54 protein-coding genes and 1 pseudogene (1 of these 55 cut by a window edge) are annotated in these 56,107 nt (G+C 59.9%); 16 read left to right on the top strand and 39 right to left on the bottom strand.

The annotated features are described in order from the left end of the window. A protein-coding gene (locus MHZ97_RS00270; RefSeq protein ID WP_239313105.1) for an acyltransferase family protein crosses the window boundary here: on the top strand, positions 1-1,686 show its 3' portion. The gene continues 270 nt to the left of window position 1, outside the view; 1,686 of the gene's 1,956 nt are visible here — the last part of the coding sequence; its start codon lies off the left edge, out of view; the stop codon is at positions 1,684-1,686. Between the two features lie 159 nt (positions 1,687-1,845). Here the strand turns inward: MHZ97_RS00270 and proY are convergent, their stop codons facing one another. The 6 genes from proY to phoB form a co-directional block, all read right to left on the bottom strand. Beyond that, positions 1,846-3,195, bottom strand: a complete 1,350-nt coding sequence (gene proY / locus MHZ97_RS00265) for a proline-specific permease ProY (RefSeq protein ID WP_103795124.1) — start codon at positions 3,193-3,195, stop codon at positions 1,846-1,848. Between the two features lie 238 nt (positions 3,196-3,433). Continuing rightward, positions 3,434-4,753, bottom strand: a complete 1,320-nt coding sequence (gene brnQ, locus MHZ97_RS00260) for a branched-chain amino acid transporter carrier protein BrnQ (RefSeq protein ID WP_103795125.1) — start codon at positions 4,751-4,753, stop codon at positions 3,434-3,436. Between the two features lie 401 nt (positions 4,754-5,154). Further along, entirely contained in the window at positions 5,155-6,258 is a 1,104-nt protein-coding gene (locus tag MHZ97_RS00255) for a cobalamin-independent methionine synthase II family protein (protein WP_103795126.1), read from the bottom strand. Between the two features lie 162 nt (positions 6,259-6,420). Next, entirely contained in the window at positions 6,421-7,350 is a 930-nt protein-coding gene (locus MHZ97_RS00250; RefSeq protein ID WP_239313126.1) for a PstS family phosphate ABC transporter substrate-binding protein, read from the bottom strand. An 18-nt stretch (positions 7,351-7,368) separates the two neighbouring features. Then, positions 7,369-8,682 (bottom strand): phosphate regulon sensor histidine kinase PhoR, encoded by a 1,314-nt coding sequence (gene phoR, locus MHZ97_RS00245; RefSeq protein WP_103795128.1) that lies wholly within the window; start codon positions 8,680-8,682, stop codon positions 7,369-7,371. Positions 8,683-8,696: 14 nt separating this feature from the next. Next, on the bottom strand, positions 8,697-9,386 hold the full coding sequence (gene phoB, locus MHZ97_RS00240) for a phosphate response regulator transcription factor PhoB (protein ID WP_103795129.1): 690 nt from the start codon (positions 9,384-9,386) through the stop codon (positions 8,697-8,699). A 195-nt stretch (positions 9,387-9,581) separates the two neighbouring features. Between phoB and sbcD the strand changes: the two genes are divergently transcribed. The 3 genes from sbcD to MHZ97_RS00225 are packed head-to-tail and all read left to right on the top strand — an operon-like array spanning position 9,582 to position 14,820. Next, positions 9,582-10,781 (top strand): exonuclease subunit SbcD, encoded by a 1,200-nt coding sequence (sbcD, locus tag MHZ97_RS00235; protein ID WP_103795130.1) that lies wholly within the window; start codon positions 9,582-9,584, stop codon positions 10,779-10,781. After that, entirely contained in the window at positions 10,778-14,461 is a 3,684-nt protein-coding gene (locus MHZ97_RS00230) for an AAA family ATPase (protein ID WP_239313129.1), read from the top strand. The genes sbcD and MHZ97_RS00230 overlap by 4 nt, the downstream gene beginning before the upstream one ends. Then, complete coding sequence (locus MHZ97_RS00225; protein ID WP_103795132.1) at positions 14,461-14,820, top strand: cell envelope integrity protein TolA; 360 nt, start codon at positions 14,461-14,463, stop codon at positions 14,818-14,820. Before MHZ97_RS00230 ends, MHZ97_RS00225 begins: the two co-directional genes overlap by 1 nt. A gap of 3 nt (positions 14,821-14,823) precedes the next feature. On the opposite strand, the gene mak is transcribed toward MHZ97_RS00225, so the two are convergent. Beyond that, positions 14,824-15,735 carry a fructokinase gene (gene mak / locus MHZ97_RS00220; RefSeq protein WP_239313132.1) on the bottom strand — a complete coding sequence of 304 codons (912 nt, stop codon included), beginning with the start codon at positions 15,733-15,735 and terminating at the stop codon, positions 14,824-14,826. Positions 15,736-15,881: 146 nt separating this feature from the next. On the opposite strand from mak, the gene rdgC reads away from it, so the two are divergent. Further along, positions 15,882-16,793: a recombination-associated protein RdgC gene (rdgC, locus tag MHZ97_RS00215; protein WP_239313135.1), complete on the top strand. Its 912-nt coding sequence runs from the start codon at positions 15,882-15,884 to the stop codon at positions 16,791-16,793. Between the two features lie 138 nt (positions 16,794-16,931). Here rdgC and ppnP read toward each other — a convergent pair whose 3' ends face one another. The 7 genes from ppnP to aroL all read right to left on the bottom strand — a co-directional run bounded on the left by ppnP (position 16,932) and on the right by aroL (position 22,543). Then, positions 16,932-17,222 carry a pyrimidine/purine nucleoside phosphorylase gene (gene ppnP, locus MHZ97_RS00210; RefSeq protein ID WP_033752757.1) on the bottom strand — a complete coding sequence of 97 codons (291 nt, stop codon included), beginning with the start codon at positions 17,220-17,222 and terminating at the stop codon, positions 16,932-16,934. A 105-nt stretch (positions 17,223-17,327) separates the two neighbouring features. Beyond that, positions 17,328-18,005 (bottom strand): AroM family protein, encoded by a 678-nt coding sequence (locus MHZ97_RS00205; protein ID WP_103795134.1) that lies wholly within the window; start codon positions 18,003-18,005, stop codon positions 17,328-17,330. After that, positions 18,005-18,937: a DUF1177 domain-containing protein gene (locus MHZ97_RS00200; RefSeq protein ID WP_103795135.1), complete on the bottom strand. Its 933-nt coding sequence runs from the start codon at positions 18,935-18,937 to the stop codon at positions 18,005-18,007. Before MHZ97_RS00200 ends, MHZ97_RS00205 begins: the two co-directional genes overlap by 1 nt. 12 nt (positions 18,938-18,949) lie before the next feature. Next, a complete protein-coding gene (locus MHZ97_RS00195) occupies positions 18,950-20,506 on the bottom strand; it encodes an OPT/YSL family transporter (RefSeq protein WP_239313141.1) in 1,557 nt (518 codons plus the stop codon). A 166-nt stretch (positions 20,507-20,672) separates the two neighbouring features. Then, complete coding sequence (locus tag MHZ97_RS00190) at positions 20,673-21,434, bottom strand: IclR family transcriptional regulator (protein ID WP_239313144.1); 762 nt, start codon at positions 21,432-21,434, stop codon at positions 20,673-20,675. Positions 21,435-21,703: 269 nt separating this feature from the next. After that, a complete protein-coding gene (locus MHZ97_RS00185; RefSeq protein ID WP_103795138.1) occupies positions 21,704-21,895 on the bottom strand; it encodes a YaiA family protein in 192 nt (63 codons plus the stop codon). A 123-nt stretch (positions 21,896-22,018) separates the two neighbouring features. Next, positions 22,019-22,543 carry a shikimate kinase AroL gene (aroL, locus tag MHZ97_RS00180; protein ID WP_103795139.1) on the bottom strand — a complete coding sequence of 175 codons (525 nt, stop codon included), beginning with the start codon at positions 22,541-22,543 and terminating at the stop codon, positions 22,019-22,021. Between the two features lie 280 nt (positions 22,544-22,823). Here aroL and MHZ97_RS00175 point away from each other — a divergent pair, with 280 nt between their 5' ends. Further along, positions 22,824-23,516 carry a DUF2076 domain-containing protein gene (locus tag MHZ97_RS00175; RefSeq protein ID WP_239313147.1) on the top strand — a complete coding sequence of 231 codons (693 nt, stop codon included), beginning with the start codon at positions 22,824-22,826 and terminating at the stop codon, positions 23,514-23,516. Between the two features lie 2 nt (positions 23,517-23,518). Here MHZ97_RS00175 and MHZ97_RS00170 read toward each other — a convergent pair whose 3' ends face one another. From MHZ97_RS00170 to MHZ97_RS00160, 3 genes are read right to left on the bottom strand one after another with little or no spacing between them, the layout of a single operon-like run. Next, the gene (locus MHZ97_RS00170; RefSeq protein ID WP_103795141.1) at positions 23,519-23,968 is read right to left on the bottom strand and encodes a YaiI/YqxD family protein; all 450 of its coding nucleotides are present in this window, start codon (positions 23,966-23,968) and stop codon (positions 23,519-23,521) included. 9 nt (positions 23,969-23,977) lie between these two features. Next, positions 23,978-24,421, bottom strand: coding sequence for a DUF421 domain-containing protein (locus MHZ97_RS00165; RefSeq protein WP_103795142.1), 444 nt, complete (start codon positions 24,419-24,421; stop codon positions 23,978-23,980). Between the two features lie 9 nt (positions 24,422-24,430). Beyond that, positions 24,431-24,940, bottom strand: coding sequence for a hypothetical protein (locus MHZ97_RS00160; protein ID WP_103795143.1), 510 nt, complete (start codon positions 24,938-24,940; stop codon positions 24,431-24,433). A gap of 87 nt (positions 24,941-25,027) precedes the next feature. On the opposite strand from MHZ97_RS00160, the gene proC reads away from it, so the two are divergent. Beyond that, positions 25,028-25,840, top strand: coding sequence for a pyrroline-5-carboxylate reductase (proC, locus tag MHZ97_RS00155; RefSeq protein ID WP_239313169.1), 813 nt, complete (start codon positions 25,028-25,030; stop codon positions 25,838-25,840). Between the two features lie 35 nt (positions 25,841-25,875). Here the strand turns inward: proC and MHZ97_RS00150 are convergent, their stop codons facing one another. From MHZ97_RS00150 to MHZ97_RS00135, 4 genes are all read right to left on the bottom strand, one after another. Continuing rightward, on the bottom strand, positions 25,876-27,402 hold the full coding sequence (locus MHZ97_RS00150) for an FAD-dependent oxidoreductase (RefSeq protein ID WP_239313189.1): 1,527 nt from the start codon (positions 27,400-27,402) through the stop codon (positions 25,876-25,878). A 238-nt stretch (positions 27,403-27,640) separates the two neighbouring features. After that, a complete protein-coding gene (locus MHZ97_RS00145; protein WP_239313192.1) occupies positions 27,641-27,949 on the bottom strand; it encodes a PsiF family protein in 309 nt (102 codons plus the stop codon). A gap of 108 nt (positions 27,950-28,057) precedes the next feature. Further along, entirely contained in the window at positions 28,058-28,312 is a 255-nt protein-coding gene (gene iraP, locus MHZ97_RS00140) for an anti-adapter protein IraP (protein WP_103795147.1), read from the bottom strand. Between the two features lie 208 nt (positions 28,313-28,520). Beyond that, the gene (locus tag MHZ97_RS00135) at positions 28,521-28,676 is read right to left on the bottom strand and encodes a hypothetical protein (protein WP_239313195.1); all 156 of its coding nucleotides are present in this window, start codon (positions 28,674-28,676) and stop codon (positions 28,521-28,523) included. 263 nt (positions 28,677-28,939) lie between these two features. On the opposite strand from MHZ97_RS00135, the gene MHZ97_RS00130 reads away from it, so the two are divergent. Beyond that, positions 28,940-32,065: a beta-galactosidase gene (locus tag MHZ97_RS00130; protein WP_239313198.1), complete on the top strand. Its 3,126-nt coding sequence runs from the start codon at positions 28,940-28,942 to the stop codon at positions 32,063-32,065. Here MHZ97_RS00130 and MHZ97_RS00125 read toward each other — a convergent pair. Next, a complete protein-coding gene (locus MHZ97_RS00125) occupies positions 31,950-33,221 on the bottom strand; it encodes a multidrug efflux MFS transporter (RefSeq protein ID WP_103795148.1) in 1,272 nt (423 codons plus the stop codon). The genes MHZ97_RS00130 and MHZ97_RS00125 overlap by 116 nt on opposite strands. A gap of 404 nt (positions 33,222-33,625) precedes the next feature. Here MHZ97_RS00125 and MHZ97_RS00120 point away from each other — a divergent pair, with 404 nt between their 5' ends. Beyond that, positions 33,626-33,874 carry a biofilm development regulator YmgB/AriR family protein gene (locus MHZ97_RS00120; protein ID WP_103795149.1) on the top strand — a complete coding sequence of 83 codons (249 nt, stop codon included), beginning with the start codon at positions 33,626-33,628 and terminating at the stop codon, positions 33,872-33,874. 144 nt (positions 33,875-34,018) lie between these two features. On the opposite strand, the gene MHZ97_RS00115 is transcribed toward MHZ97_RS00120, so the two are convergent. From MHZ97_RS00115 to MHZ97_RS22340, 3 genes are all read right to left on the bottom strand, one after another. Further along, positions 34,019-34,315, bottom strand: coding sequence for an I78 family peptidase inhibitor (locus MHZ97_RS00115; RefSeq protein ID WP_103795150.1), 297 nt, complete (start codon positions 34,313-34,315; stop codon positions 34,019-34,021). A 255-nt stretch (positions 34,316-34,570) separates the two neighbouring features. Beyond that, positions 34,571-35,893, bottom strand: coding sequence for a bifunctional diguanylate cyclase/phosphodiesterase (locus MHZ97_RS22345; RefSeq protein WP_309242184.1), 1,323 nt, complete (start codon positions 35,891-35,893; stop codon positions 34,571-34,573). Further along, entirely contained in the window at positions 35,824-37,143 is a 1,320-nt protein-coding gene (locus tag MHZ97_RS22340) for a CHASE4 domain-containing protein (protein ID WP_309242185.1), read from the bottom strand. Before MHZ97_RS22340 ends, MHZ97_RS22345 begins: the two co-directional genes overlap by 70 nt. A 217-nt stretch (positions 37,144-37,360) precedes the next feature. Between MHZ97_RS22340 and MHZ97_RS00105 the strand changes: the two genes are divergently transcribed. From MHZ97_RS00105 to MHZ97_RS00095, 3 genes are all read left to right on the top strand, one after another. Continuing rightward, on the top strand, positions 37,361-38,008 hold the full coding sequence (locus MHZ97_RS00105) for a CPBP family intramembrane glutamic endopeptidase (protein ID WP_103795152.1): 648 nt from the start codon (positions 37,361-37,363) through the stop codon (positions 38,006-38,008). A gap of 118 nt (positions 38,009-38,126) precedes the next feature. Continuing rightward, positions 38,127-38,297 carry a hypothetical protein gene (locus MHZ97_RS00100; RefSeq protein WP_094078501.1) on the top strand — a complete coding sequence of 57 codons (171 nt, stop codon included), beginning with the start codon at positions 38,127-38,129 and terminating at the stop codon, positions 38,295-38,297. 110 nt (positions 38,298-38,407) lie between these two features. Continuing rightward, positions 38,408-38,647, top strand: a complete 240-nt coding sequence (locus MHZ97_RS00095; protein ID WP_103795153.1) for a hypothetical protein — start codon at positions 38,408-38,410, stop codon at positions 38,645-38,647. A gap of 116 nt (positions 38,648-38,763) precedes the next feature. Here the strand turns inward: MHZ97_RS00095 and yniD are convergent, their stop codons facing one another. The 5 genes from yniD to MHZ97_RS00070 form a co-directional block, all read right to left on the bottom strand. Beyond that, positions 38,764-38,871 (bottom strand): small membrane protein YniD, encoded by a 108-nt coding sequence (gene yniD / locus MHZ97_RS00090; protein WP_096072666.1) that lies wholly within the window; start codon positions 38,869-38,871, stop codon positions 38,764-38,766. Positions 38,872-38,979: 108 nt separating this feature from the next. Then, positions 38,980-39,408 (bottom strand): OsmC family protein, encoded by a 429-nt coding sequence (locus MHZ97_RS00085; RefSeq protein WP_239313202.1) that lies wholly within the window; start codon positions 39,406-39,408, stop codon positions 38,980-38,982. 44 nt (positions 39,409-39,452) lie between these two features. Further along, complete coding sequence (gene lldD, locus MHZ97_RS00080; protein WP_239313222.1) at positions 39,453-40,640, bottom strand: FMN-dependent L-lactate dehydrogenase LldD; 1,188 nt, start codon at positions 40,638-40,640, stop codon at positions 39,453-39,455. A gap of 18 nt (positions 40,641-40,658) precedes the next feature. Next, the gene (gene lldR / locus MHZ97_RS00075; RefSeq protein ID WP_239313224.1) at positions 40,659-41,426 is read right to left on the bottom strand and encodes a transcriptional regulator LldR; all 768 of its coding nucleotides are present in this window, start codon (positions 41,424-41,426) and stop codon (positions 40,659-40,661) included. A 238-nt stretch (positions 41,427-41,664) separates the two neighbouring features. After that, positions 41,665-41,877 carry a hypothetical protein gene (locus MHZ97_RS00070; RefSeq protein WP_103795156.1) on the bottom strand — a complete coding sequence of 71 codons (213 nt, stop codon included), beginning with the start codon at positions 41,875-41,877 and terminating at the stop codon, positions 41,665-41,667. Between the two features lie 407 nt (positions 41,878-42,284). Here MHZ97_RS00070 and dbpA point away from each other — a divergent pair, with 407 nt between their 5' ends. Beyond that, a complete protein-coding gene (gene dbpA / locus MHZ97_RS00065; protein WP_239313226.1) occupies positions 42,285-43,667 on the top strand; it encodes an ATP-dependent RNA helicase DbpA in 1,383 nt (460 codons plus the stop codon). Positions 43,668-43,738: 71 nt separating this feature from the next. On the opposite strand, the gene MHZ97_RS00060 is transcribed toward dbpA, so the two are convergent. Beyond that, the gene (locus MHZ97_RS00060) at positions 43,739-44,131 is read right to left on the bottom strand and encodes a YgiW/YdeI family stress tolerance OB fold protein (protein ID WP_103795159.1); all 393 of its coding nucleotides are present in this window, start codon (positions 44,129-44,131) and stop codon (positions 43,739-43,741) included. Positions 44,132-44,307: 176 nt separating this feature from the next. Between MHZ97_RS00060 and MHZ97_RS00055 the strand changes: the two genes are divergently transcribed. Together MHZ97_RS00055 and MHZ97_RS00050 are read left to right on the top strand one after the other, a co-directional pair. Then, positions 44,308-45,270: a chemotaxis protein gene (locus MHZ97_RS00055; RefSeq protein ID WP_103795160.1), complete on the top strand. Its 963-nt coding sequence runs from the start codon at positions 44,308-44,310 to the stop codon at positions 45,268-45,270. Positions 45,271-45,727: 457 nt separating this feature from the next. Continuing rightward, entirely contained in the window at positions 45,728-47,296 is a 1,569-nt protein-coding gene (locus tag MHZ97_RS00050; RefSeq protein ID WP_239313229.1) for a methyl-accepting chemotaxis protein, read from the top strand. Between the two features lie 103 nt (positions 47,297-47,399). On the opposite strand, the gene MHZ97_RS00045 is transcribed toward MHZ97_RS00050, so the two are convergent. Genes MHZ97_RS00045 through MHZ97_RS00035 form a run of 3 tightly spaced genes read right to left on the bottom strand, consistent with a single transcriptional unit; the run spans position 47,400 to position 50,693 of the window. Further along, positions 47,400-48,395, bottom strand: a complete 996-nt coding sequence (locus MHZ97_RS00045) for a glycosyltransferase family 2 protein (protein ID WP_103795162.1) — start codon at positions 48,393-48,395, stop codon at positions 47,400-47,402. 16 nt (positions 48,396-48,411) lie between these two features. Further along, complete coding sequence (locus tag MHZ97_RS00040; RefSeq protein ID WP_239313232.1) at positions 48,412-49,701, bottom strand: oligosaccharide flippase family protein; 1,290 nt, start codon at positions 49,699-49,701, stop codon at positions 48,412-48,414. After that, entirely contained in the window at positions 49,698-50,693 is a 996-nt protein-coding gene (locus MHZ97_RS00035; RefSeq protein WP_103795164.1) for a glycosyltransferase, read from the bottom strand. Before MHZ97_RS00035 ends, MHZ97_RS00040 begins: the two co-directional genes overlap by 4 nt. Before the next feature lie 378 nt (positions 50,694-51,071). Between MHZ97_RS00035 and MHZ97_RS00030 the strand changes: the two genes are divergently transcribed. Beyond that, the gene (locus tag MHZ97_RS00030; protein WP_239313235.1) at positions 51,072-51,314 is read left to right on the top strand and encodes a hypothetical protein; all 243 of its coding nucleotides are present in this window, start codon (positions 51,072-51,074) and stop codon (positions 51,312-51,314) included. A 109-nt stretch (positions 51,315-51,423) separates the two neighbouring features. Here the strand turns inward: MHZ97_RS00030 and MHZ97_RS00025 are convergent, their stop codons facing one another. The 5 genes and pseudogenes from MHZ97_RS00025 to MHZ97_RS00005 all read right to left on the bottom strand — a co-directional run. Beyond that, on the bottom strand, positions 51,424-51,813 hold the full coding sequence (locus MHZ97_RS00025) for a thioesterase family protein (protein ID WP_239313238.1): 390 nt from the start codon (positions 51,811-51,813) through the stop codon (positions 51,424-51,426). A 131-nt stretch (positions 51,814-51,944) separates the two neighbouring features. Then, on the bottom strand, positions 51,945-52,952 hold the full coding sequence (locus tag MHZ97_RS00020; protein ID WP_239313241.1) for an alpha/beta hydrolase: 1,008 nt from the start codon (positions 52,950-52,952) through the stop codon (positions 51,945-51,947). Between the two features lie 796 nt (positions 52,953-53,748). Then, positions 53,749-53,985 (bottom strand): hypothetical protein, encoded by a 237-nt coding sequence (locus MHZ97_RS00015; RefSeq protein WP_239313244.1) that lies wholly within the window; start codon positions 53,983-53,985, stop codon positions 53,749-53,751. 197 nt (positions 53,986-54,182) lie between these two features. Next, on the bottom strand, positions 54,183-55,502 hold the full coding sequence (locus tag MHZ97_RS00010) for a site-specific integrase (protein ID WP_239313247.1): 1,320 nt from the start codon (positions 55,500-55,502) through the stop codon (positions 54,183-54,185). A gap of 333 nt (positions 55,503-55,835) precedes the next feature. After that, a pseudogene (locus MHZ97_RS00005) lies at positions 55,836-56,107 on the bottom strand (IS5/IS1182 family transposase); the annotation flags it as partial.

The following is a 56,107-nucleotide window of genomic DNA, read 5'->3' as shown; positions in this document are numbered from 1 at the left end:
TTTATCGGCTATTTTCTGCTCTCGCCGCTGGAATATAGCCAGCTGGCAAAATACAGCTTCGGCGTTTTTCTTTCGGTGCCCAATATCGTTCTGCTTAAAGGCGCAGATTATTTCAGCGCCCCGGCAGATTTAAATCCGCTGCTGATCACCTGGTCACTCGGCATTGAAGAGCAGTTCTATATCCTGCTGCCGATCGTCATGCTGCTGGTCGCCAGATGGCGCGCCCTGTTAATCACGGTGGTGGCGCTGCTGAGCCTGCTGTCGCTGGCGGGCTGTATCTGGCTGACGCCACAAAACAGCTCGCAGGCCTTCTACCTGCTGCCGACGCGCGGCTGGGAGCTGGGGGCGGGCGTGCTGCTGGCGCTGTGGAGACCGCGGCCGACTGGCGGCATCTGGGCCAACCTCTTTACGCTGGCGGGACTGGCGCTAATCGCCTTCTGCGCGCTTCGGCTGAATAACAGCGAAGGCTTTCCCGGCGACAAGGCGCTGCTGCCGGTGCTGGCGGCCTGCCTGCTAATAATGGCGCGCGGCGCACTCAGCCGCCTGGTGCTGGAAAACGCGCCGATGCGCTTTATCGGCAAACTCTCCTGGTCCTGGTATCTGTGGCACTGGCCGCTGCTGGCGCTGGCGCGCATCTGCAGCGACCGCCCGGTCAGCGTTAATCAGGGGCTGAGCATCAGCGCGCTAGCGCTCGGCGTCGCCTGGCTGTCGTGGCGCTATGTGGAGCTGCCGTTCCGCCGCCCGGCCAGAAAGCCGCGCGCGGTTATCCCCGCCTGGTGCCTGATCTCAGTCGCCGGTGCCGCCGCGATGGTCGGCCTGTGGAGCAGCGGCGGCCTGCCCTGGCGCGTTAACGATAAAGTGATCAGCAGTGAAGCCTACAAAATCGACGCCCAGGCCGATACCTGCCTGGTCGATAACGGTGCAGGCCTCCCTTCCCCCAGCCAGCACTGTCAGCCCAAAAGCTCGCGTCCCGGCATCGCGCTGGTCGGTGACAGCCATGCGGCGGCGATGCGCAGCGCCGTCGCGCGCTACGCCGAGGCGCAGGATAAACCGCTCTACCAGCTGACGAAAGTCACCTGCCCGCTGCTGGCGGCGGGCGTCACGCGCGCGCTCTACCAGCAGCCAGCGCACGCCAGCCAGTGCGCGGCGTTCAACGCCGCGGTGATGAAAGCGCTGGTCAGTCCGCGCATTGACGAGGTGGTGATCGCCGCCGCCTGGACGGCGGGGATCGAAACCCTGCCCGGCGCAGGCTATCGCGATATCCACCATCCCGACAGAGATAACCTCAGCGCGCTGAAACAGGGCATGGACGGGGTTATAGCCCAGCTGCGCCAGGCTGGCAAAAAGGTAGTGCTGATCGAGGACGCGCCCTCGCTGTCGCTGGACCCCCTGCGCTACAGCAACAACCGCAATATGCCGCTGCGCCGCGAGCTGAGCCAGTGGCTGAGCGACTGGAAACCCCTGCCGACGCAGAACGCCCGCACCCGGCTCTACTCACTGCCGGAAGCAGACGTCACCCGACTGCTGCGCGGCTATGAGCAGCGCGACGTGCGCGTGGTGTCGTTACAGGAGAATTTATGCAATCGCAGCGGCTGTCTGGTGACCTGGCAGGGGCTGCCGCTCTACTATGACGACAGCCATCTGAGCCCGCAGGGAGTGGAGATCGCGCTGGGCAGCCGCTGGTAGCGTTTTTACACAATGCAAAACATTGACCGGGCGAGGGGCGCAGCTCAGGGATAAGGTGCGTTATCGGGCTGGCAGGGAGGCCGCCTTTTGTGCCGTTGCGCGCCGGCGATGCCTGCCGACGCGTCAGAGAGCAGCGACTCCCCTGCAGCGCTGTTCAAATCAAGACTTACGCACCAGCTTATAGCCCGCCAACAGCAGCACGATCCACACCAGTCCCACATAGAGCGAAATACGCGTATCCGGGAAGTAGCCGATCAGCGCAATGATAAAGCCGAGGAACAGCACGCCAGCCAGCGAGGTCCAGATGCCGCCCGGCACGGCGAACTGCAGCTTGCTCGCCGCCTCTTTGCCGATCCTGCGACGGAAAGCGATCTGCGACAGCAGGATCATAATCCATACCCAGACGGTGGCGAAGGTCGCCAGCGAGGCGATAACCAGGAAGACCTTCTCCGGCATCAGATAGTTGAGATAGACCGCAATCAGCATCGCCGCCATCATCACCACTACCGTCACCCAGGGAATGCCGCGCTCGGACACCTTCATAAACATCTTCGGCGCGTGGCCCTGCTGCGCCATGCCGTGCAGCATACGCCCTACCCCGAACACGTCGCTGTTGATCGCCGACAGCGAGGCCGTCAGCACCACGAAGTTAAGGATAGAGGCCGCCGCCGCGATGCCGAGATGCTGGAAGGTCAGGACGAAAGGCGAGCCGTTGGTGCCGACCTGGTTCCACGGATAGATCGACATAATCACAAACAGCGTGCCGACGTAAAACACCAGGATGCGCATCGGCACCGAGTTAATGGCGCGCGGGATCGACTGCGCCGGATCTTTGGCTTCGCCGGCGGTAATGCCGATAATCTCAATGCCGCCGTAGGCGAACATCACCATCTGCAGCGAGAGCAGCATGCCGACGATGCCGTGCGCGAAGAAGCCGCCGTTGCTCCACAGGTTATGGATGCCGGTCGGCTGGCCGCCGTTGCCGATGCCCCAGAAAATCATGGCAAAACCGGCGACGATCATCACCACAATGGTGGCGACCTTAAAGAAAGAGAACCAGAACTCAACTTCGCCGAACACCTTAACGCTCATCAGGTTAACGGCGCCGATAATCAGCACCACGCTCAGCACCCAAATCCAGTGCGGCACCTCTGGAAACCAGACGCCCATATAGATGCCGAAGGCGGTCACGTCGGCAATGGCGACGATCAGGATTTCAAAACAGTAGGTCCAGCCGGTGATATAGCCCGCCAGCGGCCCGAGATAGTCCTGCGCATAGCGCGAGAACGAGCTGGCCTGGGGGTTATTCACCGACATCTCGCCGAGCGCGCGCATAATGATATAGGCGACCGCGCCGCCGATAATATAGGCGAGCAGCACGCTCGGCCCCGCCATTTTGATGGCATCCGCCGACCCGTAAAACAGTCCGGTGCCAATCGCCGATCCCAGCGCCATAAAACGGATATGGCGCGTGCTCAGTCCGCGTTTGAGCTTATTGGTTTCTTGCATAACAACCTGTACCTGTAAAAGAAAAACCACGGGCAAGCCCGTGGTTACATTGCAGCCAAAGCCTGCAGGCGGGTGAGATGGACCGGAGAGCAAAGCGTCCCGCGCCATGAATGGAGTGGGACGAGCTGGCATGGATGCCATGTTGCGTCTTTGCGATCGGGCCATTTCTCCCGCATCAGCACTCTGTCACTAAACTGACCGCGGGCAAGCCCGTGGTCAGAGCAAACAGCGGTGGCGGTTACGAGTGCGCCGTAACCTGCTCGCGTCCTTTGACGCGATCCACCACCGCCGCGATCAGCAGCATCACCAGCGCGGGCGGCAGCCAGGCGAGACCCTGGTCCGCCAGCGGCAGCTGCTGGCTAAACGCCGGCAGCATATCTTTAAAACTGGTGGTTTTCACCCCGTCGATAATGCCGAAAATCAGGCTGACCAGCATGGTCGGCGCAATCAGACGGCTGCTTTTGTTCCACCAGTTCAGGGTGAAACTCAGCACGATCAGCACGATGCACGGCGGATAGATCGCCGTCAGCACCGGAATCGAAATCTGAATCAGATGGCTCAGGCCGAGGTTCGACACCACCATTGAGAACAGACCCAGAATAAAGACCAGTGCTTTATACGACAACGGCAGGTATTGCGCAAAAAATTCCGCACAGGCGCAGGTCAGGCCGACCGCCGTTACCATGCAGGCAACGAAAATCAGCGCCGCCAGGAAGAAGCTGCCCATCCCGCCGAAGGTCTGCTGCACGTAGGCATGCAGGATCGCCGCGCCGTTCGCGCTCTGCTCCACCAGCGCGCCGCTGCCGTTGCCGAGCTTGAACAGGCTGAGATAGACCAGCGTCAGGCCGACGCCGGCGATCAGGCCAGCCATCACGGTATAGCGCGTCAGCAGGCTGGCGCTCTCAACGCCGCGCGAGCGCGCCGCGTTAACGATAACGATGCCGAACACCAGCGCGCCCAGGGTATCCATCGTGAGATAGCCGTTGACGAAGCCGCTGGAGAAGGCGGCACGCTGATAATCTACGGTAGCAGGCGCGACAGTGCCCGCCGGCCAGATCAGCGCCGCGATGCCAAGCACCGTCAGCGCGACGATTTTCAGCGGCGCAAGGAAGTGGCCCACGGTATCCAGCAGCTTGCCGGGATAGAGCGACACGCCAATCACCAGCACGAAATAGATAAAGCTGTAGATAAACAGCGGCAGCGCACCGTCACCGGTGAGCGGCGCGATGCCCATTTCGAACGACACGGTCGCGGTGCGCGGCGTGGCGAACAGCGGGCCGACCGCCAGATAGCAGACGGTCGCCAGCAGCAGGCCAGCGCCCTTGCCGATCGGGGTGCTGAGCGCGTCAACGCCACCGCCGACGCGCGCCAGCGCGATAACGGTCATCACCGGCAAACCCACGGCGGTCAGCAGGAAGCCAATAGCGGCCGTCCAGACGTGTTCGCCAGACTGAATACCGACCATCGGCGGGAAAATAATGTTACCCGCGCCAACAAACAGGGCGAACGTCATAAAGCCCAGCGCGAGGATATCCTTCGAGGTTAAACGATGTGTCATACAACTGTATTGCCTGTAACGAGTGTTGCGGTGGAAGTTGGGTTTATGTTGTCCCCAGACCGCGCGTTGACAACGACTTAGCGCACGATGCCAGCGCATTGTGCTTGCCTTAATCGTGTCGCGCAGGTGAATTACGCTGCTTTTGTTCTGTTCACAAGTGGGATGATACGACAACGGCCGTAAGTAGAACGTTTATAGCGGAGAAAGGCAATACGGGATCGGAAAACCAGAAGGTTATGGCGGAAAACAGGCAGAAAGCAGTGAATATCTCGGATATATCTCCGCAGGGCATCAGATGATGTGCTTATTTTTTCTCCATCGCGTGAGAAATTTCAGCGTAAGTGCGCGTCATGGTGCACAAAAGGCGCGTTTTACGCGCCTGTTTGCACAAGTTTACAGCATTACCACACCTGGCTGGCGATATCGACCACCAGGCGAATCTTCGCCCACTGCTGCTCTTCGCTCAGGCTGTTGCCCTCTTCGGTAGAGGCGAAGCCGCACTGCGGGCTAAGGCAGATCTGGTCCAGGCTGACGAACTTCGCCGCTTCCTGCAGGCGCGCCTTCACCTGCGCCGGATCTTCCAGCTCGCCGTTTTTGGTGGTCACCAGGCCCAGCACCACTTTTTGATGCCCAGGCTTAATAAAGCGCAGAGGCTCGAAGCCGCCAGAGCGCTCGTTATCATACTCCAGGAAGAAAGCGTCGATATTGACGCCGCCGAACAGGATCTCCGCCACCGGCTCATAGCCGCCTTCAGAGATCCAGGTAGAGCGGAAGTTGCCGCGGCAGACGTGCAGACCCACGGTAAGATCGGCCGGCTTGCCCTCCAGCGCCTTGTTCAGCACGCGGGCATAGGTGCGCGCCAGCTGCTCGGGATCGTCGCCGCGCTCGCGGATTTGACGCTTCTGATCTTCTGAACAGAGGTAGGCCCAGACGGTGTCGTCCAGCTGCAGATAGCGGCAGCCCGCATCGTAAAAGGCTTTGATTGCCGTTTTATAGGTTTCGGCCAGATCGTCGAAGTAGTCCGCCAGGTCGGGATAGACGTTTTCGTCGATCACTTTACGGCCGCCGCGGAAGTGCAGCACGCTCGGGCTGGGAATGGTCATCTTCGGCACCGCATCGCCCGCGATGCTCTGCAGGAAGCGAAAATGTTCCAGCATCGGGTGATCGCGGAAGCCCAGCTTGCCCACCACGCGCACGCCGTGCGCTTTGGTCTGCACCCCGTTGAACTGAATGCCCTGCTCGGCTTCGAACAGCTCAACGCCCTCCAGGCCGCCGAAAAAGTCGAAGTGCCACCAGGCGCGGCGGAATTCGCCGTCGGTCACGACCTGCAGGCCATTAGCGATCTGCTTGCTGACGACGTCGCGGATCGCTTCGTCTTCGATACGGGTCAGCTGGGTTTTATCAATCTGCCCGGCGGCATACTGCTCGCGCGCATTTTTAATGGCGGCGGGACGCAGGAAGCTGCCGACGGTATCGGCGCGGAACGGGGCGGTCTGTGCGGTCATTTTCTACTCCTGATCGCTGTCGTTAATCACGGCAGGGAATAATTTCACTCTGTTATATGTAGCCATCTGGATGGCTAAACGTCTGCGGATAGAGTGGCACGCGCGCGACGCTTCTGCAACAGAAGAAATTTCAGTAGAGTTGAAAAAAATTCACGTTAGCGATTACTTCGCTTCTATGGCAGCCAGCGCCTGCTCTCGCTGCGCCGTCGACAGCGGCAGATAGCCCGCTTCGCTGACGCGACGCTGTCCCTGCGGCGACAATACCTGGTGCAGAAAGGCGTCAACCAGCGGCGGCAGCGGCTTGCCTGGGGGCTTATTTACGTAGATATAGAGCGGGCGCGCCCAGGGATAGCGGCCGCTGCGGATAGAGTCAGCGTCCGGCGCTACCGCCGCGCGCTGGCCGTCGGCCACGGCGAGCATCTTCACGCCGCTGAGATGAAAGCCGAAGCTGGCGTAGCCGATGCTGCGCGGATTGGCGGCGACCGCCTGCACCACGGCGGCCGAGCCGGGAAACTCAGCCACGTCGGCGCGAAAATCGCCGTTGCACAGCGCCTGCTGCTTGAAGAAGCCCCAGGTGCCCGAGGCAGAGTTGCGCCCGTAGCGCTGAATCGGCCGCCGTGCCCAGTCGGGCTGGCGCACGCCCATATCGCCCCAGCGAGTCGGCACCTGCGGTCCGCCGCACAGGCGCGTCACGGAAAAAATAGCGTCGAGCTGGCGCGCGTCGATCTGCGTCAGCGGGTTGCGCTGATTCACCACCACCACCAGCGCGTCGAGCGCCACCGGCACGGCGAGCGGCGCGTAGCCGTAGCGCGCCTGAAAGGTTTGTCGCTCCTCCGCCTGCATAGGGCGGCTCATCGGCCCGAGCTGCGCGGCGCCCGCCGCCAGCGCGGTTGGCGCGGTGGAAGAGCCAGAGGCCTGCACCTGCAGATTGACGCCAGGGGCCTGCGCGCTGAAATCTTCGCTCCACAGCATCATCAGCGTCCCCAGAGTGTCAGAGCCGACGCTGCTGAGGTTGCCGGTGAGCATGGCAGGCTGAGGCGCCGCCATCAGCGCGGGCGAGAAGAGTGAGAGCAACAGCAGCAAGGCGCGCATGAGAGGTTCCATTAACGGTTAATGGACGGCATTCTCCTGCAATCCCGCGCTGACGATCAACCTCGACGGCAGCGTAAAGGTGAAGCAGGTCTCTTTATTGGGAATGCTGGTGATCTCCAGCCGCGCATTATGGTGGCTGAGGGCGTGCTTGACGATCGCCAGCCCCAGCCCGCTGCCGCCGGTGGCGCGCGAGCGCGCCTTATCTACGCGGTAGAAGCGCTCCGTCAGGCGCGGCAGATGCTCCGCCGGAATGCCCGGCCCGTTGTCGCATACCCTGAACTGTGCGCCCTGGCGGCTGCGCAGCCAGCTGATATCGATGCGCGTGCCCTCTGGCGTATGGTTTACCGCGTTATAGACCAGGTTAGAGAGGGCGCTGCGTAGCTGATCGTCATCGCCGAGCACCTTGAGATGGGGATCGGTATGGAAATGGATCTCATGGCGGCCGCTGCTCAGCGTCTCCGCTTCGCGCTGCAGCAGATGCAGCATCATCGGCACATCCACCGTCTCTTTCATGTCGAGAGCCGGCGCGGCCTCAATGCGCGACAGCGTCAGCAGCTGGCGCACCAGGCTGTCCATGCGGCGAGTCTGCTCCTGCATAGTCTGCAGCGCCTTGCCGCGCGAGCGCTCGTTCATCACCGAGTCGTTCATCATCTCCAGATAGCCCTGCAACACCGTCAGCGGCGTGCGCAGCTCGTGACTGACGTTGGCGAAGAAGTTGCGGCGCGCCCCCTCCAGCTGGTGCATCTGCGTCACGTCGCGCGCCACCATCAGCCACTGCCCTTCGCTGTAGGGCATGATGCGAAACTCCATATGGTGCTGGTTATTGAGGATCAGGGTGAGCGGCTTGTTGAAATCGCGCTGGCGAATATAGCGGGAGAATTCAGGGTAGCGCAGCAGGTTGAGGATGTTCTGGCCGTTATCTTCCGGCCAGCGCAGGCCAAGATGCTGCTGCGCCAGGCCATTACACCAGAAAATCGCCCCCTCTTCCGTGGTGAGCACCACCGCGTCGGGCAGCGTCTCTGCGCCGCTGCGAAAGCGCTTGATCAGGTTGCCCAGCTCGCGCCGCCGCCGCCGGTTGCGCAGCTGCATCTGATAGAGCCCGTAAAACAGCGGCTCCCAGCTCGCCCGTCCGGTGGGCGGCGTCATGGTGCGATCCACCCACAGCCAGTGCGACAGCCGCATCAGATTATAGAAATGCCACAGCAGCACCCCCAGCACGCTGGCCAGCAGCAGCCAGGGCAGATAGCCGAAAATTAAACCGATAATCAGCGCCGGCAGGCAGGCCAGCGCCAGCTCGGAAAGCAGTCTCTTCCAGGAGAGTCGTTCCAGCACGGTAAAGGCTCCGTTTAGTAGCGGGCGGAGAAACGATACCCCGTTCCGCGAACGGTTTGAACCATGCGATCGTGGCCGGACACCTCCAGCGCCTTACGTAAGCGGCGAATATGCACGTCAACGGTGCGATCTTCCACATAGACATTGGTGCCCCAGACGTGGTTCAGCAGCTGCTCGCGGCTGTAAACGCGCTCGGGGTGGGTCATAAAGAAGTGCAGCAGCTTATATTCGGTCGGGCCCATCTCCAGCGGCGTCGAGGCCGACATCACGCGGTGCGACGAGGGGTCGAGGCTCAGCCCCTGCATCTCGATGACCTCCTCCACCGCCATCGGCGAAATGCGGCGCATCACCGCTTTGATGCGCGCCATCAGCTCTTTCGGCGAGAAAGGCTTGGTGATGTAGTCATCGGCACCCACCTCCAGCCCGCGCACGCGATCTTCCTCTTCGCCGCGCGCCGTCAGCATCATCACCGGAATATCGCGCGTCAGGGCTTCGCGCTTGAGGTGCTTGATAAACTGAATACCGCTGCCGCCCGGCAACATCCAGTCCAGCAGAATAAGATCTGGCCAGGGCTCAATCAGTTTCCCTATCGCGCTGTCATAATCCTCCGCCTCGATAGGCTGGTAGTCGTTCTGCTCCAGCACGAAGCACAACATTTCACGGATAGGGGCTTCATCTTCCACAACCAAAATGCGCTTAGCCATTGTAACTCCTGCTGATATGACTGCTGTCACCGTTATATGCGGCGCCATTATGCGTCAGATTTATGACACTTTTATGAAAAACATAGCCGCTTAATCAGCGCGTTAACACTGCTTTATGACAGCCGGCGCGGCTTTTTTCGCTTTTGCGCCATAGCCGGTATAATCGTCCGGCAAATCGTTACGGCAGGGAGTTTTATGCGCATCATTCATACCGCGGACTGGCACCTCGGTCAGTTTTTTTATAACAAGAGCCGGGCGGCCGAGCACCAGGCCTTTCTCGACTGGCTGCTGGCGCGTATTGAAGAGCATCAGGTCGATGCGCTGATCGTCGCGGGCGATCTTTTCGACAGCGGCACGCCGCCGAGCTACGCGCGCGAACTCTTTAACCGTTTCGTGGTGGCGCTGCAGCCGACCGGCTGCCAGCTGGTGGTGCTGGCGGGCAACCACGACTCGGTCGCCACGCTTAACGAGTCGCGCGCCCTGCTCGCCTGCCTGAATACTCAGGTGATCACCACGCCGCAGGCGGATCATAATCTGCTGCTGCTGCGCGACCGCGCCGGCGAACCGGGCGCGCTGCTCTGCGCCATTCCCTACCTGCGGCCGCGCGATATTCTGCGCAGCCGGGCGGGCCAGTCGGGGCGTGAGAAGCAGCAGAGCCTGCTGGAGGCGATTGCCGCCCACTACCAGCGCAGCGTTGACGCGGCGCGCGCGCATCCGCTGGCGCTGCCGGTGATCGCCACCGGCCACCTCACCACCGTCGGCGTCAGCAAAAGCGATTCGGTGCGCGATATCTATATCGGCACGCTCGACGCCTTTCCCGCGTCGGCTTTTCCCGACGTCGACTACGTGGCGCTGGGCCATATCCATCGCGCCCAGCGCGTCGCCAACAGCGACCATATCCGCTACAGCGGTTCGCCGATTCCGCTCAGCTTCGACGAGCTCGGCAGCGAGAAAAGCGTCTTCCTGCTGGAGCTGGACACCCGCGGCCTGCGCGCCGTAACGCCGCTGCCTGTTCCGCAGTTTCAGCCGATGAAGATGCTAAAAGGCTCGCTGGCAGAGATTGAGGCGCAGCTGGCTCCCTTCGCCGACCATCAGGGTGAAAAGCCGGTATGGCTCGATATTGAGGTTACCACCCAGGAATTTCTCAGCGATCTGCAGCGTCGGGTCGAAGCGCTGACCGCCGGGCTGCCGGTTGAAGTGCTGCTGCTGCGCCGCAGTCGCGAACAGCGCCAGCACAGCCTGGCGCAGCTGAAAAACGAAACCCTGAGCGAACTGAAAGTGGAAGAGGTCTTCGCCCGCCGCATCGCGCTGGCGGAGGATATCGATGCGCCTCAGCATGCGCGCCTCAGCGCCCTGTTCCGCTCAACCCTCGCCTCGCTGGAGGAGAGCGAATGAAAATTCTCACGCTGCGCTTTAAAAACCTGAACGCGCTGAAAGGCGAATGGTTTATCGACTTTCGCACCGAGCCCTTCGCCAGCAACGGCCTGTTCGCCATTACCGGCGCAACCGGCGCAGGCAAAACCACGCTGCTCGACGCCATCTGTCTGGCGCTCTATCACCAGACGCCGCGCCTCGGCGTACTGTCGCAGACGCAAAACGGGCTGATGACCCGTGACACCGCCGAATGCCTCGCCGAGGTGGAGTTTGAGATCAAAGGCGAAGCCTGGCGCGCCTTCTGGAGCCAGAACCGCGCGCGCGGCGCGGCCGACGGCAAGCTGCAGGCGCCGCGCGTTGAGCTGGCGCGCTGCGTCGACGACAAAATCTTCGCGGACAAGGTTAACGACAAATTAAAACTGATCGAGTCACTGTCGGGCCTCGACTTCGAGCGCTTTACCCGATCGATGATGCTGTCGCAGGGACAGTTCGCCGCGTTCCTTAACGCGAAGCCCGGCGAGCGCGCCGAACTGCTGGAGGAGCTGACCGGCACCGAGATCTACGGCCAGATCTCTGTCGCCATCTACGAGCAACACAAGACGGCACGGCAGGCGCTAGAGAATCTGCGCAGCCGCGCCGGTACGCTGGCGCTGCTCGATCCCGAGGCGCGCGCCGCGCTGCAGCAGCAGCTGGCCGCGCTGACCGAAGCGGAGCAGGCGCTTACTCAGCAAAACAGCAGACTGCACCAGCAGCATCAGTGGCTGACGCAGGCGCAGCAGTTGGACAGCGATATTCAGGCCGCGCAGGCGGCGCTGGCGCAGGCGGAACAGGCGTGGCGCGAGGCGGAAACGGATCGCCAGCGGCTGGCGCGCAGCGAGCCGGCGGAAAAACTGCGCGATAAATTAGTTCAGCGCGACAGCCTGCTGCAGGAGCAGCAGCGCCTGCAGCAGGCGCAGCAGCAGCTGGCAGCGCAGCGCCAGGCGGCAGAAGAGCAGACGCAGCGCGATCGGCATCGCCGCGAGACGGCTCAGGCGGCGCGCGACGCCGCGCTGCGCGAGCAGCAGACGCAGGAGACGCTGCTGACGGAACAGGTTATCCCGCTCGACCAGCAGATTGCCGCCCTGCTGGCGCAGGCGCAGCAGCAGCAGCGGGAGAGCGATCAGCAGCAGCAGACGCTGGCGCAGAGCGAGCGCGCGCTGCAGCAGGAAACGGGGCAGCGCGACAGCCTGCAGGCCGCGCTGGCGGAACAGCAGCAGTGGCGCGCGGATCAGGGCGCGCTGCCGCAGTGGGGCCCTTCGCTGGCGCTGTGGCAGGAGCGTTTCACCCAGCTGACGCAGCGGGAAACGGCGCTGGCGGCGCTCGGCGCGCAGCAGCGTCAGCAGCAGCAGACGCTGGCGCAGCGGCAGGCGGAGATCGCCCGGCTGGAGCAGCAGGCGGCCCCGCTGAGCCTGGCGGAACAGCAGGCGGCGAGCGCCCTGCAGAGGGCGCAACAGGCGCTGGCCGATCTGGAGCAGCACCATCCGCCGCAGGCGCTGCAGGCCAGCCTGGCGCAGATCGAGGCGAGCCGCCCGCAGCACCAGCAGCTGGCGGTGCTGGCCTCGCAGTGGGCGCCGCTGCAGCAGCACATCGCCGCGCGTCAGCAGCGCCTCGCCGCGCTGGACAAGACGCTGCAGCAGGATGATGAGACGTTGCAAAGGCTGCGCGCCACCTTCGCGCGCGAAAAGGCCGCCCTTGCCGATATCAAAAAAATCTGCGAGCTGGAGCAGCATATCGCCGATCTGGCCGCCTGGCGCGCGCGCCTGGAGCCTGAGCAGCCCTGCCCGCTGTGCGGCTCATGCCAGCATCCGGCGGTGGAGCGCTACGCCGCGCTGGAGCTGAGCGCGAACCAGCGACGGCTGGCCGAACAGGAGCAGCAGGTCGAGGCACTGCGCGAACAGGGCATTAAAAAAGGCGAGGCCGTTAAGCAGGCGCAGGCCGAACGGCAGCGGCTGCAGGAGGAGCTGGCGGCGGAAACCCGACGGCTGGAAGAGCTAGCCCAGCAGTGGCAGGTATTACAGAGTGAGCTGGCGCTCACATTTGATGCGGGCGACAGCGCCGCGCTGGCCGCCTGGCAGCAGCAGCAAAACGGCGCGGAGCAGGCGCTGCAGCAGCAGCTTCGTCAGCAGGAGGCGGCCGCGCGTCAGCGTCAGCAGGCGAAAGATGAGCACCTGCGGCATCAGCAGGCGCTGCAGCAGCATCAGCAGCAGCTTCAGCTGGCCCAGCAAACGCTTACTAACCTGCAGGAGAGCGCGGCAACGCTGGCGCAGCGTCTGGAACAGGAGGAGCGCGACTGGCGGCAGCGCCGCGATGCGCTGCATCAGGAGCTGGCGGACGCCGGCCTCGCCTTGCCCGACGCGGCGGCGCGCGACGGCTGGCTGCAACAGCAGCAGCAGCGCTGGCAGCGCTGGAATGAGAGCGAACAGCAGCTTGCCCGGCTGCAGCCGCAGCTGGCGCGCGCCGAGGCGCAGTGCAGCAGCCTGCAGCAGCGCGTAGAGAGCGAACGACAGCGGCTCGACGCACTGCGCCAGCAGCGCGCGCAGAGCGAGGCGACGCTGGCGCAGCTGCGCGCAACGCGGCAGGCGCTGTTCGGCGATGGCGACGTTGCCGCAGCGCGGCGGCAGATGCAGGCGCAGATCCAGCAGCAGGAGGCGGCCCTCGCCGCCGCGCTGGAGGGAATGCAGGCAACCCAGAGCCACCTCAGCCAGCTGGCCGGACGCGCCGCAGAGCTGGACGCGCAGCAGGAAAAAGCCAGCCAGGCGCTGCGCGAGGCGCAGCAGCTGTTCAGCGCCGCGCTGGCCGCCGCCGCCTTCGACGATGAAGCCAGCCTGCGCGCCGCGCTGCTTGACGAAGAGGAGGCGCACAGGCTGCGCGCCCGGCTACAGCAGCTTGAGCAGCAGCGTCAGTCGCTGCAGGCGCAGGCGCAGCAGCTGGCGCAGCGGCGCGAGGCGCATCAGCAGAGCCGACCCGAGGGGGCGGCGGAAAGCGCCGCCGCGCTGGAAGCGCAGCTCGAGCAGCTGCGTCTGGCGCTGCGCGACAACGCGCGCCAGCAGGGTGAAGCGCAGCAGCAGCTTCAGAGCGATGCGCGCCTGCGCGAACAGCAGCAAAGCCTGATGATGCAGATCGAAGAGGATGAAGCGGCGCTGGCGCAGTGGAGTCAGCTGAACGATCTTATCGGCTCCGCCAGCGGCGACAAGTTCCGCCGCTTCGCGCAGGGGCTGACGCTGGATCACCTGGTGGCGCTCGCCAACCGCCAGCTCGATCGGCTGCACGGGCGCTATCTGCTGCAGCGCCGCGCCAGCGACGCGCTGGAGCTGGACGTGATCGATACCTGGCAGGCGGACGCCGCGCGCGACACCCGCACCCTGTCGGGCGGCGAAAGTTTTCTCGTCAGCCTGGCGCTGGCGCTGGCACTTTCAGATTTAGTCAGCGTGAAAACCCGCATAGAGTCTTTGTTTCTCGACGAGGGGTTCGGTACGCTGGACGCCGAAACGCTCGACACCGCGCTGGATGCGCTGGACGCGCTCAACGCCAGCGGCAAAACCATTGGCGTAATCAGCCACGTCGAGGCGATGAAAGAGCGCATTCCGGTTCAGATCCGGGTGCGCAAAATTAACGGGCTGGGCTACAGCAAACTGGAACTGCCCCGCGCTCAGGAGGCGTAATGAAAACAGGCATGGCGCTGCTGCTCGCCAGCGCGCTGCTGGCGGGATGCAGCAGCACACCGCAAAGCGATCTCAGCTGCGGCCGCACGTATTCGGCGGCGCAGTGCAACTATCTGCGCGACGTTCAGCATCAGCTGGTCAGCAGCTTTAACAGCAGCGTCGCGTCGCGCTATCCGGGCCAGACCTGCCTGGTGTCGGCGCACCGCCGCGCCGACGGCGGCTACAGCGTGCTGCGCACCGAGGGAGACGAAGCGCTCTGCCTGCGCGCCTGGCAGCAGGTCAGCAGCGCGCGCAACCTGCCGCTGCCGCCGGTGGGCGTGCCGGAAGACTGGCAGTTTGCCTTCGGCTCAACGCAGTAACCCTTACTTTATCAGCGGCCAGAGCCAGGCCGCGCCGCGCACCCCGCTCGAATCGCCGTGTTTTGCCTTCAGCACCGGCGTTTCACACTCCCCGCCAAATACCCACTGCTTCATCAGCGTCGGCACCGTCTGATAGAGACGATCGTTGTTGCTCATGCCGCCGCCGAGCACGATCGCATCGGGATCCAGCAGGTTCACCACCTGCGCCAGCGACTTCGCCAGCCGGGTTTCGTAGCGGCGCATCGCCTGCTCGGCGATCGGATCCTGCTGCGCGATCAGCTTAACGATCTCGGCGCCCTTTAACGCCTGGCCGCTCAGCCGCCGGTAGTCGATGGCGAAGCCGGTGCCGGAGACAAAGGTTTCGATACAGCCCTTCTGCCCGCAGTAGCACGGCACCTCCTCCCGATAGCGCAGCTCATCCTCATCCATCCACGGCAGCGGATTATGGCCCCACTCGCCGGCGTTGCCGTTGCCGCCGATGCGCGCCTCGCCGTTGATCGCTATCCCCGCTCCCGATCCGGTGCCGATAATCACCGCAAACACCAGCGGCTGGCCTGCGCCCGCGCCGTCTACCGCCTCGGAGACCGCCAGGCAGTTGGCGTCGTTGGCGATGCGCACTTCGCGCTGCAGCGCCAGCGCCAGATCGCGATCCAGCGGCTGGCCGTTAAGCCAGGTGGAGTTGGCGTTTTTCACGCGGTGGGCGTAAGGCGAGATCGTGCCGGGAATGCCGACGCCGACGCTGCCGGTCTGGCCGGTTTTCGCCTCGGCGAGATGCACCAGACCCGCGATCGCCTGCACCGTGGCGGCGTAATCGTCGCGCGGCGTATCCACGCGGTGGCGAAACAGCTCGCTTCCCTCATCAGACAGGGCGATCACTTCAACCTTGGTGCCGCCCAAATCAATACCTATACGCACGCGTTATTCCTCATTATTCGTCAGGGTGAGAGATACATTAGGAGCGGCGCCGGGGAAAGGCAATGAAACCGTTTCGATGTTTCGCTATCATGCGCGCTGACCTCTCGACTTGTGCGCCCGATCGCGCGACCCGGTAAGGAATTGTGATGTTGTGGTTTAAAAATATGATGGTTTATCGTCTGAATCGGGACATTCCGCTCTCTGCAGACGACATGGAAAAACAACTTGAGGCTTACACCTTCTCCCCCTGCGGCAGCCAGGATATGAGCAAAACCGGCTGGGTGTCGCCGATGGGCAACCGCAGCGATGCGCTGACCCATGTGAACAACGGTCAGATCGTGATTTGCGCCCGCAAAGAGGAGAAGATCCTGCCGTCGCCGGTGGTGAAGCAGGCGCTGGAAGCGAAGATCAGCAAGCTGGAAGCGGAACAGAGCCGCAAGCTGAAGAAGACGGAAAAAGATTCGCTGAAAGATGAGGTGCTGCACAGCCTGCTGCCGCGCGCGTTCAGCCGTCTCAGCCAGACCTTTATCTGGATCGACACCGTAAACAACCTGATCATGGTCGACTGCGCCAGCGCGAAAAAGGCGGAAGATACGCTAGCGCTGCTGCGTAAGAGCCTCGGCTCGCTGCCGGTGGTGCCGCTGACGCTGGAAAGGCCGATTGAGCTGACGCTGACCGAATGGGTGCGCTCCGGCGATCTGCCCGCCGGTTTCGCCCTGATGGACGAAGCGGAGCTGAAGGCGATCCTCGAAGATGGCGGCGTGATCCGCTGTAAAAAGCAGGATCTGGTATGCGACGAGATCGCCAACCATATCGAAGCGGGCAAGCTGGTGACTAAACTGGCGCTCGACTGGCAGGAGCGTATCCAGTTTGTGCTGGCGGACGACGGTTCGGTGAAGCGCCTGAAGTTCAGCGATACCCTGCGCGAGCAGAACGACGATATCGACCGCGAGGATTTCGCCCAGCGTTTCGACGCTGACTTTATCCTGATGACCAGCGAACTCGCCGCGCTGACCAGTAATCTGGTTGAGGCGCTGGGCGGGGAGGCAAAGCGTTAAGAAATCGGCCCATCAGGCCGGTTAACACTATCTGAAAGCGAATGACATGGCCCGAAGTGCAAAGCGTCCCGCGACAGGGAGGTCGCGGGCCGAGCGGGCCATGTCATCCGCACTGGCACACTGCCATGGCCCGTTTTATTACTCTTTCAGATAGCGGCAGAGATAGGAACTCGGCTCACCCACCTGCAGATGAAACTCGCTGTGGCCCGGCACGTTAAACACTGAACCCGCCTCAAACCATTGCCATTCGGTTTCGCCCGGCAGCAGCACCTTCAGCGATCCGCTCACCACCGTCATCTCTTCCGGCTGCGCTGTGCCGAAGGTGTATTCGCCTTCGGCCATCACGCCCACGCTGGCACGACCGGTGCTGGCACTGTCGAAGCCGATAGATTTTACTTTTCCGTCAAAATACTCACTTACATTGAGCATGTTACTTCCTCACAGCACATTAAGGTATCTGGCAGTGTAGAGCGGAACTCGCTGATCTGTCACGCGAATTGCAGCTTCGCCTCCCGCTTTGTGATCGCGCCGTTATCAGACGATAAGTTCAGCGGCCAGTTTCGCCACCAGCACGTTGGAGAGCAGCACCGGAATGCCGAGCAGCTTCTGCAAAAAGTCGCGATGGGTCTGGTTATAGCCGATGCAGTCGAGCACCACCACGTCCGCGCCCTGCTCCTGCAGCGAGAGCGCCGCGTCGGTCAGCTTCTCGTTATCGGGAATATAGGGGCTGGCAACGGCGAAGCAGGGTCGGCGCTGCAGATTGCGCCACTTGTTCGCCTGCTGCTGCATCTGCTCCTCAACCGGCACCACGATGCCGACCTGATGGTCCTGCACAATGGCGGAGACCAGCGGCGGAATAATGCGGTCAGGCTCCAGCAGCAGCGCGCTTTTGGCGGTCAGCGCGCCGAACTCGCCGGTGCAGAGCAGCAGAATAGTGTCGTAGCCCTCAGCTTCCAGCGCGGCGATTTTCGCCTGCAATCCCTGCTCGACCTTCGCCGTAGCCAGCCGCACCTGCGTGCCGTTGCGCAGGCGCGACACCAGCACGCCATCCTGCGCGTCAGGGGCGAAGCGCGCGGCGATCTCCGCCTCGCTCAGCCCGTCCAGCAGGCCGACATGATCGGTCTGCTCAGCCGGTAAACAGGCCGCCAGCAGCGGCATAATATCGCTGCGCGGCGACTGACCAATGGTCAGGGTAACCAGGGATTTCGTCATTATTCGTCTCGTTTACGCAGGTGACTCAGGCTGCCGTAAAGCGCCAGCAGGCGGGCGTACTCGTCGGCATCGTAGAAATGGCAGGTCTCGCGGCCAAACTCTTTTGCCACTTCTACCGCAAACTTCGCCGCCGCCGCAATATCCACTTCATGGCTGGCGCCGGTTCCGCAGCCCGGCACCACCGACTCCGCCGTGATCGCCACGCCCACCACCGGCACGTCGGTCGCCGTGGAAGGTTGCAGAATGCTGTTCAGGTGATAAATGCCGTTGCCGTAAGGGGTAATATCCTGCGTGGTAATGGGAAAGGTTACCGCCGGGCGGCCGGTGGTCATCTCCATAATGCGCAGCAGATCGTCCGATACGCGCAGGATATAGCCCTCTTTTACCGTAGGCGACAGCGCAAATCCCTTGTGGTTAATAATGCGGTTGCCCTTTGTGGTATCGATCGACAGGATAGCGTCCACCTCCTGCACCACCTCATTATTGTTCATGGTGACGTCGTCAACAGGCGAATCCATAAAGTCGACCGGCTCGTGCGGGCGCGTCGGCGCATCGGGACAGATATGCGTGGTAACGATAACGTCGCCCGCCAGCACGTCGCCTTTGGTCTGCATTACGGCCAGCTTCAGCGCACTGCTCACCGCCGCCACGGCGCCATCGGCGTCGGAAACCATGCCGATGCGGGTCGGGCGCGCGCCGATGCCGCCCAGGCGGCCGATAATGCCCAGCGTCGGCGCGCTGCCGCCGCTCGCTTTGCCCTGCGCGCCGGGAATATCGATGCGAACAAAATCGGTGCGCCCTTTTGGCCCGCTAACGCGCTTAACGCTGGCGCTGACGCCGGGAAAGCCGGCGAAGAGATCCGCCACCTGCTGGCCATCGATAAATGCGCTGTCGAATAACTCAAATACCTGTAACGTCTGGTGCAGACTCATGACATCCCTTAATTATTTTTTGCCGCTGGCAAACAGCGAGTGAAAGAAGCTATAGAGTGCGTCGCCGGCGATAAAGCCCGCCGCCAGCACCTCCATCGGCGAGCGACCGCGTTCGCCCCATACGCGAATAATGATGATGCGCAGCGCGATGCCCACGACTACCGCCCAGCCGGCCATCGCGTTATTGATCAGCAGGCCGGTGGCGAGCAGCACGCCGAGCTGGCGTTTCGGCCCGCCGATCAGCTGAATAATGGCCCCGGGAATCGCCCACATCAGCAGGCTACCGGCGATGCCCGGCTCCGCGCCCGCCTGGATGGTTTTGGCGTAGACGCGCGCCACCGGCGGCAGCAGGTTTTCCGCAAAAAACAGGTTGTGGGCGTACCAGACAATGGGAACAGAGACCAGAAACGCAATCATCGCGGCGATCAGCTGAATGCGGCGCCCCCACAGCTCCTGCTGCAGATCCGCGCCGTTGCCGCGCAGAATAAAGCCCGCTTTAAGATCGTAGCCCATGTCGGCGAAGGCGGGCCCGGTCGCTGCGGTAAAGCCGCACAGCAGGCAGAGCGCCAGCGGCGGAAAGCCGAGCAGAATGCCGACGATCAGGGTGATCAGCGCCACCGCGAACGCCGGGAACCAGCCGGAGTGCATCGCAGCAATGCCGACGATCAGCTCATGCACAAAGGCGGCGAACGCGGCGTAAATCACAAACAGCAGCAGCATCGGCAGGCTCATTTCGCTCCACAGTCCGCCCGCCAGCGCCAGCAGCGCCGAAATAATCAGGTAGCCCGCGCCGCCGAGGCCGAGGGCGCGCCTCACCTCATTGCCGCCGCGGCTCACCTTCTGCTCGTCGTGGCGGCGGCTGCGGATCACCATGACCACCTGAATCAGCGCCACCAGCCCGGCGCCGACCATCACGCCGTGCGGCAGGTAGAGCGCGTTGATATCGATATCAGCAACCGGTTGCGCGTAGGCGCGCAGCAGAAAGCCGACGCCCAGCATGCCCAGCGCCCAGATATTGCCGATAAAGGCGGTGCCGAACGCGGACATCGGGATGGTGAGCATTGAGCCGAGGATACCGCCGGCGATGCCCGCCGCCAGCAGCCAGGCCTGTCGCCCGCCCCTGTCGCCTGCCTTGATCGCCTCGGCGGCGGCCACGCCCGGCGGCCAGGCGTTGCCGGCGGGAAAAACGCGGGTATCGAACAGGCGGTAGAGCAGATAAGCGTCCAGCAGCATCGCCGCGCTGACGCCGCAGAACATCGGCAGCACCAGCTGCGGCTCGCCCAGCGCCCAGGGCACGGCGATCGGCATTAATAAGCTGTTTGCGGCGCCGAAAGTTGCGGAAGAAATAGCGGTCTGGGCGAGGTTTTGAATTTCAATCGAGCGATAGCGGCGAAACACCTGCAGTGGAATACGCGCCAGCAGCATGGCAAATAAGGCGCCGATAATAGAGGTATTCGGCGTCACGCCGATAGTGGTAATAAGCTGCACGCCAATAATTGCGCCCGCCACCGACAGGGCGATTAATACTATCGCCACGCCAGCCTGTTTTACTGGATTAACCTTCTCCATATTGTCCCCGTCAGGAATGCCGGTAGAAATGAAATGACGCTTCGCGAGCCTGAATCAGACTCGCTTACGTCGTTTTTTTATTTCGTCCGTGAGCATGAATAAACAGGCCCGAAGGCCTGGCGTTTTCCCGGTGTGGCGAAAGTATTGCGCCGATAAAAAAGTAAATTCAGAGTGGCGTTGCGCCATATTTCTCGGCCAGGTCGCTGGCCGTTATGCGTAATTCATCGAGCAGCGCGGGCGGATAGCCTGGCGAACTCTCCTGCGATAAAAATGAGAGGCAAAGCGCTACCGTATCGCCGTGATATTTATTATGCAGCGCGACGGAGAGCGAACTGATGCCGGGCAGCGTTTCGTTGCGCGCCAGCGACCAGCCCTGGCTGCGGATCGCCGCCAGCTGCGCGCAGAGCACCTCGAGCGTTTGCGGCGAATTGGGCGGCAGCGGCTGCCAGGCGTCGCGGTAGCGCTCGTATACCTCTTCTTCGCTGAGCTGCGCCAGCAGTACGCGGCCGGTGGAGGTGGCGGCGGCGCTCATGCGGCTTCCCGGCGGCGTCACCAGCTGGGTAAAGTGGCGCCCGTGAAACATGCGCATCACCACCAGATCGCGTCCGTCGAGGCGCGAGATATAGCCGATGCTGCCGGTTTTATCCGCCAGCCGCGCCATTGCCGGCGCGGCGCTGTCCACCAGCGGCGCGGAGAGATAGTGTCCGGCGACCGACAGCAGCACGCGGCCAATATGAAAACAACGGCTCTCTGCGTCACGCTCCAGCATGCCCTGACTTTCCATGGTGGCCAGCAGGCGCGACACGGTGCTTTTCGGCAGGCGCAGCGCCTCCACGACATCGGTAAACGTCAGCCCGGGATTTCCCTGCGTTACCCCTTTTTGCTGAAACAGCTTAAGCACCGCGGCGGCGTTTTCGAGTGTGGTCATGGCGTCAGTTTCACTATATGGAACCGAGTTCCTGTATCGATGTTTTAAACTAAAACGCGGGGCAACAGGGGTCAAGCGTCAATTTTTGTCAGCGAAGATCAGGCGCAGTGAAATAACCGGGCGAGGGGCAAAGAGAAATGATTTTATAGGGTCGCAGAGAGAAAGTGCAGAATGGATATTAGCTTCACCGCGCGCAGGCAGCGAATAACAGCAAATAGCATTACCAGAAAAACGCTATTGAGGCTGGCGTCCCTGCCAGAGAGATTGCGCTACTCTTTTTCCACATCCTCATAGCGAACTTTGGCGTCATGCGCTTCCGCTTCTGACGTGTGCTCGCTAATTAACGTATTAGGCGATGGATGATCGGCACGCAATTCCCATGAGGTTACGGTGCTGCCCGGCGGCCCCTTCTCAACGGTGACGACGCGAGCTTCGCGTGGATAAGGCGGTCTGGTCGGCATATTCAATCCCTCCTGGCTAAGCGTATTCCACACGACGAGACGATTCCCGTCTGAGGATCAGTATAGCCAGGCTACGCAACCCAGACGGGAAAGCGGGAAGAATCTGAAGAAAAAACGTGGAGGCTAGCTGGCGCGCGCCAGCGACAGTGACTGAAGAATATCGTCGATAACGCGATCCGGCGTCTGCATGGCGTTGACTTCATGGTGGGCGGCGTCGCGGTAAAGATGCGCGCGCTCGCGCAGGATATCGCCCATCTCTTCGGCGATGGGACGGCCGGTCAGCGTAGGGCGCTGCGCCGCTTCCGGCTGGCTCTCCAGCCGCTGCGCCAGAATATGCGACGGCGCGCTAAGCCAGATTACGCGCCCGTGCTCGCGCATAAAGCGACGGTTGTGCTCCGCCAGCACCATGCCGCCGCCGGTGGCGATGACCGTTGCCGGCGCGGTGACCGCTTTCAGCGACTCGGTTTCCCGCGCGCGAAAGCCTTCCCAGCCCTCATCCGCCACAATCTGCGCGACGCTGCGCTGCGTGCTGAGCTGCAGATGGTGATCGGTATCGCGAAAGGCGTAGCCCAGCGCGTGCGATAGCGCCTCGCCTACGGTGGTTTTGCCGCAGCCGCGCGCGCCGATCAGATAAATGGGTAGAGACATCGGGCAGTTCCTCCGCCGTTACAGGCCGTATATCGCGGCATATCGCTTAATAATGCGACGCATAATAACTGGAAACCGCCATAGCCTCCACCCGCGAAGCAAGAAATGCGCATCCTTTTCGGGTTTCAGCCTATATTTAATTAAATATTAAGGGGTTAACCATGCGCATTTCGTGCAGAGCGCCCTAAGCCCGGCGGCGGCAACATTTGCTTACCTGGCAGATTTTACTTTGCCGCGCCCCGCCCCCATATACTTATTTAATCTCAACAGGAGAGCCATCATGTATAGCCAGGAACACCAATTGATTGAGGGTCTGTTCAGCCGTCTGAAACAGGCCGAGAGCCAGACCGGACCGCGTGACGCGGCGGCGGAACAGCTGATTAAAGAGCATCTGCAGCAGCAGCCCGGCGCGCCTTACTATATGGCGCAGGCGATCCTGATTCAGGAAGCCGCGATGAAGAAACTCAACGATCGCATCACCGAGCTGGAGAACCGTCTGGCGCAGCAGCAGCAGCAGCCTCAGCAGCAGAGCAGCGGCGGTTTTCTGTCGAGCCTGTTCGGCGGCGGCTCGCGTCAGCAACCACCTGCGCCTGTGCAGCAGCCCCAGCAGCAGGCGTGGAACAACGCACCGCAGCAGCCGCAGTATAACAATGCCCCTGCCGCACCGGCGCGCGGCACCGGCTTCCTCGGCGGCGCGCTGCAAACCGCGGTCGGCGTCGCAGGCGGCGTGGTGATGGCGGATATGCTGACCAGCCTGTTCCACCACTCTCAGCCGGAAGAGATTGTGAATATCATTAACGAACCGCCGCTGCCGCAGGTCGATGAGAACCTCGATACCTTTAACAGCGGCGGCAGCGGTTTCCTTGACCAGAACAACGGCTGGGATAACAACTACGCGGACAATAATGACTTCAACGATCTCGGTAATGACAGCTTCGACGGCTTTAACGACGACGATGACAGCTTCGTCTGATTTCAGCGCTGACGCTGCGTCAGCCAGCTGTCGAGCGCGTTAGCGAACTGCTGGCGGTCTCGCGGACTCATCGCCGCGGGGCCGCCGGTTTGCACGCCGCTGGCGCGCATGGTATCCATAAAGTCGCGCAGGGTGAGCTTTTCGCGGATAGTGGCGGGCGAATAGCGTTCGCCGCGCGGATTAAGCGCCTCGCCCCCTTTCTCCAGCACCTCCGCCGCCAGCGGAATATCGGCGGTAATCACCAGATCCCCCTTCTCCACGCGCTTCACGATCTCGTTATCCGCAACGTCAAACCCGGCAGGCACGCGCAGCGTTTTCAGCCAGGGTGAGGGCGGCACGCGCAGCGACTGGTTGGCGACAAAGGTCACCTGCGTTTTGGTGCGATCCGCCGCGCGGTAGAGCACTTCTTTGATAACGTTGGGGCAGGCGTCAGCATCAACCCAGATAACCATGTTCTTTCCTTACTCTTTGGGAATGATGGAGATCTTGCCGGTCTTCTCCAGAATGGCAAACTTTATTTGGTCAAGCCGCTCCAGTCCCTGCGAGCTGCGCGCGCTCTGCAGAATATCCTCTTCATCTATCCCTGCCCGCTTCGCCCGCTGGTGCAGCAGCCTGCCCTCTTCCACCAGAATCAGCGAAGAGCCGTCAATCAGCCGCTCCATGCGGGGAAAGCGCGTTTTCATCACGCCGAATACAATATCAATCACGATCAGCGTCACGATGGTCAACCCGGCGCCGGTAACAGAAAAGTCATCGCCGAGCAGCGCCTGCTGGGTCGCCTCGCTGATAATCAGCAGCAAAATCAGATCAAAAGAGGTCATCTCCATCAGCGTGCGCCGTCCGGCGATTTTAAATACCACCATCAACAGCAGATACATGCTGGCTGCGCGTAACACCGTTTCCATGCCAATCTCCTAGGGATAAATAAACTGACTAAACCGCGCGGTCGAGGCCTCGTCCAGCGTGACGGACAGGCGATAGCGGCCGAAGTCTTGCGGCTGCGTGCCGATCCAGAGGGTGGCCTCCTGCTGATCCGCGCGCCGGTGCCAGCGCAGCACCAGGCTGTCGCCGGTGCTCCAGGCCTCATCCGGCTGCGGCTGCAGGGTCTGTAGCTGTATACTGTCGAGCTGCGGACCGCGCAGCCTGATCTGGTAAGCGTCGCCGCGCAGCTGCTTCAGGCGCAGCGTCATATCCATGTTGCTTTCGCGTCGCCCGAAACGCTCATAGTCGACGCTCAGCCGCCTGTCCGCGCTGACAACGCGTTGATTGCTCAGCCATCCTTTGGAAAAGAGACCGGCTGCCCCGGCGATCACAATCAGCAGCAGCAGCACGAAGCCCACATGCTGAATGCGCCACTCGAGGCGTTGCCACGGCATATTCTCTTTGACCGGGTAGTGCCGGCTTTGATTTTCATTGTCGCCCATGCAGTGTTCTCCTTGCTGACTTGTTATTAATCCTGGCTGAAGTAAGCTAACACGTTAAGATTTTCGAACTTTCTTAAGGATACGGCGATGCTGGAGAAGAAAATTGGGTTTATCGGCGGCGGCAATATGGCCAAAGCCATTATCGGCGGGCTGGTGAAAAGCGGTCAGATCGCGCCCTCGAACATCTGGGTATTTGACCGCAAGGCGGAAACCAACGAGGCGCTGGCGCGCGAGTACGGCATTCAGGCCGCCGAAAGCGCCGAGGTGCTGGCGCGCGAGGTAGATATTCTGTTCGGCGCGGTCAAACCTAACGTTATCCTGAAAGTGCTGAAAGATCTGGCCAGCCAGCTGAAGAAAGAGGCGCTGGTGATCTCTATCGCCGCGGGCGTGACGCTGGACTCGCTGGCGACGGTGCTGGGCCATGACCGCAAAATTGTCCGCGTGATGCCGAACACGCCCGCGCTGGTCAACGAAGGCATGACCTCGGTTACGCCGAACGTGCTGGTTGAGCAGCCGGAGATCGACGAAGTCGTGACGATGTTTGAGAGCTTTGGCAAGGCGGCCGTGGTGAGCGAATATCTGATTCACTCGGTGGTCGGCGTCAGCGGCTCCGCGCCCGCCTACGTCTTTATGTTTATCGAAGCGATGGCGGACGCCGCCGTGCTCGGCGGCATGCCGCGCGCCCAGGCCTATCAGTTCGCCGCCCAGGCGGTAAAAGGCTCTGCCCAGATGGTGCTGGAGAGCGGCAAACACCCCGCCGAGCTGAAAGATATGGTCTGCTCGCCCGGCGGCACCACTATCGAAGCGGTGAAGGTGCTGGAAGAGAAAGGTTTCCGCGCCGCCGTTATGGAGGCGATGCAGCAGTGCATGGCGAAGTCTGAAGCGCTGAGCAAAAAGTAATATGCGGGGCGGAGCGTCCGCTCCGCCCGCCTTCGCTACTGCTGGTAGCTCGCCACCGTCGCCAGCGCCTGTTCCATGGTCATCGGCTGCTGCATCTCCAGCACCAGCGCTGCGGTCAGCGTATACATGCCGCAGGAGAACGCCGCCGCGAGCTTGCCCTGCTGGCCGTAGAGGGCGATAAAGGTTTTCTTCTCCAGCGAGCCGATCAGGCGATACTCATCCCACTTGTCGGCATGGCCGAGATACTCGTAGCGCGTGCCGAAGTGCGTGGTCCAGAAAAAGGGCACCCGATCGTACATCATGCGCTTGTCCAGCATATTAAAGGCGGCGATGCGCCCCTGCTGGTGGGCGACGCGATAGTGCTCGACGCGCAGCGGCCCCTGCGGCGTCAGATAGCTGGCACTATCCCCCGCCACCCAGACGTCTGGCGTCACGCGCAGCTGGCTGTCGGCCAGCAGGCTGCCATCCTCGCGCAGCGGCAGATCGTGAATAAAGCCGGTGACTGGCTGAATACCGGTCGCCAGCAGCACCACGTCCGCTTTGATGCGGCGGCCATCCTGCAGGCGCAGCGCGGTAACCTGATGTTCCCCCTCCAGCGCCGCTGGCTCGCCGTCGACAAAGTGTACGCCGTTGCTGCCGTGCAGATCGCGGAAATAGCGGCCGATCTGCTCGCCGAACTGACGCGCAAAAGGCAGCGGATGCCGTGCCACCACGCTTACCTCAACGTCGCGATTGCGCAGCGCCGACGCCATCTCCATGCCGATAAAACTGTTGCCGATAATCACCAGCTGCTGGCTCTGATCGACCTCCTGCAGCAGCGCGTCAGCCTGCGCCAGCGAACGCAGCAGGTGTACGCCCGCCAGCTCGCTGCCGGGCAGTTCGGGACGCTGGGGCGCGCCGCCGGATGCGATCAGCAGCTTATCGTAAAAGAGCGACGTGCCGTCGGCGAAGTGGATTCGCTGTTCACGCGTGTCGAGACGCGTCACCTCCCCCTGCAGGCGATCGACATGCTGCAAAATGTCCTCTTTCAGGATGCGCGGCACATCCTTGATATCCATCTTGCCGGAGGGAACGAATTTGGTCAGCGCGGTGCGGTCGTACGGCGCTTCCGGCTCGCGCTCCACCAGCACCACCTTTCCTTTAAACCCTTCGCGCCGCAGCGTCCAGATGGCGGCGCTGCCAGCTGCGCCGCCGCCAAGCACCGCATACACCGGCGCCTCGCCGCCGCTGCCGATGGGCGTCGCAGATGACATCGGTTTAGGGTTGACCTGCACGATGCCGTTCTCGACGCGCAGCGGAAACTGTTTGAGATCCGCCAGCGCCAGCGGTTCGCACATATGGCCATCCTCCAGCGCAAACACCGCTTTATGCCAGGGACAAACCAGTTTATCGCCGCAGATAGCGCCCTGCTCCAGCGGCGCACCCGCATGTGGGCAGGTGGCCTGAAAGGCGCGCACCTGTTCTCCATCGCGCACCAGCAGAATATCGGTATCGGCTATTTTTGTTTTGGTCGGCTGGCGGTCGGGCAGATCTTTTAAGGCGATGACAGGCTGATAATTCATGACTCGGCTCCTTCTTTGTCGTTATTCACCAGGGCGTCCCGTGCGGGCGCCGCTATTCCCCTGCAAAAAGTAAGTGTGGCAAAAGAAAGCGAAAGGCAGAGTCGGAAAAGAGAAAAAGCGTTTAACCCGTTGTTAAGCTGCCGGTTTAAAGTTTTAGCAAGTGTAAACGGATAAAAAAGCGGAGCGGGAGAGGCAAAAGAATGCGTACGGCCGCAGTGCGGCCGTTATAAATAAGGTATCAGGCTTTTTTCAGGCAGGAACTCATAAAGGTTTTACGGGCGTCACCGCTGAGCTTTTTATCGCTCGCTTCACTATTACAGGTTTTCATTTTCACCTGCTGCGGCGTCATGCCGGAAATCTTGCTCTCTTTCTTCAGGCATTCGCTCATAAAAGATTTACGCGCGTCACCCTTGAGATTTTGCGTGCTGGCGTGCTGGTTGCACTGCGTCATTTTTTGCTGCTGCGCCGTTTTTTCAGCGGCCTGCGCTACGCTGACGCCGCTGACCAGCAGACCCGCCATCACGACTGCCGCTAAATGCACTTTCATGGTATGACTCCCTCTATGAATAGTCCGTTAATTCTGGCACGAGATAAACAGAGCGGTGGATTTTTGCGCAAATTTGCAGCAGCGATCGCACTGCCGGACTATTTACAATCAGACGCGCGGATGGTTAAGTAATTTATCCAGGTAGTTGCGTAACAGAAGCGCGTCTTCATTACTGGCGTCAGCGTTAGCATTGTGCATCGCATTATCAATACCTGCGGCGATAGCGTGCTGTTGTTCGGGATCCAGCTTGCGCAGCATCGCCGTTACGATAATTTCCAGCGCCTCAACCTGAGCCACCAGTTCTTTAGACTCTTCTTCTTTTGCCGCCAGTTTTACCAGTAATTCAGCGATAAGGTTCTTCATGCCCTTGTCCCGTGGCTAAATAAAAGCAGACGGTATCACTCAGCAAAATAAAAAAACAGCGCTTTTGGCCGATTTTGCTCAGCGCTTTATCACCACTTTTATTAAAACAGGGGCTAAACCTATTTTAAGAAGCGGGAGAAACGTTTTACCGTTAATTAAGCGAGACGTAAATCGTTTCAGCCCGGAATATAATAGAGATTATGCGGGATTAATGCGGGCCAGCGAAACCGTGACCGGGACCGCCCCAGCCGCCACCACCGCCGCCGCCAGGGCCTCCCCAGCCGCCGCCCGGAGGCGGAAAAATACAGCCGCTCAGCGCGGCGATCAGCGCCACAACCGCGGCAACTTTAATAATGCGTACCATAACAACCTCTGGGTGGATGAAATCGGGCTGAGTGTATGAGCGTCAAAACGGGCCGACAAGAGAGAATTCTCTGACTCGGGGCGCTATTAATCCTTGCATACCAGGCTTAACAATTTACTGGCACTAAGGCGACACAAATCCCGCATTCCAGCCCGCTGCGGCGCAGCGTCCGCTAAAAAAGCGCGGCTGTCGCCTCGCTGCCGCTCTTTACAGCCAGCGGAAAACATTGCATTGTGAGCGCAATACAAATTAAGGATCCCCCTATGCCAACGCCGCCGATCTCACTGAGCCAACTTCTTACCCGCCGCGACTGGGAAAATCCGGTCGTTACCAGCCTGAATCGCCTTGACGCACATCCTCCCTTCGCCAGCTGGCGCAGCGAAGCGGCAGCGCGCGACGACCGTCCCTCTCTCGCGCAGCGCAGCCTGAACGGCAGCTGGAACTTCAGCTACTTCAGCTGCCCTGAGGCGGTGCCAGAGCGCTGGCTGCAGGAAGATCTGCCCGACGCCGCCGTTCTGCCGGTGCCCTCTAACTGGCAGCTGCACGGCTACGACGCGCCTGTTTACACCAACGTTCAGTATCCCATCGCCGCAACGCCGCCCTGCGTGCCGCAGGAGAACCCAACAGGTTGTTATTCGCTCACATTTAATCTTGACCACGGCTGGCCTGCGGAGGGGCAGACCCGCATCATCTTCGACGGCGTCAGCTCCGCCTTCTATCTCTGGTGCAACGGCCGCTTTATCGGCTACTCCCAGGACAGTCGTCTGCCCGCCGAATTTGACCTTAGCGCGGCGCTGGTGCCGGGCGCTAACCGGCTGGCGGTCATGGTGCTGCGCTGGAGCGACGGCACCTGGCTGGAAGATCAGGATATGTGGCGCATGAGCGGCATTTTCCGCGACGTCTCGCTGCTGCATAAGCCGACGCCCCATCTGGCGGACCTCCAGCTGGAGACGCAGCTCAGTCCCGAATACCGCAGCGCGGATCTGGTGGCGCGCGTGCGCGTGACCGCTCAGGACAAGGCGCTGCGTTTGCGACTGACCCTGTGGCGCGAGGGCGCGCAGGCGGGCGTCGTCGAGCAGCCGCTCGGCAGCGCAATTATCGACGAGCGCGGCAACTATGCGGATCGCGCCGAGCTACGCCTGCACGTTGACGCGCCCGCGCTGTGGAGCGCTGAAACGCCGACGCTCTACCGCGCCACGCTGGCGCTGCTCGACGCGCAGGGCGAAACGATTGAGGTCGAGGCGTACGATATCGGTTTCCGCCGTGTCGCCATCGAAAACGGCCTGCTCTGCCTGAACGGCCAGCCGCTGCTGATACGCGGCGTAAACCGTCACGAGCACCATCCAGAGAGCGGCCAGGTGGTGGATGAGGTGACGATGCGGCGCGACATCGAGCTGATGAAGCAGCATAACTTCAATGCGGTGCGCTGTTCCCACTACCCTAACCATCCGCTCTGGTACCGGCTGTGCGACCGCTACGGCCTGTACGTGGTCGACGAAGCCAATATTGAAACCCACGGCATGCAGCCCATGAGCCGTCTGGCGGACGATCCGCGCTGGTTCGCCGCCTTCAGCGAACGCGTCACGCGCATGGTGCAGCGCGATCGCAACCACTGCAGCATTATTATCTGGTCGCTGGGCAATGAGTCAGGTCACGGCAGCACGCACGACGCCCTCTATCGCTGGGTAAAAAGCGCTGATGCGACGCGGCCCGTACAGTATGAAGGCGGCGGCGCCAACAGCGCGGCAACCGATATTCTCTGCCCGATGTATGCGCGCGTCGATGAAGACCAGCCCTTTCCCGCCGTGCCGAAATGGTCGCTGAAAAAGTGGATCGGCCTGCCGGGGGAAAACCGGCCGCTGATCCTGTGTGAATATGCGCACGCCATGGGCAACAGCCTCGGCGGCTTTGCGAAGTACTGGCAGGCGTTTCGTCAGTTTCCGCGCCTGCAGGGCGGCTTCGTCTGGGACTGGGTCGATCAGAGCCTGACGCGCTACGATGAAAACGGACAGCCCTGGCAGGCCTACGGCGGTGACTTTGGCGACAAGCCCAACGACCGCCAGTTTTGTATGAACGGGCTGGTGTTCGCCGACCGCACGCCGCACCCGGCGCTGTTTGAAGCGCAGCGCGCGCAGCAGTTCTTCCACTTTACGCCGGACGCCGACGATCCCTGGCGCTTTAGCGTCAGCAGCGACTACCTGTTCCGCCACAGCGATAACGAGGTGCTGCGCTGGCGCGTCGAGCAGCAGGGAGACGTGGTGGCGCAGGGCGAAGCCGCGCTCGATATCGCGCCGCAGGGAACGCAGCGCTTCAGCATTCCGCCGCTGGAGAAACTCACCGGGGAGTGCTGGCTCAACGTCGCCGTTCATCAGCGCGCCGCAACCCCCTGGTCAGACGCCGACTGGCGCGTCGCCTGGCACCAGTGGCCGCTGCCCGCCGCGCTGGCGCTTCCGCCGCTGCCGCCGCAGGGCGAGCCGCCGACGCTTAACGCGCAACAGGCGGTTATCGCGGTGACGCACCGCGGCCAGCGCTGGCACTTTAGCCGCCAGAGCGGCGAGCTGACGCAGTGGTTTGTTGACGATCGGCCGATGCTGCTGTCGCCGCTTCAGGACTGCTTTATCCGCGCGCCGCTCGATAACGATATCGGCACCAGCGAAGCGGAGCGCGTCGATCCCAACGCCTGGTCGGAGCGCTGGAAAGCGGCCGGCTATGACGCCATGACCCACCGCGTAGCGCGCATCGAGACGGAGACGCTGTCGAACGCGGTGCAGATCAGCGTGCTGCACGGCTGGTATGCCCAGGGCAGGCTGGCCTTTCTTAGCCATAAGCGCTACCGGTTCGACGCGCAGGGCGAAATGTATCTGGAGGTAGAGGTGGAACAGGCCGCCGACGCGCCCGCCCCGGCGCGCATCGGCCTGCGCTGCCAGCTCGCCGACGCGCCGCAGCAGGTTGCCTGGCTGGGGCTTGGCCCCCATGAAAACTACCCGGACCGCCAGCTGGCGGCGCAGTTTTCGCGCTGGCAGCTGCCGCTCGACGCGCTGCACACGCCCTACGTCTTCCCGAGCGAAAACGGCCTGCGCGGCGGCACGCGCTGGCTCGAGGCGGAAGGCTGGCGCGTCAGCGGCGCGTTCAGCTTCTCGCTGAGCCGCTACAGCCTTGAGCAGCTGCGCGACGCGTCGCATCGCCATCTGCTGCGCGCGGAGCCGGGATGCTGGCTGCATCTGGACGCCGCGCATATGGGCGTGGGCGGCGACGACTCCTGGAGCCCGAGCGTTAGCGCCGAGTTTCTGTTGACTCAGCGTCGCTGGCGCTATGCGCTGCGCTTCTCCCCTTCGGCTCCAGCAGGGTGCGCGGACGGCGGTAAAAGCGCTTCAGCAGCAGCACGTTAATCAGCACCACCAGCGCGGTGGCGAAGAAAACCCAGCGGTAGCCGCTCAGCGCCGACACCGCGGCGCCGAGCAGCGGACCGGCGACGTTGCCGAGATACATAAACGACTGGTTGTAGCCGAAGATACGGCCGGTAATGTTGTCACGCGAGTGGCGCACCAGCAGCGTCTGCACCGCAGGCATCATCGCGCCGTCGGCAAAGCCGAGCAGAAAGCGCAGCACGCCGAGCTGGGTGGCGCTGGTGACGAAAGACATGGCGATCAGCAGCAGCAGCGACGCCACCATGGTCGCCAGCAGAATACGCTGGGTGCCGATGCGGTCGCCCAGCCTGCCGAGGCGCGGCGCGGCAATCAGCGCCGAGATGCCGGGCAGCGCGGCGATAACCCCGCTGAGAAAGGCGATATTGTCCGCCGTCGGCGCCAGCTCGCGCACGAACAGCGTCAGAATCGGGTTAACCGAGCCGTTGCACATCTGGATCACCATCGTGGTGACAAACAGGCAGAGCATCAGCCTGGGGTTATCAAGCGAGGCGAACACCTCGCGCCCGCTCAGCTTCTCCTTTTTACTGACCGGCTTATAGCCGGTCTCTTTAATCAGCAACAGCGTCACCAGGAAGCTCACCAGCAGCAGCGCGGCGGTAACGATAAAGACCATGCGCAGGCCGACCCAGTCCGCCAGCAGCCCACCGAGCATCGGCCCAAGGATCACCCCGCCGATCTGGCCGGTGGAGACGCAGCTCAGCGCCCAGCCGCTGCGGTCGCGCGGCACCTGCGCCGCCACCAGCGCCATGGCGTTGGGGATATAACCCGAGGTCAGCCCCATCAGGGCGCGCAGCAGCAGCAGCTGCCAGGCCTGGGTGACAAAGGCCTGCAGCAGGATCACTATCCCCATGCCTGAGGCGGCGCGCAGCAGCATCAGCTTGCGTCCTTTGCGATCGGCGAGGCTGCCCCACAGCGGCGCGACGGCGGCCGAGATCACAAAGGTGATGCTAAAGGTGAGCCCCGACCAGAGGCTAAGCGCATCGCCGTCGGTGATCCCAAGCTGTTCGATATAGAGCGGCAAAAAAGGAATGATCTGGCTGATGGCCAGGCCGGTGAAAAAACAGCCGAACCAGACGGAGATAAGATTGATTTTCCAGGATTCTATTGTGCGTGGCATGAGCAAACTGGCGCTATCAGAGGGAGAAGAGAGTTTAACAACGGCTCCCTGTTGCTGAGCGGCAAATCATGGCACGAAATGAAAAAAACCGTTTTTCGCTGTCTGAGGCCCTTTTCACCCTCCCGCAGAGGGCGTTAGCGCTTTTTTGCAGTGAATCGTGAGGGCATTCCCGCTGGCGTGTCAGCAGAGATGAAAAAATATGTCAGGCTGTTACTGACAAGTTCCGGTGTCGGTTGTATGTTTAAAAAAACGCCAGTTTCTCTGGCGTCGGCGCCCCGTTCCGGCTGCGCTAACGCCTCCGCCACATCCTGTCGCGGCGAGGTCCACAGTTACCCTTTACGTTGACTTTCACGCTGCGCTGCGCAGGTCGTGACAGACGCGCCGTCGCCTTAGCGGAGGTGGATATGAGAACTCAAAACAGTGCCAGCCGTGCGATTGTGGACTATTTCAACAGCCCGGCGTGGAACGCGCCGCAGGAGTCCGATCTGCTGGCGGTGATCCTGCGCGAGCTAATGGAGGCTGGCGAGCCCGCTACCAATAAAGCGGTGATCGCGCGCGTTATTGAGCGGCTGGAGGTGGAAGGCGACGCGCGCCGCCTGGAAAATTATCGTCAACTGCTGGCGCAGCTAATGGAGACCGGTTCATCGGAATAGGCTAAAAAAATTCCCGCCGAAGCGGGAATAAACAAGACGAGCATTGCATATTGAGAGTGACGTGGAAATCTCTGTTATCCGCTCTCTATACTCAGCCTGGTTGATGACCAGCGCGTGACAGTGCGACGCTTTTTTTATGACGGCTCAGCCGCAGTAAACCTGGGTGATAACATCATCTTTGTCCGCCAGGAAGTTGAGGCGGTGCAGATTAAAGTCCATTGTCACCGCGCTGTTCCAGCGGATGGCGCGTACCGGCGTCTCCAGACGCACGCTGCTGGCCGCGCTGAGCGGTTTGCCGACGTAGCTCTGATACTGCGAAGCACCACAGGTGTCGCTTGCCGCATCCGCGCCTGCCGCAGCGCTTTCGGTTTTAGTCGCCGACTGGCAGCCGGCTAAGGCGAACATTCCCAGCGCCAGCAGCGCTTTTCCATAATATTTCACGTTTTCTCCTCATGGACGTGGTGAACTCGCCCCAGAGAGTAGCAAAGGCGCGCCCTCGCCTTAACCCTTTGCGGCTAAAAAGATCGCCAGCAGGCGGCCGATCGCACCGAATTTTTCAGATAAATCGCACTTACTGAACAAATTTCCCTCAGCGGCTGGCTAAAATTATTAGGAATTTTCCTCGGAGGATCCTATGGAACTGGCAATTTTTGTGGGCTTTGCCGTTCTGATGACCGCTGTAGCGGTTAAAGTGCGTTAAGCCCGAACCTGTTGAGATGTTGTCTCCAGAAGCGCAGTAAAGACCGCCAGCGGCACGGGGCGTCCCAGAAAGTAGCCCTGCCCCTCTTCGCAGGAGAGCCGCTTTAGCTGGTCGAGCTGCGCTTCTGTCTCAATCCCTTCCGCCGTAATCGTCAGCGCAAACGCATGCGCCAGCGCGATAATACCCGCCACGACCGACGCTGCCTGCTGTGACTCCGGGAAATCCTTTATCCAGGAACGATCGATCTTCAGACCGTTAAATGGAAAGGTCTTCAGATAGCCGAGCGCCGCATAGCCGGTGCCGAAATCGTCGACCGTCAGCCTGACGCCGAGCGCGCGCAGCGCCTGCATCACCTCCAGCGCCTGCTGCGGATGGTCGAAGGTGACGTTTTCCGTGATCTCCAGCTCCAGCCGCGTCGCGGGCAGTCCGCTGCTCTCCAGCGCGTGCGCAACGCGCTGCACTAAATCATGAGTGCGAAACTCTACCGGCGAGATATTGACCGATACATAGCGATCCGCCCCCCAGCCGCTGGCGTCGCGGCAGGCGCGCGCCAGCACCCAGTCGCTAATGGCGACAATCAGGCCGTTCTCCTCCGCCAGAGGAATAAAGCGATCGGGCGCGATCGTCTCGCCGTCCGAAGGCTGCCAGCGGATCAGCGCCTCCGCGCCCGCCAGCCTGCCGCTTTGCAGCTGATAGCGCGGCTGGTAATGCAGGCAGAACTCATCGTTGCGCAGCGCCTGCTCGAGGCGCTGCACCATCTCGCGCTTATGCTCGCGCTGGCTGGCCATATTGCTGGCGTACCAGACCCAGCGGTTGCGCCCCGCCGCGCGCGCCTCGTTAAGGGCGATATCCGCCATGCGCAGCAGCGCCTCAGGATGGCTGGCGTCCTGCGGCGCGCAGGCGATACCGACGCTGGCGGTAAGGTAGTGCGCCTGCTGGCCCGTGTAGATCGGCAGCTGCACCTCCTGCAGCAGCCGGGCGCAGCGGCGCGCTATTTCGCCTGCGTCGCTCTCCTGCAGCACCAGCACAAATTCGTCGTCTCCCAGCCGCGCCGCCAGCTCGTGGGCGCCGACGCCGCGCTGCAGCCGCTGCGCCAGCTGATTCAGCACCTGCTCGCCCGCCGCGTGCCCCCAGTTATCGTTCAGCGGTCTGAACTGATCGAGATCGAGGCTGAGGATCGCCAGCGGCTGAGGCAGCTCCAGATGGCGCGTTAAATACTCCTGCAGCTGAATGCGGTTGGCGAGTCCCGTCAGCGCGTCATGGCGCGACAGGAACTGGATGCGCGCCTCCGCCTCCATACTCTGGGTAATATCGGACACCGTGCCGCGAAAGCCGGCGCGGCGCCCTCTTGCCAGATGGTTTTCGCCACCAGATGACCAATGCGCCGTTCGCCCTGCGCGCTCATAAACTGGCAGCGCAGCGGCGCGGAGGAGCCGTTGCTCTCCTGGCGCATCAGCCAGGCCACCAGCGAATGACTCGGATGGGTCAGCAGACGGTCGATATGCTCTCCCATCCAGTCGGCGATGGCGTGGCCGGTCAGGCGATGAAAGCGTGAAGAGAGATAGATCAGCCGCCCCTGCTCATCGGTTTCCCAGATCCAGTCCGAGGCGGCTTCTGCCAGATCGCGAAAGCGCGCTTCGCTGTTGGCCAGCTCCTGCTGGCTAAGGGTCAGCATGGCGAAGCGGCGATCGGAGAGAAGGGCGTGATGCAGCGCGTGGCGGCTGACGCGGCGTGTAATCCAGCCGGTGACCAGCGCCACCGCCGCCAGTATCGGCAGCAGCAGCATCAGCAGGCCCGTGCCCGGCATTTTCGGCTGCCAGCGCAGCGTCACCGCTTCGCCCCCTGCCGCCCCGAGCGTCAGGCTCGCAGGCTGAGGCGCGTCAGCCTGCGCCGCGCCGCGCAGTGCCCAGACGTCGAGCATCTTGCCCAGCGCCTCTAACTTCGCGGGGGTAAACAGGTTAACAAACACCAGCACCGACGGCGCGCCGGGCGGCTCAGCGAGGCGCGACGCCTTGCCCATCGAGATGGGGGCCGCCACCACAAGGGCGGGCTGGCGCGCAATAACGGCGTTTTGCGCCAGCGCCGCGTGCTGCAGCCTGCGCGCGTCGCGCAGCAGCGAGGCGCTCTGGGCGCCGAGCCAGGCCTCCAGCGGCAGATCGGTGAGTTTTCCATTGATCACCGCGTAGCGCGTGCGGCCCGCGCTATCCACGACAAAAACGCCTTCGTAGTGATACTCGTTATAGAGATCCGGGCCAAGATTCTCCTCATCCCAGGCCCAGCGCGTGTTGAGCGTCAGGTGCAGGTTGCGCCACGCCTCACCCCAGAAGGCGTAGTCGCGCACGTCGGTCAGCATCGTCTCCTGCCGGGCTTCCCACGCCTGGAGCAGCCGCTGTCGATCCTGATCCGTCGCGTCGCGGTTCTGCCGCTGGGCGATGACGAGCACCATCAGCACGACCAGCAGCAGCACGACGGCAAGCAGCAGCGAAAAGATGCGCAGGCTGCGGCGCGTGCGCTCTTCAGCCGCCGGCGCAAAGCGGCGCGACGGCGATTGCGGTGGAACAAATGTCATCAGGGGCGCTCACAGCAAAACGGTTAAATGCGTTCGGGCGACAGCGGGTCGACGGCTGACGCAGGGGAGCCGAACAGGATTAAGCGGTTATCGGCGCGCACCGTCGCGGATTTAGCCTGGGGCGGTAATTTACTGCGCTAAGTTTGTACGCGCGCCTCCCTCGACAGGGATCGGGCGCGTTGCTACTATGCGCTTTCCTTCGATGGCTGGGTCGCCTATGAACACCAATCCCGACAGAGTGACGTTGACGCTGTTCTACGTCGGCAGCTTTGTGGTCTATTACCTCGTGACGATGCTGATTACGCTGTTTCCCAACTACGGCGTGCTGCGTAACGACGGGCTTCTGGTGCCGGTGCTCTGCCTGTTTGAATTCGCCGTGATCTACCCGCTCTACCGCTTCTATTGCCAGCGCCGCAGCGATCTGCCGCTGGGAGAGCTGCGCGTTCGTCAGACGCTCTTTTTTATCCTCGTACTCTTTGTGCTGATGGCGGCGCAGACGCAGTTTTTGCAGCCTGAAGGCTGGCTGGTGGAGCAGGCGCACCAGGGACGCAATTCGATGCTGATCCTGCTGCTTACCGCCGTGCTGCTGGCGCCGGTGTTTGAAGAGGTGCTGTTCCGCGGCTTTCTGCTGCAGGGATTTCTTCTGTGGGCGCCGCGCAGCCGCTTCGCCTGTATGCTGCTGACCTCACTGCTGTTTGCGGCGATGCATACGCAATATGTTCACTGGGAAACCCTGGTGGCGCTGACGCTCTTTTCCCTGCTGCTCTGCTATGCGCGCCTGCGCAGCAACAGCCTGGCCCTGCCGATTTTCCTGCACACCCTTAACAACCTTATCGCCCTGCTGCCCGCCTGGTTTTTCTCCTGATACGCCATACCGCTCTGGCTGATAATGCCTTGCCGACACGTTTGTCTATACTGGATCGTAAAAAAGGAATCTTAGCATCACAGTCCGTACCAACGAGACCGTGTAAAGGAGTCGAGCCATGTTGATTGGATTTGTGTTGTTAGTGAGCGCCTGCGGCCATGACGCCTGCGATGCCCTGCCGGTATCGGAGCGTATTTACCCGACGAAAGCGGCCTGTGAAACCATGGCGGATCGCATTCATAAAGTGCGGCCCGGCGTGGTCCTGCTGTGCGGCGAAGTGCATCGCTAATTAAGGCCGCTAAAGGATGTGGAGAAAAAAGAGGGCGGTTTAAACGTTGCAGCCAGCGGCAACAGCGTTCAAAATATAAGCTGTTTTAACCTATTATCGTTGTGAATCCCATGAAAACACCACGCCCCCGTCGTCCGACTGGACGCTGGGTTTATTACATTTTGTATGACGGCATTATCTGGCCCTGCCCGGTACGCTGGGAGTGGGAAAGCGGCTACGGCGGCTGGCTGCCGTTTTACTATTCGCCGACCTTCGAGTTCGTCGCCGGCGATCCCGGCAAGGCGTATCGTATCGCCCGCAGCGACGTGCGCGCTAAACGGCGCGAGCAGGAGGAGCGTGAATATGTGTAGCGCCGCTCAGGAGGAGACCCAGGGCAGCCAGGATGAGGTCAGCAGAAAGTGAATCAGCTCCAGTGCCAGCACAATCATCACTAATACGCCCAGCTTGTGGCGGCAAACCCACGCTTTCAGGCCCATATCATCGCCGCCCAGCGGATCAGCATTAACGCGCCGCAAATACAGAGCAGCACCAGCACCATTTTCCAGTGTCTTTTAGCCGGCAGATATTTCGCCACGCTCCCCCTCCTTCCGCAGAAAGAAAAGATGCGCCCCAGGGCGCATCCATTGCGGTTCATCGGAACCGATATCAGCCAGCACAGCTTAATCGCTGGCGGCCTGCTGAATCAATTATTCAGGGTATAGTCGAGGGTGATCTCAGCGTTGAGCACCTGCGAAACCGGACAGCCCGCCTTCGCCTTCTGAATGATTTCGTCAAACGCCGCCCTGTCGATGCCCGGCAGGCTGATGGTGCTGTTCAGCGCCACTTTGGTGATGGCGAAGCCTTCGCCTTTTTTGTCCAGCGAGACGTCAGCGGTGGTGTCGATGCTCTGCGGCTTGTGGCCAGCATTACCCAGCATCAGCGACAGCGCCATCGAGAAGCAGGCGGCGTGCGCCGCGCCGATCAGCTCTTCCGGGTTGGTGCCCTTCTCGCCTTCAAAACGGGTGTTAAAACCGTAAGGCGTCTGGCTCAGCACGCCGCTTTCGGTGCTGATGGTGCCTTTCCCTTTGATATCGCCTTCCCAGTGCGCCGATCCTTTCTTGTGAATAGTCATTTCAATCCTCCTGTTGATGAAGAGTGAGTAAGTATAGACAAGGCTCAGCTAACAGCACGCGGACGCGGCGCTTCGCTGGCATAAGCGAGCGACGCGCCGGCATCCACCAGCGCGTCGCGCGTGATTTCGGCGATCGATTTCGCGCCGGTCAGGGTCATCGCCACGCGCATCTCTTTTTCCACCAGCCCAAGCAGGTTTTCCACGCCGCGCTGGCCGTGGGTCGCCAGCGCGTAGAGCCAGGCGCGCCCCAGCAGCACGCTGTCGGCGCCCAGCGCGATCATGCGCACCACGTCCAGCCCGTTGCGAATGCCGCTGTCGGCGAGAAGAGTAATGTCGCCTTTCACCGCATCGGCGATGGCGGGCAGCGCGCGCGCCGAGGAGAGCACGCCGTCCAGCTGGCGGCCGCCGTGGTTCGACACCACGATGCCGTCCGCGCCGAAACGCACCGCGTCGCGCGCATCTTCAGGATCGAGAATGCCTTTGATCACCATCGGGCCGTCCCAGAATTCGCGGATCCACTCCAGATCGCGCCAGGAGATCGAGGGATCGAAGTTGTTCGCCAGCCAGCCAATATAATCTTCCAGCCCGGTCGGCTTGCCGAGGTAGGTGGAAATATTACCGAGATCGTGCGGGCGGCCGTGCAGGCCGACATCCCATGCCCACTGCGGGTGGGTCGCCGCCTGCCAGTAGCGACGCAGCGCGGCGTGCTGCCCGCTCATGCCGGAGTGCGCGTCGCGATAGCGCGCGCCGGGCGTTGGCATATCGACGGTAAATACCAGCGTCGAGCAGCCTGCGGCTTTGGCGCGCTCCAGCGCGTTGCGCATAAAGCCGCGGTCGCGCAGCACGTAGAGCTGGAACCACATCGGGCGGTTGATGGCGGGCGCCACCTCTTCAATCGGACAGACCGACACTGTCGACAGGGTAAAAGGGATCCCTTTGAGCGCCGCGGCACGCGCCGCCTGCACCTCGCCGCGACGCGCATACATTCCGCATAGCCCGACCGGCGCCAGCGCCACCGGCATCGATAACGTTTCGTTGAACAGGCGGGTTTCCAGGCTTAGCTCGGACATATTCTTCAGCACGCGCTGGCGCAGCGCCACGTCGGAGAGATCCTCGACGTTGCGCTGCAGGGTGCGCTCGCTGTAGGCGCCGCCGTCGATATAGTGGAAAAGAAACGGCGGTAAAATACGCTGCGCGGCGGCGCGATAATCGGAAGCGGCGGAGATAATCACAGGTCGTTTTCCTTGCGGTTAAAAAGAGTCATTGCCTGGCAGACGCGTAATGCGCGCCTGGCGCGCTTCGTCTTCATGCAGGTTTTTCAGGGGGGCGTGGACAAAGCCGAGGTGATCCATCGCCGCCCGGCGCGCCGCCTCCGCCTCGCCGGCGAGGATGGCGTCGAGCAGGCATTGATGCTGTTCGGTGAGACGGGCGAAAATCGCCGGCTGGCTGTACATACGCTGGCGGCTTTGCAGTACCGAGGACTGCAGCAGCGCAAAGAAGCCGCGCATGGTCTGCAGCAGCACCAGGTTGTGCGACGCTTCGGCGATAGCGAGATGAAAGCGCACGTCAGCCTGCGCGGCGAGATCGGGATCGTCGCTCTCTTTCAGCTTTAGGGTGGCGTCGAAGGCGAGCCGCAGCCGCTCCTTATCCGCCTCGGTTGCGCGCTGCGCCGCGTACCAGGCGGTGCTCGCCTCGATCGCGTGGCGCGCTTCGAGAATGTCGTAGCGGTAGTCGGGATCGTCCTGCAGCAGCGCGCGTACCGGGGCGACGATGCGCTGCTCTGCCCAGGGGGCCAGCTGCTGGCGCAGCCAGGTGCCGCCGCCGCGACGGCTGATCAGCAAGCCGCTGCTGACCAGCTGCTGTAGCGCTTCGCGCAGCGAAGAGCGCGACACGCCCAGCTCAGCGGCGAGCTGGCGCTCGGCGGGCAGCCTCATGCCCGGCTCCAGTTTTTGCTGCTCTATATAGCGCCGCAGCCGCACCACAAGGTGCTCAGCGGCTGGCGATGTCGATTCACTCATGGCGTCGTCCCGAAGCGGCGCGCTTTTGGTCGGACCAAAAGCGCGCGGTGCGTCAATATGGACTTAAATGGTTAATCTTTTGTTAACCCGAGACAACCTTACGGGCGCGAATTTTCCGCTTCTGTGACTTGCGCTAAAAAGCAGGCTGGAATTGGTAGGACCAAAAAGGCGGGCGGAGAGAAAAGAGAGGCATAAAAAAGCCTCCGGCTGGAGGCTTGGTTCTACTGGGACGATGGCGTCAGGCGCTTTTTGCCCATTTCTGGGCCGTCATCATTTCCATCGCCAGCGCAAACAGCTGCTGCTGATGCTGTTCCGCGCTTTCGGCATAGCAGCCGATCATTGAGACAACCTTGTCAGCAGATAAGCTTTCACCGTGGACATGCAGCGTAAGCACTGCGCGACCAACGATTTTCAGCACTTCTTCATGTGATCCCTGGGCAATATTACTCAATGGAGAACCCTCAAACTGTCGTTGTAATAGAAGCTGGCGCGCTAAATATAAAGCAATTGCAGTGATTATTTTATCGGCTCGATCGGGGAGTTTATTTAATGATTAATTCTTTTGCTGGAGGAAAAAAAAAGGGAATCATCTGATACAAAAAGAAATTAAGTTGCCCGATCGGGCAGTTATAAAGCTTCAGCTGGTCTTAAAAAGCCACACGATATGCACAAAAGCTCGCGCGCGGCGGGCAAACATTAGAAGATAACATCCATTCTCACCGATCTTCGGGTTATTCCTAAGCGCCTGCATGGCGAAGCAATCATGCAGGTAACCCTTTTCGCTGGTTGCCGCGCGTCGCACATTCTGCCAGACTTGCCGCGCTATTTTTCGACCACCTTTTGCCGCCGAGGCCGCCCGTGACCGCATTTACTACCCTTACCGCTCTTCCCGCCAGCCAGATCGCCAACCTGGCCGATATGGGCTATACCGAGATGACGCCTGTTCAGGCCGCTACGCTGCCCGCTATCCTGGCGCGGCGCGACGTGCGGGCGCAGGCGAAAACCGGCAGCGGCAAAACGGCGGCGTTCGGCATCGGCCTGCTGCAGCATATCGACAGCAGCCGCTACGTTACCCAGGCGCTGGTGCTCTGCCCGACGCGCGAGCTGGCGGACCAGGTCAGCAACGTGCTGCGTCAGCTGGCGCGCTTTACCCGCAATATCAAGATCCTTACCCTGTGCGGCGGCCAGCCTATGAGCGCGCAGCGCGACTCGCTGGTACACGCCCCGCATATCGTGGTCGGCACGCCGGGCCGTATTCTCGATCATCTGAAGCGCGAGACGCTGAAGCTCGATCGGCTCGACACGCTGGTGCTCGACGAGGCGGATCGCATGCTGGAGATGGGATTCCGCGACGATATGGAGGCGGTGGCCGCGCTCACGCCCGCCAGCCGCCAGACGCTGCTCTTCTCCGCCACCTGGCCAGAGAGTATCGCTTCGCTTAGCGCACGCTTTCAGCGCGACGCGCTGCACGTTGCCACCGAAGAGGTAAGCGAGCTGCCCGCTATTGAGCAGGCGTTTATCGAAGCAAGCCCAGGCGAAAAGCTGCCGCTGCTGCAGGCGCTGCTGGCGCAGCGTCAGCCAGCCTCGTGCGTGGTCTTCTGCAACACCAAACGCGAGTGCGACGATATCGCCGCCGCGCTTAACCAGCAGGCTATCAGCGCGCTGGCGCTGCATGGCGATCTGGAGCAGCGCGATCGCGAACGCGTGCTGATCCGCTTCGCCAACGGTAGCGGGCGCGTGCTGGTAGCGACCGACGTGGCGGCGCGCGGCCTGGATATTAAAGCGCTGGCGATGGTGGTGAACTATCAGCTGGCGTGGGATCCCGAAGTGCATGTACACCGCATCGGCCGCACCGGACGCGCCGGCGAACAGGGCAGCGCGGTGAGCTTTGTCGCGGCGGATGAGATGGCGCGCGCCCACGCGCTGGAAGATTTTCTGCAGCAGCCGCTCAGCTGGCTGTCGGCCAGCGCGCTGAAAAAAGGCGCGCGCCAGCCGCTGCCGGCCGCCATGATGACGCTCTGCATCGACGGCGGGCGCAAGGCGAAGATTCGGCCTGGGGATATTCTCGGCGCGCTGACCGGCGACGCGGGCTTCCGCGCCGACCAGATCGGCAAAATCGATATTACCCCGACCCATGCTTATGTCGCCGTAGCGGCGAGCGAAGCCAAAGCGGCGCTGGTCAGGCTGAAGCAGGGAAAAATGAAGGGTAAGAGCGTGCGGGCGATTCTGCTGCAGGATTAACTGTAACGCTGGAGCGGCGCGGGGGTTAACTGCCCCGCGCCGGAAATAAATGCGCCGAAACGCCGGCCGGGTTACGGCAGGTCAATCTGGGTGACGTGCAGCACCGTATTCTCGCCTTTACCTTTTACGTGGCCGCTGACGCGCACCTGCTCGTCCGCCTTAAAGGTTTTGCCGTCGAAGGTTTTTTCCGGCGCGATAATGGTGATGGTGCCGGTGCTGTCGCGGAACTGGTAGTTATCGCCCTGCAGCTTCTTCAGAATATAGCCTTCAAGCGTGACGTAACCGTCCTGACGAAAATCGCGGATCTGGTTGATATGGGTCTGGCCGGTATCCTCTGAACCTTTATAGCCTGCATCCTGCTTTTTCTGCGGCGGCGGCGTTGCGCCCGCTTCAAAACCGCCCTTCTCAGCCAGCGCTGGCAGACTCAATACGGCCAACAGCGTAAACGTCATGACTTTTTTCATGGTGCGCTCCTTTAATGAAATTTTTCCGTTGTGACCCTCTAAGCCTGGCACAAGAATCGCTAACTGCGCGCGCGATCAAATTTGCGCACTCGCCTCTCACTTTTTAGCCAGTCGTGCCGATAACGCTTTTATCATTCACTTTCGCCGCGCACAGGCGGCAGCAAGGCAGAGCAACGATGGATAATTTTCAAAAAGAGATAGATGAAAGAGCGAATCTGGCGTTATCGAACCGCTTTGAACTGCTGCTGTTCCGTCTGGGCACCGATCAGGCCAGGGGGAAATCGGAGCTGTTCGGCATTAACGTCTTCAAGCTGCGGGAAATTGTGCCGATGCAGCCGATTACCCGCGCGGCCGGCATGCGTTCGCCGCTGCTGGGCATGACCAATATTCGCGGCCAGTTTATTCCAGTGATCGACCTGCCGGCGGTGGCGGGCTGCACGCCGGAAACCGGGCTGAATCTGCTGCTGGTTACCGAGTATGCGCGTAATACCCAGGCTTTTGCCGTGGAGTCGGTGGATAACATCGTGCGCCTCGACTGGAGCCAGGTGCATACCGCTGAGAAAGGCATCGGCGGCCGCAATATCACCAGCATCGCCTGCCTCGACGATGAAAAGGGCAGCAACAGCCTGGCTATGGTGCTCGACGTCGAGCAGATCCTCTATGACGTGATCCCTTCGGTGCGCGGCAACGAGCCGACGCCGGAAACGGTGCGCAGCTTTAAGATCAAGCCTGGCGCGGTGGCTATCGTCGCGGAAGATTCGAAAGTGGCGCGTCAGCTGCTGGAGCAGGGCCTGAAGAGCATGGGCATTCCCGCGCTGATGCACAACACCGGCCTGGAAGCCTGGCTGAAGATTAAAGAGATGAACGAAGCGGCGCAGGCGGCGGGCGAATCGATCCACGACAAGATCGCACTGGTGCTGACCGATCTTGAGATGCCGGAGATGGACGGCTTTACCCTGACGCGCAATATCAAGCGTGAGGCGTCGCTGAAGGACATTCCGGTGGTGATTCACTCCTCGCTCTCCGGCAGCGCCAACGAAGATCACGTGCGCAAAGTGGGCGCCGACGGCTACGTCGCCAAATTCGAAATCAACGAACTCTCCGCTGTGATCCACAGCGTGCTGGAAAAAGCCCCCTGATGCACCCGGCACGCGCGACACCCCGTTGCGCGTGCCTTTTCCGACCCCGCTTTATCCTCTCTTTTATTGCGTTGCCTCAATCCTTTTATCCCCCTCTCCGCCCATGCCGATCGCCTCGCGGCGTGCCGTCGATCTCGGCTAAGCCCGCCCTGCTCTCCCCGCAGGCTCACCGCCTTAATGTAATTGCTTAGCGTGACTAATATTATCGCACTCACCCGCCGGGCTGCCGTTTGTGCCACTAATGATTGTCCTTCACCGCCTCAATTAACCCTGCTTTTTGTGCAGAAATAACCCGGAAAAAATTAAAGTCAAAACAGAAGCATCCGATAACTTGTGCACCGGCTCTCATTTTTAGCCCTTTGCGGGCGGCCTGGGGGCAGTAAAGAGGGATCACACAAAAGCGTTAAAAAACTTAACTATTTCAGCAAAACACTTAGGTAATCGCGGGAGAACAGAGATGTTGAGATTGAAAAATATGAAGGTCGGCGCCCGGCTTGGCATCGCCTTCGGTATTGTTGTGGTGCTGATGGTCATCATCGGCATCACCACCGTTAGCAAAATCCAGAGCATTAACAGCGGCATTTCCGCCATCATCGATGACCGCTATGTCAAAGTCCGCCTCGCCTTCGACGTGCGCGACGGCGTCAACGACCAGATTAAATATCTGCGCGGCCTGGTGATTGATACCGCCCATCCCGACAGAAACATCAAGCGCTACGGCCAGCTGGATGAAGCGACCCAGCGCACCAATACCGCGATGAACCGCATCGCCGCTATTCAGGTTACCCCCATCGGCAAAAAGAAAATCAAGGGGCTGATTGAGGCGGGCCAGCAGTTTGAAGTGGCAAAAAACGCGCTGATTGCGCTGATCAAAGCGGGTGATTTTGAAGGCGCAGGCGTTTACGCGCTGAAAACCATGACGCCAGCCCAGAACGCTTTCCTTGAGGGCGCCGAGAAATTTGCTAATTCGCAGGATTCACAGCTGCGCGGCGAAGGCCAGAGCATTATTAGCGCCGCCAGCACGGCGATTATGATTACGCTGGTCTGCGCCGTACTGGCGATCCTCGCCTCGATACTGCTGGGCATTTACCTGACCCGCTCGATTGTGCGTCCGCTGAAGGAGGCGCTCGGCGTGGCCGAACGCGTCGCCGCAGGCGACCTCAGCTCTAAAATCACCATCGACAGCCGCGACGAAACCGGCGTGCTGATGCGCGCGCTGCAGCAGATGAACGATAACCTGCTGAGCATTGTGACCGAAGTGCGCACCGGCTCCGATACCATCGCCGTGGCGTCGAATCAGATCTCCAGCGGCAACCTGGACCTCTCAACCCGCACCGAACAGCAGGCAAGCTCGCTGGAAGAGACCGCCTCGGCGATGGAGCAGATGACCTCTACCGTGAAGCACAACGCCGACAATGCGCGCGAAGCCAATCAGCTGGTGGCAAACACCTCGGCGGTAGCGCGCGAAGGCGGCGTGGTGATGGAACAGGTGATTGAGAAAATGGAGGCCATTGCGCTGTCGTCGAAGAAAATCGTCGATATCATCAGCGTGATCGACTCTATCGCCTTCCAGACCAATATTCTGTCGCTCAACGCTGCCGTCGAAGCGGCGCGCGCCGGCGAACAGGGACGCGGATTCGCCGTGGTGGCGAGCGAGGTGCGTAATCTGGCGCAGCGCTCGGCATCGGCGGCGAAAGAGATCAAACTGCTGATTGAAGATTCCGTGGCCAAAGTTGAGGAAGGCAGCAGGCTGGTTTCCCATGCCGGCTCCACCATCGGCGAGGTGGTGAACAGCGTGAAGAGCGTGGCGGGCATTATGAGCGAAATCACTATTGCCAGCAGCGAGCAGAGCACCGGCATCAGTGAGATCAATATGGCGATTACCCAGATGGAAGCGGTAACGCAGCAGAACGCCGCGCTGGTGCAGGAAGCCTCCGCCGCATCGCAGGCGCTGCAGGATCAGGCCGAGCGTATGGCGCAGGCGATGAGCGTATTTAAAACCGGCGCGCTGCGCCCGGCGCAGTAAGCCGTTCAGCATTGGGCGACCCCGAGGGCCGCCCGATGTGATTAACGCGAGTAAACCACAGAGGCATGTAACCCGGTCGTGTGTAGCGGATGAAAGACATCCATTAAAAAGCACGCGCCTTATAGAGGGCGTAAAGACAGTAGTAAGCCGCAAAGCTATTTAAATTCATAATAATATACTTCAGCTTTTCGTTGCGGTTCAGCAGGATAAAAATCCCTTTCGAATATTTTCCGCGTTTTATCTCGTTAATTTCCCGCGAAATTTCATTATGCGTAAAGGCGTCGTGGTACATCGAGGTTACGATCTGCATATCGAGCGCCAGCACCCGCTTCGACACCCCTTTAAGAAAGTAGTCGAGATCGCGATGCATATACTTTTGCATAATGGTGTCATACAGCCCGGTCAGAAACTGTTTGCGCTCTTTTAGCTCGTTGTACTGCACGCGCTTCTTTGACAGCGAATCCATAACGTTTTCGTAATGATAGGCGGCGCTGTCGATCACCAGACAGTTGCTGACGTTGTAGAAATAGTTGAGGTTGAACAGCAAATCTTCACTCATGGAGATCCCCTCCAGGAAATAGAGATTGTTCACCTCAATGACGCGCCGGCTGTAACACTTATTATGCAGATAGCCGATATTATCGCTCATCTCCAGCTCGCCCAGCAGATAAGGCATCTCCTGCGCCGCGAAATAACCATATTTGCGGAGGGTGCCGATGCGGTCGTCCACCAGGTTGCCGACAATTAAATCTACCGGCCTGCCGCGACTGTTATCCAGCGACTGCTGAAAACTGGCAAGAAATGAATCCTCTACCCAGTCATCGGCGTCGAGAAAAATAATAAAATCCCCTTGCGCCTGCTTTAACGCGCGATTGCGCGCCGCGCTGACGCCGCCATTCGGCTGGTTGATTACGCGAATCGTGGGCTGATAGCTAAACTCCTCCAGCAACGCGGCGGTGCCGTCGGTGCTGCCGTCATTAACCACTATCACCTCGTAATCATCGCAGGTTTGCTGCAATACACTGATCAGGGTTCTTCTCAATGTTTTTTGCGCATTCCACGCGGGAATAATAATGCTGAACTTTGGTGTTGGAATCATGTTTAATTCCTCTTAACTATCTGAGGGTTTTGGCGTCGTTTAATAAAAACCATATTTTTTTGGGGCTGAAAAAAGAGCGATGAATAGTGAACATCGGTTGAGCGGCAAAAAAGTAATTCAGCAGCGTAAAAGAGAGCAGCTCGGTCAAAATAACGCTAAAGGCCGCACCGGTCAGGCCATAGAGCGGCACCAGCACGGCGGAGGAAACCAGGCAGATCAGCAGCACGAAAAAGGTTTTTTTCACCAGATAGGCGTAACCGTTGTACTTGATAATAAAGCGATCCATAACGCTGCTCAGCAGGCCGAACATCGCGCCCAGGCAGAGCCAGACCGTTGGCGCGACCGCGTCCTGGTACGCCGGGCCGTAAAAGTAGTGAATAAAGGGTGGCGCCAGCAGCGCGACCGCTGCGATCACCAGCGCCGAGACGCCGACCACCAGCAGGTGCAGCTGCTGAATTTTTACGATGGCGCGTTTGGGATCGCGCTCCGAGAAAAAGGCCGGATAAAAGGACGCCAGCAGCGCATTGGGCAAAAAGACCCAGGCGCCGGAGAGGGTCAGGGCCACGGAAAAGACGCCCGCCTCTTTTACGCCGAGAAAATAGCTGACGCTGAACTGGTTGAGCCGCGTATAGAGCGCCACGGCGATCACCGAGAAGATAAGCGTGCCGCCGGAGGCCAGCATATAGCGCGAATAGGCTTTAAGCTGTTTGCGGTTCGGCGTGCGCAGCCCTCCTTCGTAGCGGCGGAACAGCGCCAGCTTGATCACGAAGGGAATCAAGGTTGCCAGCACGATCGGCAGCGCCAGCCAGGCGGGATCCGCTCCCCAGTATGAAATAACAAAGCGAATCGTCAGGCTGATGGTTAACCCGATGGCATTGGCGATGACGTTCAGCTTCGCATTCAGCATCGCCTCGTTGAAAACGTTGACCAGGTCGATGGCGGAAAAGAGGCAGGCGATGGCCGCGGCGATAATAAAGATCTGCGCCTGCGAGCTCATCTCCTCGCGCATAATCACCATACCGGCAGACGCCAGCGCCAGGTAGAGCGTGAAAATCAGCACCGAGGCGGAGATCATCAGCCTGATGCCGGAGGCTTTATTTTGCGACAGCCGCTTCAGCAGGATAACGTCGCTGCCCATGTAGGCCACCGTCTGCAAAAACTGAAACACCAGCAGCGAAATAGAAATAATGCCGAAGGTGGTCGGCCCGACATATTTCGCCACAAACGAGGTGACAAAAATCAGGCCGAAGACCGCGATAATCTTCTCAGCGATCATCCACATCGAGTTCTTCAGTTTGTCTTTCATAGCTGCTCTCCCCGCCCCGCGCTTTGCGCCAGCTTGCGCAATTGCGACACCAGCCGCGGCGAGCAGAAAAAGAGCGTGAAGTAGAGGCTCCAGCCGTTAACGATAACGCCTGAAGAGAGATAGGCTTTAAAAGCCTCTCGATAGCGTCGAATATGCTCGTTAATAAAGGCAGAATTAAATTCGCCGGAGGCGATGGCCTTATATAAATAGGCGGAAGAGACCTTCAGCAACAGAAAATAGAAAAACTTATCGTTGCTGCGCGACAAGAGCCGCTGCATTTCGCTAAATGAACGGGCGAAGGAGAAATGTTTTTCGCGCACCGACGAGCGCGTCGCCGAGTTCTCTGACTCGACGTAGTGATAAATCACGCTGTTGATGCAGATTACCCGCCGGGTGCCGAGCAGGCTGAGATACTGCATAACAAACAGCAGATCCTCGAAGTTCGCGATCTGTTCATTAAAGCGCAGCTGAGCGGCGCGAATAAGCTCGCCGTTAAACAGCTTGTCGCAAATGCCGTGGCGCGGATGAAAATAGAGCAGATCGTTAACCGCATCGCTGGCGCTGAGCACGCGCTGCGCCTCGGTCGGAAAGGCGCGTGCGATCGGCTGCCCCTGCGGCGTAAAGTGCTGCGACTCGCCGACAATCAGGCCGACCTCGCTATTCATCAGCGCCAGGCAGAGGCTTAACGCGTCGGCGGGCAAGAAATCGTCCGCATCGACAAAGCGCAAATAGGTGCCGCGCGAGGCCGCAATACCGGCGTTGCGCGCTGAGGAAACGCCAGCGTTGCGCTGGGTGATAATGCGCACCTGGGGATGGTCGGCCCAGCTCTCCAGGATGAGCGGCGAACTGTCGGTCGATCCGTCATCCACCAGAATCAGCTCGATGCGCGGCGCCTGCTGCGCCAGCACGCTTTCAACGCAGCGAATAATCGAGTTTTCGGCATTATATACCGGCACAATTACGCTAATTAACGGGTTGTTAAGCGTCACCATAGATCCTCTGGATAAAATATTTTACGTGCGCGTTAAAAGCGCGCAGAAATAGCCGCAATAACGCCTTAGTGCCGGGCTCACGTCGACATTTTTGTTTTTTTCCCGGATAGATCAGATACGACTAAAGAAAAAATCAGGATTGAATGATGAGATATTACGTGCCGCTTTTATTCCGTCAATGGGTGGTGCGCTAAACCGGAATTTCCGCATGACCGCTCTGCTTATCTATCAGAATTAATGGATAAGCGGACATTAGGGTTATCTGCAAGATTTTTCGCAGCCTTAAGCAGGAAGCATTAACAGGCAACGATAAAGAGAATAACAGCGCCGCCAGCCTGACCTGGAGAAATTTTTATTCATTAGGAATTATCCTGGAGGGTGAAAACAAAAAATGCTGTGCTTTCATGGCATCGCAAAATTAGATATGCGAGCTTACCAGCGTGGCTTGATTATTTTCTTTTCTCAAGGCGCGCCCTGTTTATCAGCGGTCAGTTATGCGCTCTTAAGAATGATAACAGGATCTCTTTAGCCTGTAGCGCCAGCTTAAACAAAGCTGATATGAAAAAATCAGAGGAAAAGGCGCAAAAAATTAAGGCGCTTAATGTGACGCAGGTCGCGTAAATGTTGTGGGGCGGATTAGGAATTGAGCGAGGCGTCAGGACAGAGGGAAACCAGGCATCGCGTCGGTGCCGGGTTATGAAGGGCTGGCAGCAGCCCTTCGTGCTGATTATTAAAGCGAATTAAGGGCGTTCATCACCGCATCCGGCATGCTCGGCCTGCCGTTGCTGAGACAGGTGGCAACAAAGGTCGCTTCTGCACAGATAACGCCATCGACCTTAATCTGTTGAACGAAGTTGACCCGATTGCGCTTTTCATTCTTCTCCAGCGTGCAGGTCACCTCCAGACGATCGCCCTTTTGCAGGCTTTTGCGGAAGCGCAGCGAATATTCCAGCACCATATAGAGGCGTCCCTGCTTAAACTCCTCTTCTATGTCGATGCCCAGCGCTTCGCGCATATAGGCATGGCGTGTCCATTCCATATAGAAGGGATAGTAGAGGCCATCGACGATGCCCTGGAAATCGATATGCTTTTCATCAACTTCATAGTGCTTTGCAAACATGTTCCGTATCTCGCGGTAGTGAGCAGATTAACAGCCTGATTTTGCTAATCTAACTTGGCCTAGCGCGGATGCCTTGCTTTTTTTGTGCTGCCGCGAAGGGGAAAAAGCCAGGCGTTTCGCCTGGCGCAGCATCACTTCAGGTGCGTTTTCAGCCCGTCTGCCGCCTGGCGCAGCGCGGTACGCACCGCCGGTACGTCGCTCAACCCGTTCAGCAAGCCGTAGTCGTGGATCAGCCCGTTGTAGCGCGTTACCGTGACGTCGACGCCCGCGGCGTCCAGCTTGCGGCCAAAGGCCTCACCTTCGTCGCGCAGCACGTCAAGCTCGGCGGTCTGGATTAAGGTTGGCGGCAGCCCCTGCAGCTGTTCGCGGGTGGCGCGCAGCGGCGACGCCAGAATATTGTTACGGTCGCTCGCCCTGGTGGTGTAGTTATCCCAGAACCATTTCATCATATTGCGCGTCAGGAAATAGCCCTTCTGGAACTGCTGATAGGAGCCGGTATCGAAGCGCGCGTCGGTCACCGGCCACAGCATCAGATCGTAGCGAATCGCCGGGGTATGCTGCTGCTTCGCCTGCAGCGCCACGGCCGCCACCATATTGCCGCCGACGCTGTTGCCTGCCAGCGCCAGCCGCTTACCATCTACGCCAATTTCGGCGCCGTGCTCGGCGACCCAGCGGGTGGCGGCGTAAGCCTGGTTGATGGCGACAGGATAGTGCGCTTCCGGCGACGGCGTGTAGTTAACGAACACCGCGGCGGCGCCCGACTCAACCACCAGGTCGCGCACCAGACGTTCATGGGTCTGGAAATCCCCTAATACCCAGCCGCCGCCGTGAAAGAACATAAATACCGGCAGCGTGCCCTGCGCCCCTTTAGGCTTCACGATATTCAGCTTTAAAGGCTGGCCGTTTACCTCAATCGTCTTTTCCGTTACCTCGGCGTCAGGCAGCGTTGCCCCTTTTTGCGCGCCGATCAGCACTTCGCGTGCCGCCTGCGGCGAGAGCTGTTCAATAGGTTTGCCGCCGCTGCTGTTTAGCGCATGCAGAAAATTCTCTACGTGACGCTCCGGCTGAGGCGCGTCGGCAAAGCTGTTGGCGGACGCGGCGGCCAGCGCCAGCGCTAAAACGGTATGCTTAATGGTCATGAGATTACTCCTTTAATTTATTCACTATTAAATCGCACACTATTTAAATGCATCGCCTTTACTGCGGCGCATTCGGGATGAGGTGAATATATATAGCGCGCTATTTAATAGCAAACATAAAAGTGAGAGCTTGCACGCAATTTACTTTAATGCATTGATAAATAATGATTTTAAAAATGGCTTAGCGCACAGGCTGTCAAAACCTGCCCTGTCTTCACCCGGTCGCTGGCAAACCATCCAGGCGATGAAAGGCGTAGAAGCGATCGTGATTCGGGAACTGGCAAGAGAGGTTAACCGCGATTTTGCGGCGTATGGAGTGGTGTTCAGTCGCTGCCTGCGGGAGACGTGTGGGATAAGAAGAGGACACTATTGTTCGCAGCACAGCTAATGCGAGTCTCTCGGCCTGTTGGGAGGAGGTGATTGAAGAACCCTTTGCTGTATCGTGCGCCAGTTTTGCTTTGTCCTCGGTCGTGGCGTCTGGCGTTTTACCTGGTCAGGAACCAGGAATGAGCCAGCTGTAGCGCATGGCGCATTATTCTCAACGATTATTATTTCCTATGACTCTCATGCAATTTATTTTTCAACCATACTCCAGCACCTAATACTACTCCTGCGATACTCCCTTTTTTCAATGCGATATATAATGCCTCTTCCCATGAAAAAAGGAATGCCCCATCCTTGAAGTAGAAAATTGTTGACACTCCTAGTTGGCATATGAAAAGAACAACAGAAATTAAGGCAGTACAGTACACAACCAGGAAAAGAAGCCAAAGGATACCAACCTTGCTGAAGAGATTCATTGCTTCTTCTCCCGCTTGTCTAACTCATCTTTTACAGCTTTTCCTGTAAGTTCAGAAGCAGTAGAACCTGTAACTGCACCAATAACATCCTTTGTCACTTGATCAGTTACCGGAGACAATGAATCAACAACTTTTCCCCCTAAACTACCAGCCGCACTACCAAGGCCAGTACTTATCACAGAGTTAGTTGGATCTTCCCCTTTAATCGCACTGCCAATCGCAGCACCTCCCATATTGATCGCTGCTGATGCCTGCCAACTTTTACCTGTAGTCGCGGCAGCTCTCCAGAGCACTTGAAAAATGTAAAAAAGATAAATCTGTTTGCAGCAAGGTATATAGAAATAATAAATTTATTAAACCGTAAAGGCTTCACAGCCGAAAACTTGTTTTCGGCTGTGAAGGGTTGAGCAAGCCCACCGGGTGCGATAGGTTATTTTTTGCCAAAGCTAATTTTAATAACGTTATTAGGTACATTATCGTCATGCCTAATGACTTCATGTTCAATAAAATCACCCCATTTAAGAAACAGACTCCGCAATTTTTCTGCTTGCTGACCGACTTGATAGGTTCTGATCAACCGATCTTTGGGTATATGGTTCAGAAGTAACTCAATAAGGCGCTCAGGTGCGTCCAGATACTCAGCACAACCTGTTGCAACGCTGCGACGTAAGTCGTGTGGTGAGAATGTGGCGACTTCTGCCATATGCTTTGTTCTTAAACGTTCAAGAGCACGAGTTATGGCATCACCAGTAACGGGGAAACCTGGTTTACTGAGAGATTCGAATACCCAGGCATCTTCTGAAATAATGCGTTGCGTTTCCAGTATGCTCAGGACAAGAGGGTGGAGCGTAACAACATGGCTTTTACCGTTTTTGGTTTCGGGTATTGTCCAGCGGTCTCCTTTGATTTGTTCCCAGCGCATATTCACTACTTCTGAACGCCGCACACCCGTAAGAATAATCACGCGCAGTGCATTAGCGATAGCCTGGGAAAGGATGACGCTGGATGCGATACCCCGACCTCCTGATGAAACACCACCACCGCCAAATCCGGCTTCGTCCAGTGCTTTCCACAGCATTTGCAGCTCATCTTGTGGCAACCATCTTTCTCGTGGTTTACCCATTGAGGCACCAAACATGGCTGGTTTGAGTAAGCGTGCCGGGTTGTGGTCAATCAACCCCTGTAACGCAGCGTGATCAAGCGTCATATTGAGAAGGATAAGTCCTTTGCGGACTCCTTCAACACTGGTTTTCCTTACTCCTATAAGATGCTCATAAATAACGGCTCTGGATAAATCACAGACACGCACTGAACCTAATCCTTTTTCCAGATGGCGATGATAGGTTCCCTTGTAATCTGCCAGGGTGCGGACTCCAATAGGTTTACTTGTTTCACGGAGCACCAGCCAGTCTTCCCACAATTTTGAGAAAATCGGCATTTGCTCATTTTGTCGCTTTTCCGCTTTTCGGACATAGCGTGGATCAATACCTTGCTTAACCAGTTCTACCGCTTCTGCATGAGCCTCACGCGCCTGAGCCAACGTCATAGCAGGATAAGAACCCAGGGTGATTTTGATTTGTTTCCCATTGAGATAGGGACGGTACAGCCAGCTCTTTGTTCGACTCCCGGATCGGGATTCGACTGACAGGCCAGAACCTGCTTTTGATTTAACGCTGACGACAATACGGGTTTTACCATCTTCTGGTGTCAGGTTTGCTACCTGTCTGTCCTGGGTGATCACGGTTGCCATATTGGCCTCATCTCGCGTACTTGCTGGCGTACTTATTTAGCATTGTATAGAGTGAAATCTGATGGAACAATATGAGACGGTATTTTATTTTAACTTTATAATTTTACGTGTTTTATTGGGATGGCATGGGATGTAGTGAAACATGCTGGAATCGATATTTTTTATTTTCGTAATGCGAAGGTCGCAGGTTCGACTCCTGTTTCCGGCACCAGTTCACACTCTCCCCAGCGCTTCCCGAATCAAAAAACCTCATATCCTGTAGTTTCTGACCCCCTCGCGGCTTTGTTGAATAAATCAGCTTCAGGACGAGTGACTCTGTAGCTGACCGGGTTTTCAGGCAATACGCACGCTTTCTGGCATACCAGCCTTCGTTATTTTATTCAGCGCACGCACCATGCCCAAAGCCTCTGCTACCTGACCATCGTAATCACGCAGCGTCAGTGAACCTCCGAACAGTTGCTTTATCCTGTACATGGCCGTCTCCGCTATCGAGCGACGGTTGTAATCTGTTGTCCATTTCCACCGGGCATTACTCCCGGTCAGCCGCTGATTCGCTACTGCACGGTTACGGTCTGCGTACTCTACGGGCCAGTAACCCGCTCCTT

It is taken from the genome of Pantoea sp. ACRSC (genome assembly GCF_022346785.1).
Taxonomy (GTDB): Bacteria; Pseudomonadota; Gammaproteobacteria; order Enterobacterales; family Enterobacteriaceae; genus Pantoea; species Pantoea alvi.
The sequence above is the reverse complement of the archived record's forward strand: the minus strand, read 5'-3'. Positions and strand labels throughout refer to the sequence as shown.

Coding starts and splice junctions, on each gene's coding strand:
- proY (WP_103795124.1), bottom strand. CDS start 3,195: ATGCAAGAAACCAATAAGCTCAAACGCGGACTGAGCACGCGCCATATC.
- brnQ (WP_103795125.1), bottom strand. CDS start 4,753: ATGACACATCGTTTAACCTCGAAGGATATCCTCGCGCTGGGCTTTATG.
- MHZ97_RS00255 (WP_103795126.1), bottom strand. CDS start 6,258: ATGACCGCACAGACCGCCCCGTTCCGCGCCGATACCGTCGGCAGCTTC.
- MHZ97_RS00250 (WP_239313126.1), bottom strand. CDS start 7,350: ATGCGCGCCTTGCTGCTGTTGCTCTCACTCTTCTCGCCCGCGCTGATG.
- phoB (WP_103795129.1), bottom strand. CDS start 9,386: ATGGCTAAGCGCATTTTGGTTGTGGAAGATGAAGCCCCTATCCGTGAA.
- sbcD (WP_103795130.1), top strand. CDS start 9,582: ATGCGCATCATTCATACCGCGGACTGGCACCTCGGTCAGTTTTTTTAT.
- MHZ97_RS00230 (WP_239313129.1), top strand. CDS start 10,778: ATGAAAATTCTCACGCTGCGCTTTAAAAACCTGAACGCGCTGAAAGGC.
- MHZ97_RS00225 (WP_103795132.1), top strand. CDS start 14,461: ATGAAAACAGGCATGGCGCTGCTGCTCGCCAGCGCGCTGCTGGCGGGA.
- rdgC (WP_239313135.1), top strand. CDS start 15,882: ATGTTGTGGTTTAAAAATATGATGGTTTATCGTCTGAATCGGGACATT.
- ppnP (WP_033752757.1), bottom strand. CDS start 17,222: ATGCTCAATGTAAGTGAGTATTTTGACGGAAAAGTAAAATCTATCGGC.
- MHZ97_RS00205 (WP_103795134.1), bottom strand. CDS start 18,005: ATGACGAAATCCCTGGTTACCCTGACCATTGGTCAGTCGCCGCGCAGC.
- MHZ97_RS00200 (WP_103795135.1), bottom strand. CDS start 18,937: ATGAGTCTGCACCAGACGTTACAGGTATTTGAGTTATTCGACAGCGCA.
- MHZ97_RS00195 (WP_239313141.1), bottom strand. CDS start 20,506: ATGGAGAAGGTTAATCCAGTAAAACAGGCTGGCGTGGCGATAGTATTA.
- MHZ97_RS00190 (WP_239313144.1), bottom strand. CDS start 21,434: ATGACCACACTCGAAAACGCCGCCGCGGTGCTTAAGCTGTTTCAGCAA.
- MHZ97_RS00185 (WP_103795138.1), bottom strand. CDS start 21,895: ATGCCGACCAGACCGCCTTATCCACGCGAAGCTCGCGTCGTCACCGTT.
- aroL (WP_103795139.1), bottom strand. CDS start 22,543: ATGTCTCTACCCATTTATCTGATCGGCGCGCGCGGCTGCGGCAAAACC.
- MHZ97_RS00175 (WP_239313147.1), top strand. CDS start 22,824: ATGTATAGCCAGGAACACCAATTGATTGAGGGTCTGTTCAGCCGTCTG.
- MHZ97_RS00170 (WP_103795141.1), bottom strand. CDS start 23,968: ATGGTTATCTGGGTTGATGCTGACGCCTGCCCCAACGTTATCAAAGAA.
- MHZ97_RS00165 (WP_103795142.1), bottom strand. CDS start 24,421: ATGGAAACGGTGTTACGCGCAGCCAGCATGTATCTGCTGTTGATGGTG.
- MHZ97_RS00160 (WP_103795143.1), bottom strand. CDS start 24,940: ATGGGCGACAATGAAAATCAAAGCCGGCACTACCCGGTCAAAGAGAAT.
- proC (WP_239313169.1), top strand. CDS start 25,028: ATGCTGGAGAAGAAAATTGGGTTTATCGGCGGCGGCAATATGGCCAAA.
- MHZ97_RS00150 (WP_239313189.1), bottom strand. CDS start 27,402: ATGAATTATCAGCCTGTCATCGCCTTAAAAGATCTGCCCGACCGCCAG.
- MHZ97_RS00145 (WP_239313192.1), bottom strand. CDS start 27,949: ATGAAAGTGCATTTAGCGGCAGTCGTGATGGCGGGTCTGCTGGTCAGC.
- iraP (WP_103795147.1), bottom strand. CDS start 28,312: ATGAAGAACCTTATCGCTGAATTACTGGTAAAACTGGCGGCAAAAGAA.
- MHZ97_RS00135 (WP_239313195.1), bottom strand. CDS start 28,676: ATGGTACGCATTATTAAAGTTGCCGCGGTTGTGGCGCTGATCGCCGCG.
- MHZ97_RS00130 (WP_239313198.1), top strand. CDS start 28,940: ATGCCAACGCCGCCGATCTCACTGAGCCAACTTCTTACCCGCCGCGAC.
- MHZ97_RS00125 (WP_103795148.1), bottom strand. CDS start 33,221: ATGCCACGCACAATAGAATCCTGGAAAATCAATCTTATCTCCGTCTGG.
- MHZ97_RS00120 (WP_103795149.1), top strand. CDS start 33,626: ATGAGAACTCAAAACAGTGCCAGCCGTGCGATTGTGGACTATTTCAAC.
- MHZ97_RS22340 (WP_309242185.1), bottom strand. CDS start 37,143: ATGACATTTGTTCCACCGCAATCGCCGTCGCGCCGCTTTGCGCCGGCG.
- MHZ97_RS00105 (WP_103795152.1), top strand. CDS start 37,361: ATGAACACCAATCCCGACAGAGTGACGTTGACGCTGTTCTACGTCGGC.
- MHZ97_RS00100 (WP_094078501.1), top strand. CDS start 38,127: ATGTTGATTGGATTTGTGTTGTTAGTGAGCGCCTGCGGCCATGACGCC.
- MHZ97_RS00095 (WP_103795153.1), top strand. CDS start 38,408: ATGAAAACACCACGCCCCCGTCGTCCGACTGGACGCTGGGTTTATTAC.
- MHZ97_RS00085 (WP_239313202.1), bottom strand. CDS start 39,408: ATGACTATTCACAAGAAAGGATCGGCGCACTGGGAAGGCGATATCAAA.
- lldR (WP_239313224.1), bottom strand. CDS start 41,426: ATGAGTGAATCGACATCGCCAGCCGCTGAGCACCTTGTGGTGCGGCTG.
- MHZ97_RS00060 (WP_103795159.1), bottom strand. CDS start 44,131: ATGAAAAAAGTCATGACGTTTACGCTGTTGGCCGTATTGAGTCTGCCA.
- MHZ97_RS00055 (WP_103795160.1), top strand. CDS start 44,308: ATGGATAATTTTCAAAAAGAGATAGATGAAAGAGCGAATCTGGCGTTA.
- MHZ97_RS00050 (WP_239313229.1), top strand. CDS start 45,728: ATGTTGAGATTGAAAAATATGAAGGTCGGCGCCCGGCTTGGCATCGCC.
- MHZ97_RS00045 (WP_103795162.1), bottom strand. CDS start 48,395: ATGATTCCAACACCAAAGTTCAGCATTATTATTCCCGCGTGGAATGCG.
- MHZ97_RS00040 (WP_239313232.1), bottom strand. CDS start 49,701: ATGAAAGACAAACTGAAGAACTCGATGTGGATGATCGCTGAGAAGATT.
- MHZ97_RS00035 (WP_103795164.1), bottom strand. CDS start 50,693: ATGGTGACGCTTAACAACCCGTTAATTAGCGTAATTGTGCCGGTATAT.
- MHZ97_RS00025 (WP_239313238.1), bottom strand. CDS start 51,813: ATGTTTGCAAAGCACTATGAAGTTGATGAAAAGCATATCGATTTCCAG.
- MHZ97_RS00020 (WP_239313241.1), bottom strand. CDS start 52,952: ATGACCATTAAGCATACCGTTTTAGCGCTGGCGCTGGCCGCCGCGTCC.
- MHZ97_RS00015 (WP_239313244.1), bottom strand. CDS start 53,985: ATGGGAGGTGCTGCGATTGGCAGTGCGATTAAAGGGGAAGATCCAACT.
- MHZ97_RS00010 (WP_239313247.1), bottom strand. CDS start 55,502: ATGGCAACCGTGATCACCCAGGACAGACAGGTAGCAAACCTGACACCA.